General features: G+C 73.4%; 53 protein-coding genes and 4 pseudogenes (2 of these 57 only partly in view). 30 read left to right on the top strand and 27 right to left on the bottom strand.

The window, feature by feature from the left end; genetic code table 11:
* On the bottom strand, positions 1 to 164 hold the 5' portion of the coding sequence (locus DVA86_RS28825; protein ID WP_208882709.1) for a superantigen-like protein SSL4. It extends 409 nt beyond the left edge of the window; the window shows 164 of its 573 coding nt (coding positions 1-164); it begins with the start codon at positions 162 to 164; its stop codon lies off the left edge, out of view.
* A gap of 172 nt (positions 165 to 336) precedes the next feature.
* On the opposite strand from DVA86_RS28825, the gene DVA86_RS28820 reads away from it, so the two are divergent.
* From DVA86_RS28820 to DVA86_RS28810, 3 genes are all read left to right on the top strand, one after another.
* A complete protein-coding gene (locus DVA86_RS28820) occupies positions 337 to 1,035 on the top strand; it encodes a response regulator transcription factor (protein ID WP_208882707.1) in 699 nt (232 codons plus the stop codon).
* A gap of 40 nt (positions 1,036 to 1,075) precedes the next feature.
* On the top strand, positions 1,076 to 2,470 hold the full coding sequence (locus DVA86_RS28815) for a sensor histidine kinase (RefSeq protein ID WP_208882706.1): 1,395 nt from the start codon (positions 1,076 to 1,078) through the stop codon (positions 2,468 to 2,470).
* A gap of 581 nt (positions 2,471 to 3,051) precedes the next feature.
* On the top strand, positions 3,052 to 3,393 hold the full coding sequence (locus tag DVA86_RS28810) for a hypothetical protein (protein WP_208882704.1): 342 nt from the start codon (positions 3,052 to 3,054) through the stop codon (positions 3,391 to 3,393).
* Between the two features lie 290 nt (positions 3,394 to 3,683).
* Here DVA86_RS28810 and DVA86_RS28805 read toward each other — a convergent pair whose 3' ends face one another.
* From DVA86_RS28805 to DVA86_RS28795, 3 genes are read right to left on the bottom strand one after another with little or no spacing between them, the layout of a single operon-like run.
* Positions 3,684 to 4,568: an SDR family oxidoreductase gene (locus tag DVA86_RS28805; protein ID WP_208882702.1), complete on the bottom strand. Its 885-nt coding sequence runs from the start codon at positions 4,566 to 4,568 to the stop codon at positions 3,684 to 3,686.
* Positions 4,565 to 5,662 (bottom strand): alpha/beta fold hydrolase, encoded by a 1,098-nt coding sequence (locus DVA86_RS28800; RefSeq protein WP_208882700.1) that lies wholly within the window; start codon positions 5,660 to 5,662, stop codon positions 4,565 to 4,567. Before DVA86_RS28800 ends, DVA86_RS28805 begins: the two co-directional genes overlap by 4 nt.
* Positions 5,659 to 7,329 (bottom strand): flavin-containing monooxygenase, encoded by a 1,671-nt coding sequence (locus DVA86_RS28795; protein WP_208882698.1) that lies wholly within the window; start codon positions 7,327 to 7,329, stop codon positions 5,659 to 5,661. Before DVA86_RS28795 ends, DVA86_RS28800 begins: the two co-directional genes overlap by 4 nt.
* A 212-nt stretch (positions 7,330 to 7,541) precedes the next feature.
* Here DVA86_RS28795 and DVA86_RS28790 point away from each other — a divergent pair, with 212 nt between their 5' ends.
* Positions 7,542 to 8,462, top strand: a complete 921-nt coding sequence (locus tag DVA86_RS28790; RefSeq protein WP_425470939.1) for a MerR family transcriptional regulator — start codon at positions 7,542 to 7,544, stop codon at positions 8,460 to 8,462.
* Between the two features lie 122 nt (positions 8,463 to 8,584).
* Here DVA86_RS28790 and DVA86_RS28785 read toward each other — a convergent pair whose 3' ends face one another.
* The 5 genes and pseudogenes from DVA86_RS28785 to DVA86_RS28765 form a co-directional block, all read right to left on the bottom strand.
* Complete coding sequence (locus DVA86_RS28785; protein WP_208882697.1) at positions 8,585 to 9,232, bottom strand: response regulator transcription factor; 648 nt, start codon at positions 9,230 to 9,232, stop codon at positions 8,585 to 8,587.
* Between the two features lie 13 nt (positions 9,233 to 9,245).
* Complete coding sequence (locus DVA86_RS28780; RefSeq protein WP_245997310.1) at positions 9,246 to 10,904, bottom strand: sensor histidine kinase; 1,659 nt, start codon at positions 10,902 to 10,904, stop codon at positions 9,246 to 9,248.
* A 20-nt stretch (positions 10,905 to 10,924) separates the two neighbouring features.
* Positions 10,925 to 11,749: an ABC-2 transporter permease gene (locus DVA86_RS28775; protein ID WP_245997308.1), complete on the bottom strand. Its 825-nt coding sequence runs from the start codon at positions 11,747 to 11,749 to the stop codon at positions 10,925 to 10,927.
* 107 nt (positions 11,750 to 11,856) lie between these two features.
* Positions 11,857 to 12,495, bottom strand: a pseudogene (locus DVA86_RS28770) (ABC transporter ATP-binding protein); the annotation flags it as partial.
* 223 nt (positions 12,496 to 12,718) lie between these two features.
* The gene (locus tag DVA86_RS28765) at positions 12,719 to 13,522 is read right to left on the bottom strand and encodes an exodeoxyribonuclease III (protein WP_208882692.1); all 804 of its coding nucleotides are present in this window, start codon (positions 13,520 to 13,522) and stop codon (positions 12,719 to 12,721) included.
* 241 nt (positions 13,523 to 13,763) lie between these two features.
* Between DVA86_RS28765 and DVA86_RS28760 the strand changes: the two genes are divergently transcribed.
* Both DVA86_RS28760 and DVA86_RS28755 read left to right on the top strand, forming a co-directional pair.
* A complete protein-coding gene (locus tag DVA86_RS28760; protein ID WP_208882690.1) occupies positions 13,764 to 14,978 on the top strand; it encodes a hypothetical protein in 1,215 nt (404 codons plus the stop codon).
* Between the two features lie 122 nt (positions 14,979 to 15,100).
* Positions 15,101 to 15,574, top strand: coding sequence for a GNAT family N-acetyltransferase (locus DVA86_RS28755; protein ID WP_208882688.1), 474 nt, complete (start codon positions 15,101 to 15,103; stop codon positions 15,572 to 15,574).
* Between the two features lie 95 nt (positions 15,575 to 15,669).
* On the opposite strand, the gene DVA86_RS28750 is transcribed toward DVA86_RS28755, so the two are convergent.
* Positions 15,670 to 16,245, bottom strand: coding sequence for a class I SAM-dependent methyltransferase (locus tag DVA86_RS28750; protein WP_208882687.1), 576 nt, complete (start codon positions 16,243 to 16,245; stop codon positions 15,670 to 15,672).
* A gap of 56 nt (positions 16,246 to 16,301) precedes the next feature.
* Here DVA86_RS28750 and DVA86_RS28745 point away from each other — a divergent pair, with 56 nt between their 5' ends.
* From DVA86_RS28745 to DVA86_RS28735, 3 genes are all read left to right on the top strand, one after another.
* Complete coding sequence (locus DVA86_RS28745; protein ID WP_208882685.1) at positions 16,302 to 17,111, top strand: AraC family transcriptional regulator; 810 nt, start codon at positions 16,302 to 16,304, stop codon at positions 17,109 to 17,111.
* Between the two features lie 88 nt (positions 17,112 to 17,199).
* Entirely contained in the window at positions 17,200 to 17,931 is a 732-nt protein-coding gene (locus DVA86_RS28740; protein ID WP_245997306.1) for a response regulator transcription factor, read from the top strand.
* Positions 17,928 to 19,586 (top strand): sensor histidine kinase, encoded by a 1,659-nt coding sequence (locus DVA86_RS28735; RefSeq protein ID WP_245997303.1) that lies wholly within the window; start codon positions 17,928 to 17,930, stop codon positions 19,584 to 19,586. Before DVA86_RS28740 ends, DVA86_RS28735 begins: the two co-directional genes overlap by 4 nt.
* Before the next feature lie 111 nt (positions 19,587 to 19,697).
* On the opposite strand, the gene DVA86_RS28730 is transcribed toward DVA86_RS28735, so the two are convergent.
* Together DVA86_RS28730 and DVA86_RS28725 are read right to left on the bottom strand one after the other, a co-directional pair.
* Positions 19,698 to 21,062, bottom strand: a complete 1,365-nt coding sequence (locus tag DVA86_RS28730; RefSeq protein WP_208882682.1) for a DUF1501 domain-containing protein — start codon at positions 21,060 to 21,062, stop codon at positions 19,698 to 19,700.
* A gap of 15 nt (positions 21,063 to 21,077) precedes the next feature.
* The gene (locus DVA86_RS28725; RefSeq protein ID WP_208882680.1) at positions 21,078 to 22,502 is read right to left on the bottom strand and encodes a DUF1800 domain-containing protein; all 1,425 of its coding nucleotides are present in this window, start codon (positions 22,500 to 22,502) and stop codon (positions 21,078 to 21,080) included.
* Positions 22,503 to 22,647: 145 nt separating this feature from the next.
* Between DVA86_RS28725 and DVA86_RS28720 the strand changes: the two genes are divergently transcribed.
* A complete protein-coding gene (locus tag DVA86_RS28720; protein WP_208882678.1) occupies positions 22,648 to 24,003 on the top strand; it encodes an alpha/beta hydrolase family protein in 1,356 nt (451 codons plus the stop codon).
* A gap of 8 nt (positions 24,004 to 24,011) precedes the next feature.
* On the opposite strand, the gene DVA86_RS28715 is transcribed toward DVA86_RS28720, so the two are convergent.
* Entirely contained in the window at positions 24,012 to 24,755 is a 744-nt protein-coding gene (locus DVA86_RS28715; RefSeq protein WP_208882677.1) for a dienelactone hydrolase family protein, read from the bottom strand.
* 215 nt (positions 24,756 to 24,970) lie between these two features.
* Positions 24,971 to 25,249 (bottom strand): hypothetical protein, encoded by a 279-nt coding sequence (locus DVA86_RS35615; RefSeq protein ID WP_245997772.1) that lies wholly within the window; start codon positions 25,247 to 25,249, stop codon positions 24,971 to 24,973.
* A gap of 298 nt (positions 25,250 to 25,547) precedes the next feature.
* On the opposite strand from DVA86_RS35615, the pseudogene DVA86_RS36160 reads away from it, so the two are divergent.
* The 4 genes and pseudogenes from DVA86_RS36160 to DVA86_RS28690 form a co-directional block, all read left to right on the top strand.
* Positions 25,548 to 25,592: pseudogene (locus DVA86_RS36160) on the top strand (hypothetical protein); the annotation flags it as partial.
* A 731-nt stretch (positions 25,593 to 26,323) separates the two neighbouring features.
* Positions 26,324 to 26,569: pseudogene (locus DVA86_RS28695) on the top strand (chlorite dismutase family protein); the annotation flags it as partial.
* Between the two features lie 11 nt (positions 26,570 to 26,580).
* Positions 26,581 to 26,865: pseudogene (locus DVA86_RS36155) on the top strand (VOC family protein); the annotation flags it as partial.
* Positions 26,866 to 27,241: 376 nt separating this feature from the next.
* Positions 27,242 to 27,961, top strand: a complete 720-nt coding sequence (locus DVA86_RS28690; RefSeq protein ID WP_245997300.1) for a B3/B4 domain-containing protein — start codon at positions 27,242 to 27,244, stop codon at positions 27,959 to 27,961.
* Positions 27,962 to 28,018: 57 nt separating this feature from the next.
* Here the strand turns inward: DVA86_RS28690 and DVA86_RS28685 are convergent, their stop codons facing one another.
* Both DVA86_RS28685 and DVA86_RS28680 read right to left on the bottom strand, forming a co-directional pair.
* Positions 28,019 to 28,474, bottom strand: a complete 456-nt coding sequence (locus DVA86_RS28685; RefSeq protein WP_208882673.1) for an SRPBCC family protein — start codon at positions 28,472 to 28,474, stop codon at positions 28,019 to 28,021.
* Positions 28,471 to 28,893, bottom strand: coding sequence for an ArsR/SmtB family transcription factor (locus DVA86_RS28680; RefSeq protein ID WP_208882671.1), 423 nt, complete (start codon positions 28,891 to 28,893; stop codon positions 28,471 to 28,473). Before DVA86_RS28680 ends, DVA86_RS28685 begins: the two co-directional genes overlap by 4 nt.
* 151 nt (positions 28,894 to 29,044) lie before the next feature.
* On the opposite strand from DVA86_RS28680, the gene DVA86_RS28675 reads away from it, so the two are divergent.
* Both DVA86_RS28675 and DVA86_RS28670 read left to right on the top strand, forming a co-directional pair.
* A complete protein-coding gene (locus DVA86_RS28675; RefSeq protein ID WP_208882669.1) occupies positions 29,045 to 29,650 on the top strand; it encodes an ArsR/SmtB family transcription factor in 606 nt (201 codons plus the stop codon).
* Positions 29,651 to 29,802: 152 nt separating this feature from the next.
* Positions 29,803 to 31,086, top strand: coding sequence for an MFS transporter (locus tag DVA86_RS28670; RefSeq protein ID WP_281279364.1), 1,284 nt, complete (start codon positions 29,803 to 29,805; stop codon positions 31,084 to 31,086).
* Positions 31,087 to 31,253: 167 nt separating this feature from the next.
* Here the strand turns inward: DVA86_RS28670 and DVA86_RS28665 are convergent, their stop codons facing one another.
* Entirely contained in the window at positions 31,254 to 31,886 is a 633-nt protein-coding gene (locus DVA86_RS28665; protein WP_208882667.1) for a TIGR03085 family metal-binding protein, read from the bottom strand.
* A 36-nt stretch (positions 31,887 to 31,922) separates the two neighbouring features.
* Entirely contained in the window at positions 31,923 to 32,768 is an 846-nt protein-coding gene (locus DVA86_RS28660) for a hypothetical protein (RefSeq protein WP_208882665.1), read from the bottom strand.
* Between the two features lie 136 nt (positions 32,769 to 32,904).
* Between DVA86_RS28660 and hisI the strand changes: the two genes are divergently transcribed.
* From hisI to DVA86_RS28615, 10 genes are all read left to right on the top strand, one after another.
* Positions 32,905 to 33,288, top strand: a complete 384-nt coding sequence (hisI, locus tag DVA86_RS28655; RefSeq protein WP_208882663.1) for a phosphoribosyl-AMP cyclohydrolase — start codon at positions 32,905 to 32,907, stop codon at positions 33,286 to 33,288.
* 160 nt (positions 33,289 to 33,448) lie between these two features.
* A complete protein-coding gene (locus DVA86_RS28650) occupies positions 33,449 to 34,972 on the top strand; it encodes an anthranilate synthase component I (RefSeq protein WP_208882661.1) in 1,524 nt (507 codons plus the stop codon).
* Complete coding sequence (locus tag DVA86_RS28645) at positions 34,969 to 35,628, top strand: TIGR02234 family membrane protein (RefSeq protein WP_208882659.1); 660 nt, start codon at positions 34,969 to 34,971, stop codon at positions 35,626 to 35,628. The genes DVA86_RS28650 and DVA86_RS28645 overlap by 4 nt, the downstream gene beginning before the upstream one ends.
* Before the next feature lie 124 nt (positions 35,629 to 35,752).
* Complete coding sequence (locus DVA86_RS28640) at positions 35,753 to 36,016, top strand: HGxxPAAW family protein (RefSeq protein ID WP_208882657.1); 264 nt, start codon at positions 35,753 to 35,755, stop codon at positions 36,014 to 36,016.
* A gap of 67 nt (positions 36,017 to 36,083) precedes the next feature.
* Positions 36,084 to 36,608, top strand: coding sequence for a DUF2752 domain-containing protein (locus DVA86_RS28635; RefSeq protein ID WP_208882655.1), 525 nt, complete (start codon positions 36,084 to 36,086; stop codon positions 36,606 to 36,608).
* Between the two features lie 137 nt (positions 36,609 to 36,745).
* Entirely contained in the window at positions 36,746 to 37,555 is an 810-nt protein-coding gene (gene trpC, locus DVA86_RS28630; protein WP_208882653.1) for an indole-3-glycerol phosphate synthase TrpC, read from the top strand.
* Positions 37,556 to 37,563: 8 nt separating this feature from the next.
* Complete coding sequence (trpM, locus tag DVA86_RS36150) at positions 37,564 to 37,818, top strand: tryptophan biosynthesis modulator TrpM (protein ID WP_342776379.1); 255 nt, start codon at positions 37,564 to 37,566, stop codon at positions 37,816 to 37,818.
* Between the two features lie 266 nt (positions 37,819 to 38,084).
* A complete protein-coding gene (gene trpB / locus DVA86_RS28625; protein ID WP_208882651.1) occupies positions 38,085 to 39,350 on the top strand; it encodes a tryptophan synthase subunit beta in 1,266 nt (421 codons plus the stop codon).
* 44 nt (positions 39,351 to 39,394) lie between these two features.
* On the top strand, positions 39,395 to 40,225 hold the full coding sequence (trpA, locus tag DVA86_RS28620; protein WP_208885303.1) for a tryptophan synthase subunit alpha: 831 nt from the start codon (positions 39,395 to 39,397) through the stop codon (positions 40,223 to 40,225).
* Between the two features lie 201 nt (positions 40,226 to 40,426).
* Positions 40,427 to 41,170: a DsbA family protein gene (locus DVA86_RS28615; RefSeq protein WP_208882649.1), complete on the top strand. Its 744-nt coding sequence runs from the start codon at positions 40,427 to 40,429 to the stop codon at positions 41,168 to 41,170.
* Here DVA86_RS28615 and DVA86_RS28610 read toward each other — a convergent pair.
* Positions 41,167 to 41,757, bottom strand: a complete 591-nt coding sequence (locus tag DVA86_RS28610) for a dihydrofolate reductase family protein (RefSeq protein ID WP_208882648.1) — start codon at positions 41,755 to 41,757, stop codon at positions 41,167 to 41,169. The genes DVA86_RS28615 and DVA86_RS28610 overlap by 4 nt on opposite strands.
* Before the next feature lie 254 nt (positions 41,758 to 42,011).
* Between DVA86_RS28610 and lgt the strand changes: the two genes are divergently transcribed.
* Positions 42,012 to 43,067: a prolipoprotein diacylglyceryl transferase gene (gene lgt / locus DVA86_RS28605; RefSeq protein ID WP_208882646.1), complete on the top strand. Its 1,056-nt coding sequence runs from the start codon at positions 42,012 to 42,014 to the stop codon at positions 43,065 to 43,067.
* Between the two features lie 165 nt (positions 43,068 to 43,232).
* Here lgt and DVA86_RS28600 read toward each other — a convergent pair whose 3' ends face one another.
* The 6 genes from DVA86_RS28600 to DVA86_RS28575 form a co-directional block, all read right to left on the bottom strand.
* Positions 43,233 to 44,045, bottom strand: a complete 813-nt coding sequence (locus DVA86_RS28600) for an HpcH/HpaI aldolase/citrate lyase family protein (RefSeq protein WP_245997769.1) — start codon at positions 44,043 to 44,045, stop codon at positions 43,233 to 43,235.
* A 71-nt stretch (positions 44,046 to 44,116) separates the two neighbouring features.
* Complete coding sequence (locus DVA86_RS28595) at positions 44,117 to 45,358, bottom strand: CaiB/BaiF CoA transferase family protein (protein WP_208882642.1); 1,242 nt, start codon at positions 45,356 to 45,358, stop codon at positions 44,117 to 44,119.
* A gap of 142 nt (positions 45,359 to 45,500) precedes the next feature.
* Positions 45,501 to 46,400 (bottom strand): ribokinase, encoded by a 900-nt coding sequence (gene rbsK / locus DVA86_RS28590; RefSeq protein WP_208882640.1) that lies wholly within the window; start codon positions 46,398 to 46,400, stop codon positions 45,501 to 45,503.
* Positions 46,397 to 47,980 (bottom strand): ADP-ribosylglycohydrolase family protein, encoded by a 1,584-nt coding sequence (locus DVA86_RS28585; protein ID WP_208885301.1) that lies wholly within the window; start codon positions 47,978 to 47,980, stop codon positions 46,397 to 46,399. The genes rbsK and DVA86_RS28585 overlap by 4 nt, the downstream gene beginning before the upstream one ends.
* A 475-nt stretch (positions 47,981 to 48,455) precedes the next feature.
* Positions 48,456 to 49,607, bottom strand: a complete 1,152-nt coding sequence (locus DVA86_RS28580) for an ADP-ribosylglycohydrolase family protein (RefSeq protein WP_208882638.1) — start codon at positions 49,605 to 49,607, stop codon at positions 48,456 to 48,458.
* Positions 49,604 to 50,809: an ADP-ribosylglycohydrolase family protein gene (locus tag DVA86_RS28575; protein ID WP_208882636.1), complete on the bottom strand. Its 1,206-nt coding sequence runs from the start codon at positions 50,807 to 50,809 to the stop codon at positions 49,604 to 49,606. Before DVA86_RS28575 ends, DVA86_RS28580 begins: the two co-directional genes overlap by 4 nt.
* A 232-nt stretch (positions 50,810 to 51,041) precedes the next feature.
* Here DVA86_RS28575 and DVA86_RS28570 point away from each other — a divergent pair, with 232 nt between their 5' ends.
* The 3 genes from DVA86_RS28570 to DVA86_RS28560 all read left to right on the top strand — a co-directional run bounded on the left by DVA86_RS28570 (position 51,042) and on the right by DVA86_RS28560 (position 53,785).
* Positions 51,042 to 52,034 (top strand): ArsR/SmtB family transcription factor, encoded by a 993-nt coding sequence (locus DVA86_RS28570; protein ID WP_208882634.1) that lies wholly within the window; start codon positions 51,042 to 51,044, stop codon positions 52,032 to 52,034.
* 264 nt (positions 52,035 to 52,298) lie between these two features.
* Complete coding sequence (locus tag DVA86_RS28565; protein WP_208882632.1) at positions 52,299 to 52,997, top strand: peptidoglycan-binding domain-containing protein; 699 nt, start codon at positions 52,299 to 52,301, stop codon at positions 52,995 to 52,997.
* A gap of 74 nt (positions 52,998 to 53,071) precedes the next feature.
* Complete coding sequence (locus tag DVA86_RS28560) at positions 53,072 to 53,785, top strand: C39 family peptidase (RefSeq protein WP_208882631.1); 714 nt, start codon at positions 53,072 to 53,074, stop codon at positions 53,783 to 53,785.
* Positions 53,786 to 53,818: 33 nt separating this feature from the next.
* Here DVA86_RS28560 and DVA86_RS28555 read toward each other — a convergent pair whose 3' ends face one another.
* Both DVA86_RS28555 and DVA86_RS28550 read right to left on the bottom strand, forming a co-directional pair.
* The gene (locus tag DVA86_RS28555; RefSeq protein ID WP_208882629.1) at positions 53,819 to 54,712 is read right to left on the bottom strand and encodes a carbohydrate ABC transporter permease; all 894 of its coding nucleotides are present in this window, start codon (positions 54,710 to 54,712) and stop codon (positions 53,819 to 53,821) included.
* Positions 54,709 to 55,353: the 3' portion of a carbohydrate ABC transporter permease gene (locus DVA86_RS28550; protein WP_208882627.1), read on the bottom strand. 324 nt of this gene lie beyond the right edge of the window; only the last 645 of its 969 coding nucleotides appear in the window; the start codon falls outside the window, past its right edge; it ends in the stop codon at positions 54,709 to 54,711. The genes DVA86_RS28555 and DVA86_RS28550 overlap by 4 nt, the downstream gene beginning before the upstream one ends.

The raw sequence follows: 55,353 nt of genomic DNA, 5'->3' as shown, positions 1-55,353 counted from the left end.
CCGTCCGACGCCGAGCTGGACGGCGAACTGTCCGATACGGGCAGCGCGCGCGGCGGGTCGTACGCCGTCCCCGCCAGCATGGTGTGCACGGCGAACCAGGACAGCGTGACGGCGACCCCGGTGGCCGCGGTCCACGCACCCGCGCTCAGCAGACTGCGTCGCATGGCGGAAGGGTAGCGGGCCTCCCGCCGGACTACGGCCCCCCGTACGGCAATCGGTCCGGCCTCCCCGCGGATCGCCGCCCGGTCTCCGTACGGATCGCCGCCCGGCCTCCGTACGGCGATACGTCCGTCCCCGCAGGGGTGCTCCGGCGCGGAATGTCGTAGCGTGCCGCGCATGGCACGTGTGCTCGTGGTGGAGGACGACCAGTTCGTCCGTTCCGCACTCATCAGGCATCTCACCGACGCCGCACACACCGTACGGAGTGTGGGCACGGCACTCGAGGCGCTGCGAGAGGTGGCGCAGGTCGGCTTCGACGTGGTGATCCTGGATCTCGGTCTGCCCGACCTGGACGGTGCGGAGGCGCTGAAGATGCTCCGGGGGATCACCGACGTGCCGGTGATCATCGCGACGGCGCGGGACGACGAGGCGGAGATCGTACGGCTGCTCAACGACGGCGCCGACGACTACCTCGTGAAGCCGTTCTCCGTGGAGCACCTGTCCGCCCGTATGGCCGCCGTGCTGCGCCGCTCGCACGCGCGAACGGGCCCCGGGGGAGTGGCCGCCGAGGACCGCGAACTGCGCGTCGGCGGGCTGGCCATCGACCCGCTGCGGCGCCAGGCGCGGCTGGACGGCGTACTGCTGGACCTGACGCGCCGCGAGTTCGACCTGCTCGCGTTCCTCGCGCGCCGTCCCGGTGTGGTGGTGGCGCGGAAGGAGCTGCTGGCGGAGGTGTGGCAGCAGTCGTACGGCGACGACCAGACGATCGACGTCCATCTGTCGTGGCTCCGCCGCAAGCTGGGCGAGACGGCGGCCCGTCCGCGTTATCTGCACACGCTGCGCGGTGTCGGGGTGAAGCTGGAGCCGCCCGCATGAGGCCGGCCGGGCCGGCGTATCCACGGCCGGAGCGGTCCCGATGAGATGGGCGCTCGTCAAGGTGTGCCTCGCCGTGACCGTGATGGTGGTGGTCGCCTTCGCCGTGCCGCTCGGCCTGGTCGTCAAGGAGATGGCGCGGGACCGCGCCCTGTCCAACGCCGAACGGCAGGCCGCCGCCGTCGGCCCCGTCCTCGCCATCACCACGGACCGGCAGGAGCTGCGCCGCGCGGTGGCCAGCAGCCAGGCGGGCGCGGAGGGCCGTATCGCCGTGCACGTGCCCGCCGGGGCGCACGGCGGGCAGGCGGTGGAGATCGGCACGTGGCACGCGGAGCGTGCGGACGTCGAGACGGCGTCGCGGCGCGGCCGCGCGTCCATCATCGGGGTCCCGGGCGGGTACGCGCTGCTCCAGCCGACTGCGGTCGCGAGCAGCGAGGTGGCCGTGGTCGAGGTGTTCGTGCCGGACGACGAGATCACGCAGGGCGTGGCGACGTCGTGGCTGGTGCTCGCGGGGGTCGGACTCGCGCTGATCGTCGGGTCGGTGGCGTTCGCCGACCGGCTCGGCACCCGTATGGTGCGGCCCGCGGAACGGCTCGCGCGCGCGGCGGACGAACTGGGCAAGGGCAAGCTGGGCGTACGGGTGCCGGAGCGCGGCCCGACCGAACTGCGGTCCGCGGCCGTCGCCTTCAACGCCATGGCCGACCAGGTCGTACGGCTCCTCGCCAACGAGCGCGAGCTGGCCGCCGACCTGTCGCACCGGCTGCGTACGCCGCTCACCGTGCTCCGGCTGAACGCCGCGTCGCTCGGCGACGGCGACGACGCCCGGCAGACCCGCGAGGCCGTCGCCCAGCTGGAGCGCGAGGTGGACCAGATCATCCGCACCGCGCGCGAACAGCGCGCGCACGCCCCCGACTCGGCCGCCGCGGCGGGTTGCGACGCCGCCGAGGTGATACGGAACCGCATGTCGTTCTGGTCCGCGCTGGCCGAGGACGAGGGCCGCGAGGTGCGCCTCGCGGGCGTGGACCGGCCCGTACGGGTGCCGGTCGCGCGCGCCGAACTCGCCGCCGCGCTGGACGCGATGCTCGGCAACGTCTTCCGGCACACCCCCGAGGGCACCGCCTTCGCCGTCGACGTGCACGACGGCGGGCCCACCAGTGACGCGGTCATCGTGCTCGTCTCGGACGCCGGGCCGGGCATCGCCGATCCGGACGCGGCGCTGCGCCGCGGCCACGGCGACGGCGGGCCCGGCTCGACAGGGCTGGGCCTGGACATCGTGCGCAGGGTCGCGGAGTCGACCGGGGGAGACGTACGCATCGGGCGCTCCGTGCTGGGCGGCTCCGAGGTACGGATGTGGCTGGCGCTGCACGAGGGCGGGCGTACGGGGCGCGGGGTGCGCCGGCGCGGCCGCAGGGTGCGGCGGCGCGTCGTACGGCGCTGAGCGCGAGCCCCCCTGTGGCCCGCGCCCACCGCCCCGCGCGTGGCCCGCGCACAGTTGAACCGGCGCACCGCCGAAGGAACCGGCACGCCGCCGAACTCACCGCACCCACAGGGCAGTTGTGCCACCCCCGCGCCCGGATGAGCGCTCCCGCGGCCATTGGTCTGGACCCGCGCCCTAACCAGGCCCTTGCGGACTCTTAAGAGAGGCATAAGTCCCCACCCGGCGCCCGGAAAGCGGAGCTCGTCCGGATCGGGGCTAGTAGCGTGCTGCTTGTTGCACCACAGCCGGACGCTTCGGCGTCCCCAGCCGCCCACCCCGGAGGGCGGGGCGTGGCGGTCCCCCACGCGCCACGCCCCGCCGGCCTTCCCCCTGTCTCTTACACACATATTCTGCTGCCGACCAACGCCTAGGCTGAGAGCTCGGTGGGTGCCGTGAGCTTAAAAAAGTCTGCGGGGCTTTCGGGGGCGGGCGTTGCGGACTGCTGACCTGGGGGTTTTGTTGGCTATTAGCCCGGAATGCGGATATTCGGGCGTCATGTCAGGCTGGTCGTGTCCCACCCCTTTCTCAGCTTTGGAGTGACCATGGGTATGTCCGACCAGTTCGACGACAGGTCCCAGGAGCGCGGCGCCCAGCAGGAGGAACAGGGCCAGCGCGGCATGGAGACGGACGAGGAGCAGCAGGCTCAGCGCGGCATGGACGAGGAGTCCCAGGGCGGCGGCATGGGCGACCAGCAGGGCGGCGGCCAGCAGCAGGGCGGCCAGCAGTCCGAGCGCGGCACGGACGACATGGGCGGTCAGCAGCAGGGCGGCGAGCGTTCGCAGCGGAGCGCCGAGGACATGGAGGGGCAGGGGCGGTCCCGGATGAGCGAGGACGAGGGCGAGGGCGACGACTTCGGCGAGGGGCCGCAGCCGCGCTCGATCTGACGTCCGGCCACGCCTGCGGCTGACACGCGGACGTACCGAGGGGTGCACCGGTTGGTGACGGGTGCACCCCTCGCGCACGTACGGAGGCGCTTGCGGCGCGTTCCGTACGGTGGCGCGCGCGTTCCGTACGGGCGTCACGCGCGAGGGCACCGTACGGAGGTCACGTGCGAGCGCACCGTACGGGCGTCACCTGCCGTACGGGCGTCACGCGCGAGGGCACCGTACGGGAGCACGTGCGTACGGCGGGCTCGTACGCGCGCACCCTCTCCTACGCGCGCGCCCCTACGGTGTCACCGTCCCGCGCGGGCCTTCTCGTCCGCCTCGCCGCCCGCGCCGACCAGCCCCGTACGGGCGGCGACCGCGGCCAGCCGGGGCTCGAACCGCTTCATCTCGCGCTGCCCCACCGTGCCGATGACGGGCGGGAGATAGCCGCGGATGCCCTGCATCCCGCGCAACCACCACTGCCCGTACACGTGCGCCGAGCGGCGCTCGATCCCGGCGACGATGCGGTCGACGGCGGGGCCCAGCGGGTACGTCTTGTTGGACGGCCAGGGCAGCCGCTGGCGCAGTTCGCGCATCACGTCGTCCTGGTCGGCGCCGCGCACCATGTCCGTGTCGGTCCAGCTCAGATAGCCGACACCGACGCGTACGCCCTTGTACCCGACCTCCGCGCGCAGGCAGTGTGTGAACGCCTCGACGCCCGACTTGGACGCGCAGTACGCGCTCATCATCGGCGCGGGGGTAATCGCGGCGAGCGAGGCGATCTGCAGGAAGTAGCCGCGGGACGCTACGAGTTGGGGCAGGAAGGCGCGCGCGGTCACCGCGCCGCCGATGAGGTTGACCTCGATGACGCGCCGCCAGGAGGCCGGGTCGGAGTCCATGAACGGGCCGCCGGTGGCGACACCGGCGTTGGCGACGACCACGTCCACCTTGCCGAAGTGGTCCTTCACCTCTGCGGCGACGCGGGCCATCTCGTCGGGGTCGGTGACGTCGGCGTGCCAGTGCCGCGACTCCGTACGGAGCGACTCGTCGACCCGCTTCAGCTCGTCCGGCTCCAGGCCGACCAGTGCGAGCCTGGCACCGCGGGCGGCGAGTTTGCGGGCCAGCAGCTCGCCGACTCCGCGGGCGGCACCGGTGACGACGGCGACCTGGCCGTCGAGGTCCCTGCGGGTCATGAGGTCTCCTCCTTGATCGCGAACTGACCGGCCGTGCGGTCCGGTTGGGGCTGCTTGCGGGCCCGGGGGATCTGGTGCGCCTCCCCGGCGGCGTCGCCGGTGGCTCCATCGCCCGTGGCGCCGTCGCCCGTGGTGAAGGTGGCTGTGCCCGTGCCGGCGACCGTTCCGGTACCGGTGAGGTGGTCCCGTACGAGCCCGGTGAGCACACCGCTGACCACGTCCGGGGCCTCGACGGGGGTCATGTGGCCCCGGCCGGGCAGTTCGGTGAGGCCGGTGCAGTGCGGCAGCGCGGCCGCCATGCCGCGTGCGTGGGCGATGGGCGTGAGCCGGTCGGCGGTGCCCGCGACGACGGCCGTCGGGTGGGTGAGCCGGGACAGCCCGTCGCTCAGGTCGAGTCCGTCGAGCACGTGCGCCCAGGCCGCGCGTATCTTGCGCGGGCAGGCGTGCACGATGCGGGCGCACATGTCCGTCTGGTCGCGGGTCGATCCGCTGCCCATCGTCCCGTAGCGGAGTATCCGCCGCGAGACGGGTGTCACCGGGCCGAGTGGCGCGGAGGTGCCGAGCAGCTTGCGCTGGATCCACGTACGGAGCGCAGCCGGCCGTACGGGCACCACGCGCGCCTCCGGCACCAGCCGCGCCGCACCCGTACTGCACAGCATCAACGCCGCGGCGTGCTCCCGCAGTTGCGGCCGTCCGGCGGCGGCCATCAGGGTCATCGCGCCCATGGAGTGGCCGCCGAGCACGGCCCGTTCACCCGGTGCGAGCGTCGCGTCGAGGACGGCGCACAGGTCGTCGGCGAGCAGGCGGGTGCCGTAGTCGCGCGGCACGGCGGCGGGCGTACGGCCGTGGCCGCGCAGGTCGTACGTGATCACCCGGTGGCCGTCGGCGACCAGCGCCCGCAGCACCGGCGCCCAGAAGACGGTCGAGCAGGTCCAGCCGTGCACGAGGACGACGGCGGGCGCGGCGGCCGGGCCGTGCACCTCGACGTGCAGCCGCGCGCCGTCCGCTGAGACGACGACCGGCCTGCTGCGCGGCTCGGGCGGGGTGAGGGCGGTCGGCACCGTACGCACGCCGGTGCTGGTCAGGCGCGTCATGACCGCTCCTCCCCGGCCGTGGCCACCGGTTCGGGCCGCTTCGAGCGGGCGGCGGCGGACTGTGCGGGGGCGGTGGCGGGGGTTGTGGCCGCGGCGGAGGCCGGGGCGGAGGCTGTGGCCGTGCCCGCCGCGGTGGCCGTGCCGGAGGGCGCGCGCTGGACGTCGTACTCGGACAGGTCCAGCCGCTTCGTCACCCGGCGGAACTCGCCGGTCGTCCCTGGCCAGACGGTCGTGTTCCGGCCGTTCGCGTCCAGGTACCAGCTGTCGCAGCCGCCCGTGCTCCAGACGGTGCGCCGCATCCGGTCCTGGATGTGATCGTTCCACGCCTCGACCGCCGCCGGACGCGGATCGAAGGCCGCCCGGCCGCCGAACGTGCCGAGCTGCTCCAGGAAGTCGACCATGTAGTTCAGCTGCGACTCGATGATGAGGATCATCGAGCTGTTGCCGAGACCGGTGTTCGGCCCGATGACGGTCATGAAGTTGGGGAAGCCCGACGCCGTACAGCCGCGCAGCGCCTTCATGCCCTCCCGCCATTCCTCGGCGAGCGTGGTGCCGTTGGCGCCCTTGATGCGTTCGGCGATCGGCATGTCGGTAACGTGGAAGCCGGTGCCGAAGATGATCGCGTCGGCCTCCGTCTCCGTACCGTCGTGCGCGACCAGCGTGCTGCCCCGCACCTCAGCCAGGCCGGAGGCGACGACGTCGACGTTGGGGCGGGCGAGCGCCGGGTAGTAGCTGTTGGACAGCAGGATGCGCTTGCAGCCGATGCGGTAGTCCGGTGTCAGCTTGCGCCGCAGCTCCGGGTCCTTGACGGCCCGCTTCATGTGTGCGGAGGCGAGTTTCTCGATCAGGCCCAGCTGGTTCGGGTGCTTGGTGAACGCGCCCACCTGAAGCTCCCGGATGCCCCACAGCACCCCGCGCCGCAGCGCGCCGGTGGCGGGCACCTTGCCGTGCAGCCAGCGCTCCGGGCCGGTGATACGGCGGTCGACCCGCGGCATCACCCAGGGCGGCGTCCGCTGGAAGACGGTCAGCCGGTCGACGTCCGGCGCGATGACCGGCACGATCTGGATCGCCGACGCGCCGGTCCCGACCATCACGACGCGCTTTCCGCGCAGGTCGTAGTCGTGATCCCACTGCGCGGAGTGGAAGACCTTGCCCTCGAACGAGTCCAGACCCGGAATGTCCGGGATCTTCGGGTCGGACAGCGGTCCCGTCGCGGACACCACGAAGTCCGCGGTCAGCGTGGCCCGTTCCGTCTCGACGACCCAGTGCAGCTCCTCCGTGTCCCAGCTCATCCGGATGACCTCGGAGTCGAGGCGGATGTGCGGGCGCAGCCCGAAGGTGTCGGCGACGCCCTCCAGATACGCCTGGATGTGCGACTGCCCGGAGAACGTGCGCGGCCAGTCCGGGTTGGGCGCGAACGAGAACGAGTAGAGATGCGAGGGCACGTCGCAGGCGCACCCCGGATAGCTGTTGTCGCGCCAGGTGCCTCCGACCGAGTCGCGGCGCTCGAGGACGACGAAGTCCGTGATGCCCGCGCGGCGCAGCCGTACGGCGGCGCCCAGGCCGCCGAATCCGGATCCGATCACCGCCACCCGTACGTGCTCACGTGCGCGTCCGCTCTCGCTTACGCGCCCGCTGCCGCTCCCGTTCTCGCGCTCGGCTGCCATGCGTGCCGCCTCCCGAGGTCTCGCCTTTGGTCCCGCTCCGACCGGCCACTGATCGTGCCAGTGATTGCTGGCACGGTTGGAGAGTAGAGCAGGGGCTTACCGATGGGTAGGGGTTGCGCACAGGAAAGTTACCGGCGGTTGCACCTGGGGCCGGCGGAGGCCGTACAAGGGCGGGCGGGGAATCGCACGGCTGAGCGGCATAGGCTGCGGCTGTGGCCACGAAGAGACGAGCGCACGGAGCGGACGGCGAGGGCGACGAGGGTGACGAGGGCGACGGCGGGGCCGTGGCCGGCCGTCCCGAGCCGGACGCCGAGGGCGGCGGGGCGCCGCCCGTCGAGTACCGCGCGGACGAACTCGCCGCCAAGGCCGGGATCACCCCCCGCACCCTGCGCTTCTACCGCGAACGGAAGCTGCTGCCGCCGCCCCGCCGCGAGGGCCGTATCGCGTGGTACGACGAGCACCACCTGGCCCGGCTGCGCACCATCGCGGCACTGCTCGCACGCGGCCACACGCTCGGCGGCATCGCGGACCTGATGGCGGCGTTCGAGGAGGGCAGGGTCGGCCGCAGCGCCGCCGAACTGCTCGGCCTGGACACGATGCTCAGCACGCCCTTCTCCGAGGAGGAACCGGTCCGGCTCTCCCCGGAGGACCTGGCGGACTACTTCCAGGGCGACGTCACCTCCGAGAACCTCGCCGACTCCCTCGACATCGGCTATCTCGCCGTCGAGGACGAGGAGTTCATCCACGTCAGCCGGCGCCTCCTGGACGCCTCCTCCGCGCTCGTCAAGGAGGGCATCCCGCTCTCCTCCGTGCTGGCCGCCGGGCGCGAACTCCGGCGCCACACCGACGTGATCGCCGGCGTCTTCAGCGACCTGCTGCGCCGTCACGTCCTGGCGGGCGACCTGTCCGTCACGGACGCGGACTGGATCACCGAGAAGCTGGAACGGCTCCGCCCGCTCGCGAAGCAGGTGGTGGAGGCGGAGTTGGGGCTCGCCCTGGACCGCCGCGTACGGAGCGAACTGGACGCCTGGCTCCAGCCGCCCGACGGCGCCGAGGGCCACGGGGCCGGCGGCGCGCAGACGGCGGGCAGCGCACGGGACGCGCCGGACACCCCGCCCTCCACCGGGAGCTGACCGGCCGTCAGCCGGTGGTGAACGCACGCCAGGCGCGGGCGTACGTGCCACCCGCGAGCGTAAGAGCCACGCGCGGGCGTACGTGCCACGCGCGGGCCTACGCGTTCGACTGTGGCCTGTGGTCAGGCGCGCAGGTAGTGGAGAACGGCGAGCACGCGCCGGTTGTGGTCCTCCGAGGCGGGCAGCCCGAGCTTGCCGAAGATGCTCGCCACGTGCTTCTCCACGGTGCCCGCCGACACGTGGAGGGCCTGTGCGATGGCCGCGTTGGTACGCCCCTCGGCCATCATCGTCAGCACCTTCCGCTCCCGTTCGGTGAGCGCGTCGAGGCCGTCGCCCTGCTGGCCGCCGCCGGCGGCGAGCTGGGTGACGACTTCGGGGTCGAGCGCGGTGCCGCCGCCGGCGACACGGGCGAGGGCGTCGGTGAACTCGGCCACGTTCGCCACCCGGTCCTTGAGGAGGTAGCCGACGCCCGCCGAGCCTTCGGCGAGCAGCTGGGCGGCGTACTTGGTCTCGATGTGCTGGGAGAACAGCAGCACGCCGGTGCCGGGATGCGTGCGGCGGATGTCGATCGCCGCGCGCAGGCCCTCGTCGGTGTGCGTGGGCGGCATGCGGATGTCCACGACGGTGACGTCGGGGCGATGCTCGGCGACCGCCGCGCGCAGCGCGTCGGCGTCCGGCACGGCGGCACACACCTGATGTCCGCGCTCCGTGAGCATCTCGGTCAACAGCTCCCGCAGCACCGCGGCATCCTCGGCGATCACGACGCGCATGGGCGGCATGCTCTCACGCGTGCGGCGGCAGGGTGACGGTGACGGCGGTGGGGCCGCCGTCCGGACTGTCGATCTCCAGGCTGCCGTCGACCGTACGCACCCGCTGGAGGAGGCCGGTCAGGCCGCTGCCGGGGGTGGCGCCGCCGCGGCCGTCGTCGGTGACGCGGAGCCGGATCGCGCCGTCGCGCTGCACGGCCTCGATGCCGACGGAGCGGGCGCCGCTGTGCTTGATGGCGTTCGTCAGCAGCTCGGCGGCGCAGAAGTACGCGATGGTCTCGATGGCCGGGGTGGGGCGCCGGGGCAGGTCCACGGTCAGCCGTACGGGCAGGACGCAGCGGGCGGCCAGGGTGTCGAGGGCGTCCGGCAGGCCGTCGTCGAGCACGGGCGGGTGGATGCCGCGGGCGAGGTCGCGCAGCTCGGTGAGCGCCTCGGTGGCGTTGCGGTGCGCGGTGTCGGCGAGGCGGCGGAGGCGGGCGGCGTCCAGCGGCCGCCCGCCGGCCCGGCCCGCAGGGCGGCGTCCGGGGCCGACCGCGTCGGAGCGGTCTGCTTCGGAGCCGTCCACGGCGGAACCGTCTGCTTCGGTACCGCCCGCGCCGGGGCGGTCCGCGTCGGGGCGGTCCGCTTCAGGGCCGTCCGCATCGAGACCTTCCCGGAGCATGTCGAGGCTCATCGCCAGCGCCACCAGCCGCACTTGGGCACCGTCGTGGAGGTCGCGTTCCAGTCGGCGCAGCAGCGCCGCCGAGTCGTCCACGGCCAGGGCCCTCGTCTCCTCCAGGTCGCGCACCCGTGTCTCCAGTTCGCCGGGCCCGAGCAGGCCGCGTATCAGCCAGCGGTCCATCGCGACCACGCCCCTCGCCGGCCACGGAGCAAGCAGCAGCAGCCCCACTCCGATCGCGAAGGCCACCGACGTGCCCGCGAAGGTGGTGATGTGCGGCGCCCCGCCCCCGAACGGCAGCGGAGTGATCACCGCCGCCTCCCGCCCGTCGCCCCGGTCCGGGTACTGCCCGAGCAGCCCCCAGCGCAGCGGAAGGCTCAGGTTCAGCAGGGTGCAGACCCACAGCCCCAGGACGGCGTAGAGCTGGACGGCGGCGAGCGGAAGCTTCGCCATCACGTACGCCGCCGACCGCCACCCCGTGCCGTCCCGGAGCCGGGCGTCGAGCCGCCCGAGCAGCCCGCTGCCCGCGGGCACCGGCGACGGTACGGGCAGCCGTTCGCCCAGGAGCCGTGCCGCCAGCCACCGCTGGACGGCCGCGAGCGCGCGGGACAGGCCGAGGGCGCCGGTCAGCAGCAGCAGTCCGACGACCGCGCCGATCAGCGACACCGTCAGTCCGGTGCCGAGCGCGAGCAGCACCAGGACGAGCACGAACCCCGCCAGCGCGAGCGGCAGCCCGAGCACGCAGTACGCCGCCTCACCCCAGGTGCGCCGCGTGAACGGGGCGCGAAGCACGGCCCGTACGGCGCGCGGCAGGGGCTTCGGCGCCGCTGCGGGCGCGGCCACCTGCGCGGCCTTCGGCAGGACGCGCGAGACCGCCCCACCGCGCCCACCGCGCCCACCGCGCTCGGCACGCTTGTCACACCCAGCGCGGCCACCGCGGCCACCGCGCTCGTCGCGCCCGTCGCGTCCGCTGCCGCGCGTGCCGTCGGGGCCGCGCCCGCCGTCAGTGCCGTGCATAGCGCCAGTGTCCTGCCCGTTCACGCGTCCCGCCGCGCCAGCAGCCAGCCGCCCGCGGCGAGCACGGCGGCGGTGTAGCCGCAGAGCACGGCGAGGCCGGTCCAGGGCGAGAGCATGTCGTCGACGGGTCTGGCGACGGCCAGCGAGTTCGCCACGATCATGGTCGGGAAGAACTTCGCGATCGTGATGCCCGTAAGTCCGCTCAAGACCGCGGGCAGCACGAACGTGACGCCCGCGAACGCGGCTGTCCCGCCCGCCGTGTGCCGGGTGAGGGCACCGAGCCCGACCCCAATCAGGGCGATCAGCGCCAGGTAGATGCCGGAGAGCACCACTGCCCGCAGCACGCCCGGCTGGTCGAGCGCCGGCGCGGGCACCACGTCCGTCACCGCCTCCGACAGTGCGGCCCGTCCGGCGAAGAAGGTGACGAACGCTATGACCTCGCCGACGACCAGCGAAGTCGCGCCCAGGACGGTCGCCTTCGCGGCCAGCACGAGCCGCCGGTCCGGAATCGCCGCCAGGGTGGAGCGGATGGATCCGGACGCGTACTCGCCGGTGACGGCGAGCACCGCGAGTATCCCGATCACGAGCTGGCCGAGCGCCACTCCGGCGAGCACGTTGTTCGTGGGGTCCAGGGCCGCCGCCTTGGCGGCGCTGCCGGGCGCCTCGGTGTTCGCCATCGTGACGACACCTATGGTGATCATGCCGGCGACGGTGAACAGCAGCGCCCAGGGCGTCGAGCGCAGACTGCGCAGTTTGATCCACTCCATATGCACGGCGTGCCCGAAGCCGTAGCGGCCCGACGGCACCCGGGTGCCCGGCCCGCGTGCCGGTGCCAGGCTGCTCACAGTCGCCCCCTCTCCGCGGCGGGCGGCGCGTCCGTACCGCGGTACGCCGCGCTGTCACCGGTCAGTTCGAAGAAGGCCTCCTCCAACGCGCGCCCGCCCGCGGTCAGTTCGGCCACCGAGGTGTCGGCGAGCAGCCGGCCCTGGCCGATGACCACCAGGTGGTCGGCGGTGAGCGCCATCTCGCTGATCAGGTGGCTGGACAGCAGGACCGTGCGGCCGTCCGCGGCCAGCGACTTCATCAGGTTCCTGATCCAGCGGACACCCTCCGGGTCGAGTCCGTTGACCGGCTCGTCGAAGAGCAGCACCGCGGGATCGCCGAGCAGTGCGCCCGCGATGCCGAGCCGCTGGGCCATGCCCAGCGAGAACGTGCCCGCGCGTCTGCGGGCGACGCCGGTCAGCCCCACCGTGTCCAGCACCTCGTCCACCCGGGAGCGCCGGATGCCGTTCGCCGCGGCGAGTGCGGCCAGGTGCTGGTACGCGCTGCGCCCGGGATGGAACGTACGGGCCTCCAGCAGCGCTCCGACCTCGCGCAGCGGCCAGCCCAGCGCGCCGTACGGGCGGCCGCCGATCCGGGCCGTTCCGGCGTCGGGCCGGTCCAGGCCCATGATCATTCGCATGGTGGTCGACTTCCCCGAGCCGTTGGGGCCGAGGAAGCCGGTCACGGCGCCCGGCCACACGTCGAAGCTGAGACCGTCGACGGCTGCGGTGGGCCCGTGGCGTTTCGTGAGACCTCGGGTCTCGATCATCGCGACTCCTCACGGCACGACGTACGCCGTGCTCACGGAACCGACGTTAGGGAGCGGGCGGCGCGGCCGTAACGCGGCTTTCCTCCGTCCCCACCGGGGGTTTTCCCCCGGGCGTGCGGGCTCGCCGGAGTCGCGGGCGTACGAGCGCGCGTACGCCCGCGTGACCCGCGCGCTCCCCCAGCGCGGTCCCGTCCGCCTCAGGCCCGCGGCCCGTTTCGGCCGCTCAGGGCCCGAAGACCGCCGTGACCGGCGCGTGGTCCGACCACCGCTCGTCGTGGGTCGCGGCCCGCTCCACGTACGCCTTGACCGCGCGTCCCGCCAGTCCCGGCGTCGCCATCGCGTAGTCGATGCGCCAGCCCGAGTCGTTGTCGAAGGCACGGCCGCGGTACGACCACCACGAGTACGGCCCGTTCTGCTCCGGGTGGAGCGTGCGTACGACGTCCACGTAGCCGCCGTCCGCGGGGTCGAGGAGGCGGGTGAGCCAGTCGCGCTCTTCCGGAAGGAAGCCGGCGGAACGGCGGTTGGCGCGCCAGTTCTTGAGATCCGCCTCCTGGTGCGCGATGTTCCAGTCGCCGCAGACGAGGACTTCGCGGCCGCCGGCGGCGGAGCGCTGCCGCAGCTCCGTCAGGTACGGCAGGAAGGCGGCCATGAACCGTTCCTTCTCGGCCTGCCGTTCGGTGCCGACCTCACCGGAGGGGAGGTAGAGGCTGGCCACGGTGACGCCGGGCAGGTCCGCCTCGACGTAGCGCCCGGATTCGGCGAACTCCGGTTCCCCGAAGCCCACTCGCACGGCTTCCGGTTCGCGTCGCGTGAGCAGTGCGACACCGGCCCGGCCCTTGGCCGACGAGGGCGCGTAGACGGTGTGCCAGCCGTCCGGTTCGCGGATCTCCGGGAGCAGCTGGTGCGGCTCGGCGCGCACCTCCTGGAGGCAGACCACGTCGGCGTCGCTGGCCGCCAGCCACTGCGCGTAGCCCTTGCGGGCGGCGGCGCGCAGCCCGTTCACGTTGACGGTGGTGACCTGCTGCACTGGTGCTCCCGGCTGCTCCCCGCTGGCGTACGGACAGCGGCGCAGCCTACGCCACCCACCGCACGGCGTCGTAATCCGGCCACAGGGCCGCGGGCCGGTGGTGTGCTGACTTCCGTGCCCGCTCCGGGAGTTCACCCGAGAAGCACCCACTGTTCGACGCCGCCCCGCACAACTGTGCCGTGAAGCGACATGTCTCCCCAGTGCAAGGCATTTCACCGCAACGCACTCAAGGAGGACTCACATGACTCACATGCGGAGGCCGGTCAGACCCAGGAACCTCAGACTCGCGGTGATCGGCGCGTTGATGGCACTGGCGGCGCTCGCCGCCCCCGCAGCGGTCGCCGTACCGGAGAACGGCGGCACCGTACGGGAAGACGGCGACACCGTACGGGAGCGGACGCAGAGGGAGCACGCACCGCAGACGCCGGCACAGCCCCGCACACACGGGTGGGAGATCTCCTCCGCGGGCCGCCTGTCGTCGGGTGCGCATCTGAGCTCGGTGACGTCGGCGGGCCGCGATGCGGCCTGGGCCGTGGGGCATCAGCGTTTCGACGGCGTCGCCGACGGCGTCCTCCTGAGCTGGAACGGTGAGCGGTGGCGGCAGGACCGTACGCCGGGCCTGCCGGACGTCGACTACTGGCACTCGGTGAGCGCGGCGTCCGCACGCGACGTCTGGGCGTACGGCTGGAGCCAGACGGAGGAGACGATGGCGCGTTACGACGGCGCGCGCTGGCGCCGCGTCCCGCTTCCGGAGCTGCCCGGGGAACAGATCCACGGCTTCTCCGAACTCGCCACCGCCCACGGCCGCGCCTGGTTGGCCGGGAACCAGTGGATCCACACGTACGAGGGCGGCCGTTGGCGTACGACCGACCTCGGCTCGGGGACCGGCATTTCGGACGTGTACGCGCGTACGGGGAGGGACGCCTGGGCGGTCGGCGGCTTCTCCCTGGTCGGCCACGAGTCACGCCCTGTGGCACTGCACTGGGACGGCGCCCGCTGGCACGAGACGGCGCTGCCGGACCGGGGGATACGGCTCGCGAACGTGTACGCGGAGTCCGCCCGCAGCGTGTGGGCGAGCGGCTTCACGACACCCGTCGGCGAGGAGCGCCAGGCGCCGAAGGTGCTGCACTGGGACGGCCGTACGTGGCGCGACGTGACCGGCCCGGTGGCAGGGTTGGCACCGCAGGCGCTCAGCGGTGACGGCCGGGGCGGCGTGTGGCTCAGCGGTGATCCGGACGGCTGGGAGGGGCCGCCGGTCTTCTGGCACTACGGCCACAAACGCTGGACGAAGGTGCACGGCGCAACGTTGCCGGAGGGCACGACGCAGGCGTACAACGTGACCGATCTCGCGCCGGCCGGGCACACCGGGCGGCAGTGGGCGGTGGGCAGCTACGAGCTGCTGGACGGGCAGGGCAGCTCGTTCGGCTACGAGTTCATCCAGCGCTCGCGCCACTGAGCGGCGCGGAGAGGCGGCAGCCCGTACGCAACCGTGTGCGGGGCGCGGCAGCCGTACGCGGCGCAGTCCGTACGCAGGGCTGCGGCCCCGGGGCAGCCTGGGGCGCCGATTACGATGCGGGCATGCCCATCATCCCCGTCCGCTACGACCACCCCGACGCGGTCAAGCTGAACGACATCGTTCAGGAGGAGTACACCGAGCGCTACGGAGAGAGCGACGTCACACCGCTCGCCCCGGAGATGTTCGACCCGCCGCGCGGGCTGTACCTGCTGTCGTACGACGACGACGGCCGCCCGGTGGCGACGGGCGGCTGGCGCGCGCAGGAGCACAGCGAAGACGGGTACGCGGACGGGGACGCCGAGATCAAGCGCATGTTCGTGATCCGCGAGGCGCGCGGCCAGGGGCTTGCCCGCCGGATACTCGCCGAGCTGGAGGACAGCGCACGCGCGGCGGGCCGAATTCGGATGGTGCTGGAGACCGGCACGGAGCAGCCGGAGGCGATGGCGCTGTACGCGTCGAGCGGGTACGTGCCGGTGCGGAAGTTCGGCCACTACCGCTTCCACGAGGAGAGCCGCTGCTACGGCAAGCTCCTCTGACCGCACGCCTCCCGGCCGCCGCCTCGGCACGCAGATCCGCCCAAGGCCCGTACGCGCGCCACGGTCCGTATGCGCGGCCACTGCCGTACGCGCGGCTACTCCCGTACGGCGCGGAACCGTACGGTGCCCACCGCCGGGTGGACGGTCACGTCGACCTCACCGAACCCGGCGTCCTTCAGTCGGCCGGGCAGCGTCTCCGGGTCGACCGTGTTCATCGTGTCGCGCAGGTGCAGCAGCCGGAAGCGGAGGCTGTCTCCGGCGCTGTCGCTGCCGGCGAAAACGCCGCCCGTACGCAGCACCCGGTGGGCCTCGGCGAAGATCCGGTCCTGGAGTGCGGCCGTCGGCACGTGGTGCAGCATCGTGAAGCACACCACCGCGGAGAACGCCCCGTCCGGCAGCGGCATGTCCGCCCCGTCCCCGTGCACGACGCGGGCCCGGTCGCCGTACGCACGCTCCAGTTGCCGTGCCGTGTCGCCGTCCACCTCGAGCGCGGTGAGGCGCGGCACCTGTTCGGCCAGGACGCGCAGGTTCGCGCCGTAGCCGGGTCCGATCTCCAGTACGTCGGGGCCGAGTTCGACGCCGTCGAGCGCCCACGGCAGCAGGCGGTCCCGTACGGTGCGCGCCCACTTCTCGGAGCTGCACAGCCTGCGGTGTGCTCTGTTCATCGGCATGTGCGCGACGTTACGGGCGGCGCTGCCGTGGCTGCCACGGGCTACGCTGCCAAGTGATGTCGCCAGACGGACAGAACGCTTCCCCGCCCTCCTCCGTGCACAGCACGGGAGAGCCCGCCGGGGCCGTGCCCGTGGCGACGTCCCCCGCGACCGCCATCGTCATCGGCAGCTTCGCGCTGACTGTCGGACGCTGGTTCCCGGCCCACGAGCACCCGGCGCACCAGCTGGCCTGGTCGCGTACCGGGCTGCTGTCCGTACGGACCACCGCCGGCACCTGGCTGCTGCCGCCGACGCTCGCCCTGTGGATCCCCACGGGCGTCCGGCACGCCACCGGCACCAGCGGCGGGGCGGTGATGCGCAGCGCGTACGTGACGCCCGCGCGCTGCCCTGTGACGTGGACCGAGCCCACGGTGGTGTCCGTACCGCCGCTGCTGCGTGAGCTGATCGACCACCTCGCCGTACGGGAGCTGCCGCGCTCCGCCCGTGCCCGCGCCGAGAGGGTGGTCTTCGACCTGCTGCAGCCGGTTTCCGTGCATACGGTGTCCGTCACGGAGCCCTCCGATCCGCGCGCCCGCGAGGTCGCGGAGGCTCTCACCGCGCACCCGGCGGACAACCGGCCGCTCACCGCGTGGGGAGGCGCTGTCGGCGCCAGCTCCCGCACGCTGGCCCGCCTGTTCACGGCGGAGACCGGACTGAGCTTCGGACGGTGGCGGGAGAGGGTGCGGATGCGGGCGGCGATGCTGCTGCTCGCGGACGGCATGACGGTGGAGGCGGTGGCGCGGCGCGTCGGGTACGCGTCGGCCAGTTCGTTCGTCGCGGCCTTCCACCGGACGGTGGGCGTGACACCGCGCCGGTACTTCCCCTGACCCCCGCCCCGGGCTGCTTTCCCCGGTTTCCCCGGCCGTGTGCCCGTACCGTCGCCGAACGGCCGCGCCGCCATGGAGGATGGGCGGCATGAGCGAAGGAGACGGACGGCGCGTCCTGGTCGTGGACGACGAGCCCGCCATCGTCGACGTTCTGGCGACCTCGCTGCGCTTCCTCGGCTACACCGTCGACGAGGCGACCACCGGGCACGCGGCGCTCACGGCGGCGCGCGCCCGCACCCCGGACCTCGTCCTGCTCGACGTGATGCTGCCGGACCTGGACGGCTTCGAGGTCGTACGGCGGCTGCGCACGGACGGCGACGGCCGCGTGCCCGTCGTGTTCCTCACGGCACGCGAGAGCCGCGACGACGTCGTCGTCGGACTGGACCTGGGCGCCGACGACTACATCACCAAGCCCTTCCGGCTGGACGAGGTGGCCGCACGCGTCCGCGCGGTCCTCCGGCGTACGGGGCGGCCGCCCTCCGGCGACGACCGCGTGCTGCGCTGTGCGGACGTGGAACTGGACACGGCGACGTACGAGGTGCGGCGGTCCGGCACCGTCGTGGAGCTCTCCCCCACCGAGTACCGGCTGCTGCACTGCCTCCTCCGGCACGCGGGCCGTGTGCTCACCAAGGAGCAGCTCATGGAGCACGTCTGGGACTACGGCGAGGGCGACCAGGCGGTGCTCAAGACGTACGTGTCGTATCTGCGCCGGAAACTCGACGCGCTGGGCGAGCCGTTGATCCACACCCGGCGCGGCATCGGCTACGTCCTGCGCGCACCGTCCGAACCGCCCGCGGGCCCTCCAGGACGGCAGCCGTGACGGGAGCCGCGGACGGAGCGGAGGCGGATCGGGGAGCGGCGGACCGTACGCGGACGGTGGGCACTTCGCATACGGCGAGCACTTCGCAGACGGTGCGCCTTTCGCGTACGGCGCACACTTCGCGTACGGCGGCCGCCGCACGCCGTCTGCTGCCGCGTACGCTGCGCGGGCGCCTGCTGGCCGCCCTCCTCGCACTCGTCGCGACCGTGCTGCTGGCTGTCTCCGCACTCGTCTACACGGCGCTGCGTGACCACCTCACCGACCGTACGGACACCTCTCTGCGCGCCGTCCAGCAGCGGGTGGTGAAGCAGATCCGCTCCCAACAGCCGCCCACGGAAGGGCTCGCCGCCAGCGCCCGGATGCTCGGCACTCCGGAGTACTTCATCGAAATCCACCGCAGGGCCGGCCGCGTACAGCCCCTCGCGCCCGGGCTGCGCGATCTCCAGGCACCACCCCCGCGGCTTCCGGAGGACCTGCGGACAGCGCGCGGCACGCCCGTCACCGTGCCGTCCGCGGACGGCGCCGGATCCGGTCCGCGCTACCGGCTGCTGACGCGGCCGCTCCCGCGCGGGCAGGGCACCCTGGTCGTTGCGGTGCCGCTGACGGCTGTCGACGGCACCCTGGAGCGGCTACTGATCCTGGAAGGCGTCGGCGTCGCCACAGGGCTGTGCCTGGTCGCGGGTGTGGCGTTCTGGATCGTACGGCGCGGGCTGCGGCCGCTGGAGTCGATGGCGCGGGACGCGGACGGCATCGCACGGGGCGACGCCCCTCCGCGCATGCGCGGGGACGCCCCCGACAGCGAGGTCGGCAGGCTGCGCCTGGCGCTGAACACGATGCTGCAGAAGCAGGGCGAGGCGTTCACACAGCAGCAGGCGATGCAGGAGCGGCTGCGCCGGTTCGCCGCCGACGCCTCCCACGAACTGCGCACGCCCGTCAGCGCCGTCCTCGGCTACGCCGATCTGCACGAGCAGGGCGCCATCGCCGACGACGCCCACCGCGACCGGGTCATGGGCCGCATCCGCGACGAGGCGCTGCGCATGCAGCGGCTCGTCGACGACCTGCTGCTCCTCGCCCGGCTGGACGGCACCGGCGGTCCGCGGCACTCGGCCGTGGACGTCGGCGAGGTGGCGCGTGCGGCGGCCGATGCGGCCGGTGTGGTCGACGCGGAGCACCCGCTGACCGTACGGGCCGACGCGGACGCCGTCGTCCACGGAGACGCCGACCAGCTGCGCCGGCTGACCGACAACCTGCTGGCCAACGTACGCACGCACACCCCGCCGGGAACACGGGCGCGGGTCCGGGTGGCGCTGGAGGCAGACGGCGCGGAGGGCGGCGCGTACGGCGGAGGCGGTGCGTACGGAGGCGTCTACGGCGGCACGGGTGCGCAGGGCGGCGCGGCAGGGGGCGGCGCGTACGCCGATACGGTGCTCATCGAGGTGGCGGACGACGGCGATGGCATACCTGCCGACGCGCTGCCGCACGTCTTCGACCGCTTCTACCGCGCCGAGGCCGGCCGTTCCGGGCACGGCAGCGGGCTCGGCCTGGCCATCGTCGCGAGCGTGGCGGCGGCGCATCGGGGACGGGTGGAGGTGCACAGCCCGCCGGGCGGCGGCACTGCCGTACAGGTGCGGCTTCCGGCGGCGGACGGCGCGTAGGGCGTACCGGCCGCGGGAGCGCGCGCAGGCGGACCGGCCGCATCGGACGGCGCGTGGGGCGGGGAAGGACCGTACGGTGGGCGGTGGTCGGGCGCCCGTCCGTACGGCCGGCTAGAGGAAACCGAGCGTCCGGTCGTGGCCGCCGAGAATGCGGCCGGGCTCGGTGCCCAGGACGCGCTCCAGGAGCGTCGCGTAGACGTCCCGGAAGTCGGTGGTCATCCGCAGGTCGTCGTCCTTCAGGTCGGTGAGGCTCGGCTGGTCCCCGTAGAAGCCGCCCTTGACGGGCTCACCGAGAACGAAGACGGGGCCGGCGGTGCCGTGGTCGGTGCCCTGGTTGGCGTTCGCCTTGACCCGCCGCCCGAACTCGGAGTAGACGGCGACCACGACCCGGCTGCCCGCCTTCGTACCGCGGATCCTCTGCAGGAAGTCCGCGATGTCATGGTCGAGTCGGCCGAGCAGCCGGGACTGGGTCTGCTTCTCGTTGGCGTGCGTGTCGAAACCGCCGAGGCTCACGCAATGCACACGGGTGGGCGCGTTCGCCTCCAGTGCGCGTGCCACGACGGACAGCTGGGCGGCGAGTTCGCTCTGCCCGCCGGCGGACGCGCCGTCGGTGGGGCGGTCCTCGTCCTCGCCGTCGTTCGGGTCGGCGGGGCCCTCCTCGTCACCGCTCTCGCCCTGCGCGTCGCTCCCGTCCTGTGCGTCCTTCCGGTCCCGCGCGCCCTTTCCGTCCTGTGCGCTTTGTCCGTCCCGCGCGTCCTGTCCTCCGTACGCCTCGGTGACCGTCACCAGGTCGCCGATCGACTCCGCTGCCCTGCGCCGCAGAGGGTGGTCGTCGTCCGCGTGTCCCTCCGCGAGGTACGAGCACACCGTGCGCCACGCGTCCGGCAGCCGCATGCCGCCCAGTTGCACGGCCGCTCCCGCCGTCTTCTCCCCCGCCAGCAACGGCGGAAGGGTGGCGCCGATCGACACCGCACGCAGCGGGTCCGGGTCGTCCTGCGCGTCCAGCCAGCGGCCGAGCCATCCGGACGGCGCGGGAGTTCCGGGCGACGCCGTCTGCCAGATGGCCATCGACCGGAAGTGGCTGTGGTCCGGCTGCGGATACGACACCCCGCGCACGACGGCCAGCCGGTCCTTGTCCCACAGGCTCTTGAAGCCCTTCAGCCCGGGATTGAGCCCCAGTTCGTCGCCCAGCGGGAGGACTTCGTCCTCGTCGTACGCGAGGTCGGGGCGCGCGTCGTGGTAGGCGGAATCCCCGGCGGGCACCAGGGTGTTGAGGCCGTCGTTGCCGCCGTAGAGCGTCACCAGGACGAGTATTCGCGAACCCTGCGCGCCGGAGTCGCCGTCGCCGTCCCGTCCTGCGGAGCCCAGCAGGTCCTGTACGGAGTAGGCACCGCCGGCCGCCAGGGCGCCCGCCGCGGTGACGCCGCTTGCGGCGAGGAACCGGCGGCGGGTCCAGGTGTCCACTGTCGTCTTCATCGTTCCCCCGGCGGGTCAGCCGAGTACGAGGTACTCGGGGGTCGTGAGCGCGACGGCGGTGACCCTGCGCGGGTCCCCGGCGGCCTCGGCGAGGACGGACCGCGTACGGTCGCTCCACTCCGTGCCGAGCGCGTCGGCGAGCCGGTCGGGACGGTCCTTCGCCGGCGCCTTCCGTACGGTGGCGAGCAGCTCCGACTCACGTGCCTCGCCGGTCATCCGCTGCGCGAACGCCGTACGCGCCCGTGCGGCGGCGGTCGTCAGCCACGCCGTACCGGACGGCCAGCCGCCGACGCTGGGCGGCCGGAACGGCACCTGCCCGAGCGAGGTGAGCGTCCGCAGCAGGAACTTCCGCAGCTCTCCGGAGAGTTCGGCGGGGCGCAGGCCCAGCACGCGCAGCGACCCGACCACGTACTCAACGGGCTGCTTCACCAGCACGCTGTCCGGATCGGCGAACGCCGGGTCGGTGAACATCGCCCGCACCATCGCGGTCACGTCGCGCCGCGCACCGTACGCGGCGGTGATCCGGTCCAGTGCCTCCTCCGACGGCCCCTTCTCCGACGACACCAGCCAGCCCCACCAGCGGGTGACGAGGTAACGGGCGGACTCCGGGCGGGCGGTGAGCAGGTCGACGAGCTCTTTGGGGTCCAGATCGCGTTCCGTGCCGAGCACCCGCTGGGCGCCCTCTGCGTGGCGGCGCGGGCGGAACCGTACGGTGTAGCCGTCCTCCGTCTTGCGGTTCACTGCCCAGCCGGTGAGCGACCGGGCGGCCTCCCGTACGTCCTGCTCGCCGTAGTTGCCGACGCCCAGGACGAACAGCTCCATCAGCTCGCGGGCGAGGTTCTCGTTGGGTGCCTCGGCGGTGTTGCCGGACGCGTCCAGCCACACCATCAGGGCCGGATCGCGCACCATGGCGCGGGCGAGGCGGCGGAAGTCGCCGCCGCCGTCGCGGCGCAGCGTCTCATTCTGGGCGAGCATGGCGTCGGCGGACTTCACCTTGGCGATGGACGTCGCCCAGTGTCCGTGCCACAGGAACGTGCGCTTCTCCGGCCACGGCTGTTCGCTGGCGGTCATGCGGTCCAGCCACCACACGGTCAGCTGCTCGCGCTGCTCCCGTACGGCCTCGCGGTAGGCGCTCCGCGCGTCGCCCCCCTTGTCGCCCTTGCCCCCCTTGTCGTCCTTGCCGCTCTCGTCCTTCGCGTCGTCCTTCTCCTCGCCGCCCTGGCCGCGTTGCGGCTTCTTGGGGCGTTCCGGAAGCGGTGGGAAGTGCGGGGGCGGAGTCGCGGCGGCACCGGGGTCGCTGTCGGTGAGGACAGCGTCGAGCGCCGCGTCGAAACCGCCTGCCGCCGCCTGTTCGGCGCGTTCGGCGGACACGGCGCCGAAGCCGGTCCGCTGCAGGAGGCGTGCGACGCGGGCGGTGGCGTCGAGTTCCGGTGCTGCCATGCCGCCAACGGTGGCGGGCGCGGGTGGGAGGAGCGTGGGCGGCGGGTGGGAGTTCGGTGGGACGCGTCAGACCTGACGAAAGTAAGGGTGAACGCCTGCCGAAAGATCAATGTGGAACGGGCCGCCGCTGCCGCAGAGTTCAGATATGCGATCACACAAGCGTCTCCCGCACAGCAGGACCCGCCGCGCCCTCGTCGCCGCGCTGGTGGTCGGCGCCTGCGCCGCCGCAGTCCCGGCCGTCGGGCTCCCCGGCGGCCCGGACGGCCCGGGCAGCGGCACGGGCACAGGCGGCACGGACAGCCGTGCCGACGCCGCGTCCGCGCGGCCGGTGCGGCTGTCCCTCGCCCGGCCCACCGGGCCGTTCGGTGTCGGCACCACCGAGCTGCATCTCGTCGACGAGACGCGCAGAGACCCCTGGGGCGGCGAAGGGCGGCGCGAGCTGATGGCGAGCGTCTGGTATCCGGCGCGGCACGGCAGCGGGGGCGAACGGGCGCCCTACATGCGGCCCGGCGCCGCGAAGGTCTTCGGCAAGGGCGCGGCCGAGGTGCTGAAGCTGCCCGCCGGGACCGTCGACTGGGCCGGCACCCGTACGCACGCCCGGCTCGGCGCCGAGGTGTCGCCGAAGGCGGGCCGGGCGCCGGTGGTGCTGTTCAGCCCGGGAGGGTTCAACGAGCGCACGCTCGGCACCTCCACCGCCGAGCAGCTGGCCAGCGAGGGATATGTGGTGGTGACGATCGACCACCCCGGCGAGGCGCACGCGGTCGAGTTCCCGGACGGCCGGGTCGTCGAGCCGTCCCCGGAGCTGCAGAAGATCAAGGACCAGGCGCAGCGGTGGCGGCGGATGCTCGAAGTCCGGGTGGCGGACACGCACTTCGTCACCGCCCGGCTGCGCTCACTCGCGAAGGGGGACAACCCGGACGCCGGGCGCCGAGCCCTGCCGCGCGGCCTGGCCAAGGCGATGGACATGGAGAAGCTGGGCATGTTCGGGCACTCCATGGGCGGCGTGACAGCGGCCGAGGCGATGCGCGAGGACCCCGGCATCGACGCGGGCGTCGACCTCGACGGACCGCTGGGCCTCAGCTGGACCGACCCGGGCAAGCTGCTGCCCGTCGCCAGAACCGGGCTGGACAGGCCGTTCCTGCTGATGGGCACCAAACTGTTCCGCGAGGACGAGTCCGTGGCGCCGCACACCCACCGGGAATCCCCTTCCTGGAAGTCGTTCTGGGAGCACTCGCCCGGCTGGAAGCGGGACCTGTGGTGGCCGAAGGCCGCGCACAACTCCCTTACGGACTACCAGTCGCTGCTGCCCCAGCTCGACCGCAGAGCGGAGCTGCCGCGGGGGCTCCGCGAGAGCATGATCGGCACCGTCGACCCGGAACGCTCCGTGAGCAGCCAGCGGGCGTATCTCACGGCGTTCTTCGACCGCCATCTCCGCGGACAGTCCCGGCCGGTGCTCGACGGCCCCTCTCCCCGCCACCCCGACGTGCGCTTCATACGCTGAGCGCGAGTTCAGACCGCCGAGCCGTGGCGGGCGGTGAAGTCGAGGATGCGCTGCCAGGCGTCGGTGCAGGCTGTCGTCCAGTCGCCGAAGCTCACGTCGAAGAAGGAGTGCGGCGCCCCTTCGTAGACGTGCATCTCGTACTCCTTGCCCGCCTTGTCGAAACCGGCCACCAGCGCCTGGAACTCGGCCTGGCTGGTGGCGGCGTCGTCCCCGGCCAGCAGCAGGAGCAGCGGCGCGGACAGGTCCGCGGTCGAGTCGCCGAAGAACCGCGGCGGGCCGTAGAAGCCGATCGCCCCGGCCAGCCCGAGGTCGCCGGCGGCCTGCCGCCACGAGTGGGACCCGCCCAGGCAGAACCCGACGGTGAACACCGGATCCGTGCTCCGCTCACGCAGCCAGGCGGTCGCCGCGGCGATATCGGCGTCCACATGCGCCGCCTCCAGCAGCGGCATGTGGGCCGCCCAGTCGAAGGATTCGTCACGCGGCGCGGTCCCCGCCGTACGCCCGTAGAAGTCGATGACCACCGTGCGGAACCCGGCCTCGGCGCACCGCTGGGCGAGCGCCTCGTAGAAGGGATGCAGGCCGCGGCGGTCCGGGAGGATCACCAGGCTGCGACCGATCGGGGCCTCCGGGACCGCGTGGTAGGCGCGGAAGCGGTTGCCGTCGGCGGTGCTCAGCTCGAGCGGCCCGTGCTCGGCTACGCCGCCAGTGACGATGGGTGCGGCGGGCGGGCGGCCGTTGACGGGGTGGCACATGTCGGGGCTCCTCGGTCGGTGTCGCTTTCCTGCGGCCTGGCCCGTACGGCCCGGTCGCACAGCCGGCTCCCACAGTCCGGTGTCCGTACGGGTCTCCGCATGCGTATGTGCGGCTCCGCCATACGTACGGCTCCGCGGCCGGATGACGCAAACCGGCACCGCTCCAGCCGCCGGCTGTTCAGCACGCCACCGCCGTACGGCGTCCCTCGCCGCCCTCACCCGCCTCCGCGGAAGACGCGGGCGCGGGCGCAGACGCAGACGCAGCCGCCGCCCGACGCCGGCGCCGCCGCACCGCCGCCCGACGCCCGACGCCCGACGCCCGACGCCCGTACGGTGCCGCCACGCGACGTGGGCTCCGCCTTCCCGCCGCCCCCTCGCCTCTGTACGGCGACCAGCGCCGCGAGCACGACGACCCCGCCCAACCCCTGTGCCACGGTGAGCTCCTGGCCGAGCACCACCCACCCCAGCACCGTGGCGACCACCGGGCTGAGCAGCCCGAGGAAGGTGACCTTGGTGGGTGAGAGGGCACGTATCCCGCGGAACCAGAGGACGCGAGAGCCGACCCCACGAGGGTGAGATAGGCGTGGCCCGCCAGGTTCGCGGCGCTCAGTGCGGCCGGCGGCGGGCCTTCAACGAGCAGTGCGACGGGTAGCAACCGGCCGCCCGCGACGAGTTGCCAGCCGGTGGTGGCCAGCAGCGGTGCGGGCGACGTCCACCGTTTGCTGAGGACGACTCCGGTGGCCATGACGGCGGCGCAGCGACCCGCCGCACCGGCTGACCCCCGCCCAGCTCATGCATTCGGCCATGGTCACCTCCGGCGCCATCACCCAGCGCCTCGACCGGCTGGAGGGGCGCGGACTGGTGACGCGTACGCCCAGCGAGTCGGACGGCCGGGGCGCGCTCGTCGCGCTCACCGACGAGGGACGCGCCCTCATCGACCGCGCACCGCCCGACCACGTCGCCACGGAGAACCGGCTGCTCGCCGCCCTGTCCGACGAGCAGCGCGGCGCACTCGCCGACCCCTCCGCGACCTCCTCGAGTCGCACGGCGACACGGCGGACCTGCGTACGGGGCACGGCGTACGGCACACGGCGCGCACCGACACCACAGGGCCCCGGTAGCATCGCGCGCAACGTTGTCGAGGGGCCGGGCCGCACCGGGCACCGGCCATGGGGGGATGCGCGGGTGGCGGACGGCGGGATACGGCTGCGGGTGCCGGCCGGCGACGACGCCGAACGGTGGGTCACCCGGGCGGACTGCCGCCGCGTCCTCCTCGTCGTCCACAACGTGACCTCCGCCAGCAGGCTGCTCGACGTCCTTCCGCTGTTCCACGGCGACCTGCGGGTGCAGCTCCTCGCCACCTGCACCGGATCCTCGCCCTACCTCGCGGGCGTACCGGAACTGCTGGCCTCCGCCGGACTGCCGGTCCTCCCCTGGGAGCAGGCCCTGGAGACACCGGTGGACCTGGCCGTATCCGCAAGCTATGGAGGCCAACTCGGGCTAATTCGCGGCAAACTGGCCGTTCTGTCACACGGAGTCGGATACAATAAGAGGCTGGCACCGCCGACCGCCGACCGCCACCCGCGCACGGCACGCTGGCGGCCGGCTACGCGAACGTACGCCACAACACCCTCGCCTGCTTCGCCCGCGGCGACTACGTGTGGCTGCTCGCCTTCGAGGCCGACGGGCTGCACCGGATCGTGGACCTGATGCGTCATCTGCGGGCGTCCGAGGCGCGGTTGCACGTCCGCGAGGAGGTGCCGTTCTACACGGGGCGGCGCAAGCCCGTACAGGAGCTGGTGTCCGGGCTGGCCGGCATGCGGACATGCCAGGCCGAAGCCCGCCGCCCGCCGCCCGCCGTACGTGCACGTGCCCGCGGGCTTCGGCCTGGCATGTCCGCATGCCGGTGGACCTGTTCGCCGGGATCTACGTCCGTGACTCCAAGGCCGCGCGGGCCTGGTACGTACGGGTGCTGGGCGCCGAGCCCGCCTTCCTCGCGTCCGACACCGAGGTGGTGTGGGAGCTGGCCGAGCGCCGCTACGTGTACATCGAGGAGGACGCCGAGCGCGCGGGCCACGCCCACACCACGATCTTCGTCGACGACCTCGACGCGCGCGTCGCCCGTATCGCCGAGGCCGGGATCGCCCGTCCACCGGGAGACGTACCCCAACGGTGTGCGCAAGGTGCTGTACCGCGACCCCGACGGCAACGAGATCGGCTACGGCGGGCCGCCGACGTAGCGACGTGCCCTCGCCACTGGCGGCGGTCGGCGGGCCCCTCCGTCCCTCGAGTGACAGGCGTAACCGGCCACTTCCAGACCGTCCGGCGCTTGAGGACGGCCCGCGACCACGGCGCCCCGGTCGTCGGCAACGCGGCTGACGCCCGCCGCGCGTTCTTCCGCCGCCGCCGCGGGCGGAAAAGGGGCAGCGAGTGCATTAGAGTGGACGGACCAGTCCATGAAAGTGACCTGCCACCTAGGGGTGCCCGTGTCCCTCGACGCCCTCGACACCAAGCGCTGGCTCGACGCCGCCAGCATCGATCCCGCCGTCCTGGAGCTGCGCCCGGACTACCGCGCGCTGCTCATCGTGGCCGACGGCCTGCGGCCGGGCCCCGGCGACGACTTCAGCGAGCGCGTGCTCGCCGCCGCCGAGACGCAGGCCCGCGCACGGTTCGCGGACACGCCCGTGGAGGAGCACCCCCATCTCGCCGCGTGGCGCGACGCGTTCCGCGCCTTCGGCGCCAAGCCGCAGCGTACGCGGCCCAGCGCCGAGGCCCTGCTGCGCCGGCTGGACGCCGGGCTGCCGCGGGTGGACCGGCTGACGGATCTCTACAACGCGGTCTCCATCGCGCACGTCCTGCCGCTGGGCGGCGAGGACCTGGACCACTACCAGGGCGCGGCACGGCTCGTACGGGCGGACGGCACCGAACCGTTCGAGATCACCGCCGGCGGCGAACCGGCCGTGGAGAACCCGCGCCCGGGCGAGGTCGTGTGGCGCGACGACGCGGGCGTCACGTGCCGCCGCTGGAACTGGCGGCAGTGCGTCCGTACGCGCCTCACCCACGACACGACCCGCGCGATGTTCGTCTTCGACGCGCTGGGCCCGATGACGGACGACGAACTCGCCGCCGCGGGCGACGCGTTGACCGCCACGCTGGTGGAGGGCAGCCCCGGCGCGCAGACGGTGTCCCGGATCGTCGCGGGCTGACCGTACGGGCCGGGGGCACGCCCGTACGCGGTGCGGCGTACGGCCGTGCCCCCGCGTTCACATGGTGCTGAGCACGGTCTCCAGGCCGCGCAGCACCCCCGAGCGCCAGCCGCCGTCCATGATCGAACGGGCGCGCTGCTGCAACGCGTTGTCCGGATCGAAGCCCTCGTGCAGCAGGAACAGCCGGGTGCCGTTGCCCTCGGGCTCCAGCGTCCAGGTGATCGTCCAGTCCGCGTTCGTGTCGGGGCCCGGATTGGCGTCCAGCCAGGACACCCGCAGCATCTTCTCCGTCTCGTACGCCAGCACCTCGGCCTGGACGGTGCCCGAGAAGCCCGTCGAGGGCATGGCCATGCCCTGCATCGTGTAACGGTGGCCGACCTCCAGTCGGAAGTCGCCGGGCATCATCCACTGCGCGATCAGCCCCGGCTCGGTGAGTGCCCGCCACACCTTGGCGGGCGGGTGCGGCAGGAACTGGTCGAGGCGGAGCGTGGTCAGGTCGTCGTCATCGGTCATGGTGCACCCGTTCCCTCGGCGGCGGCGTCCCCGCCGGTCTGGTCTGTCCGGTCTGTCTGAGTCTGAGCGGGGGAGTCCGCCTCTTCCACGTCCTCCATGGCATCGAGCACGTCGCGCAGACCGGCCAGCTTCTCGCGCCAGAACCGCTCGAACGGGCTGAGCCAGTCCTGCACGTCGTTCAGCGGCACGGCCTCCAGCCGGTACAGCCGCTGCCGCCCGACCTTGCGCTCGCTGACCAACTCCGCCTCCCGCAGCACCTTCAGATGCTCGGAGAGACTGGGCCGCGCCATGTCGAACCGCTCGGCGAGCCGTGCGACGGGCTGCGGCCCCTCGTCGCGCAGCAGCCGCAGCACCTCCCGCCGTACGGGACTGGCAAGCGCGGCGAAGACCCGGTCCCCGGCCGCCTCGACGGTACGCATCGATCCGCCCCCTCAGGTCGCGACGGGTGTGGTGTGAGTGATGTTCATGCCGCGATTATAGGTAGGAGAATTCCTACCTGTCACCGCTCATGGCCTGGCAAGATGCAAAAGGAATATTGCGCAATATTCCTTTCGCATCTACGGTGACGCCATGGCCGACGACGACACCCAGCCCGAGCCGCCCCACCGCATCACCGACCTCGCCGCACTCAAGGTCTTCACGCACCCGCTGCGGATCGAGCTGTGGCGCGCCCTGAACGCCGCCCGTACTGCCACTGCCTCGCAGCTCGCCGACCAGGTGGACGAGGCGGTCTCGCTGGTGAGTTACCACCTGCGGAAGATGGCCGAGCACGGCTTCATCGAGGCCGCGGCCGGCCGCGGCAGGGACGGCCGCGAGCGCTGGTGGAAGCCGTCCACGGAGAAGGGCTTCGAGTTCCGCAACTCCGACTTCGACGACCACCCGGAGGGCGCCGCCGTCGTCAGCCAGGTGACGCGCCGTCTGATGGAGACGCGCGGCGAGCGCTACTCCGCGTATCTCGACCAGCAGTCCGCCTGGCCGCGCGAGTGGACCAGCGCCGCCTTCACCTCCGAGTACCAGGCGCGGCTCACCGCGGCCGAACTCCGCGAGCTGGCCGAGGAGGTCGCCGAACTCGGCCGGCGCTGGACGGCGCGCGGCCGTGCGGCGGAAGCCGCGGGGGACACGGAAGGGCGCGAGCACGTCGCCCTGCACCTGTACGGGTTCCCCTTCCGGCCGTGACCGCCGACGGGGAACGCGAACCCGCGGGCGTACGCGAGCAGTCGGCCGTACGTCCACCGCCGCCCGTACGGCCCCCGCCGCCCGTACGTCCACCGCCGCCCGTACGGCCCCCGCCCGCGCCGCCGGGCAAGCCCGCGCACCGGGACGCCAACCTGCTGCGCTGGCTGCTCGCGTACACCGCATCGATGGTCGGTGACGGCGTGTACTTCGTCGCCCTCGGCTGGGCCGCCGCCGAGGTCGCCGGGCCCGCGCAGGTCGGCATGGTGATGGCGGCGGGTGCCGTGCCGCGCGCTGTTCTGATGCTGGGCGGGGGAGTGGCCGCCGACCGCTTCGGGCCCCGCGGCGCCGTCCTCGGCAGCGACGCCGTACGGTGCGCGGTGATCCTCGCGGTCGCGGCGGCGCTGGCGTTCGCCTCGCCGGGTCTGTGGCTGCTGGTCGCGGTGGCGCTCGTGTTCGGCGCCGTGGACGCGCTGTTCCTGCCCGCCGTCGGCGCGCTGCCGCCCCGCCTGACCGGGCCGGACCAGCTCACGCGCGTGCAGGGGATGCGGGCACTGGCCATCCGGACGGGCCATACGGCGGGCCCGCCGCTGGGCGGGCTGGCCATGGGGCTGGGCGGTACGGCGGCGGCGTTCGCGTGCGCGGGCGGGCTGTTCGCGCTGTCGCTGACGCTGCTGCTGGCCGTACGCATAGGCCCGCTGCCGGCCGGACCGGCCGCCCGTACGGAGGGGGCCGCAGGTACGGGTGACCGTACGGAGGCGGGTGCCGCCCCCGGTGAACGGGCCACGGCCTGGCGCGAGTTGGTGGACGGGCTGCGCTACATCCGGCGGCACCGGCTCATCGGACCGCTGGTCGTCAGCGGCGCGGCCAGCGAGATCCTGCTGAACGGCCCGCTCAACGTCGGCCTGGTCCTGCTCGCCGCCGAACGCGGCTGGGGCGCCTCCGGCATGGGCTGGATCGTCAGCGCGTTCGGCGCGGGCGCCGGGGCGGGCGCGCTGCTGATCACCGTACGGGGGCGGCTGCCGTACGCGGGTCGCGTGCAGATCGGCACCCTCGCGGTGTGCGCGGTGACCCTCGGAACGGTCGGGCTGCTGCCCACCCTGCCCGCCGCGATGGGCGCCGCGGGCGCTGCCGGCCTGCTGGCCGGGGTGTGCGGCGGGCTGTCGCAGGCGCTCATCCTGACGTCCGCCGCGCCGTCGCTGCTCGGCCGGGTCACCGCCGTGCTGAGCCTGAGCAGTCTGGGGCTCGCGCCGTTGAGCTACCCGGTGTTCGGCGCCGCGGCCGGGCGCTGGGGTGTGGGCGAGACGTTCGCGGCGTGCGGTGCCTTGGGGCTGCTCGTGGCGTTCGGCACGCTGCTGTCCCCGGCCGTACGGGCGGCGGAACTGCCCCGGCCGGCTCCCGGACCGGCGCGGGCCCCTGGGAACGCGAATCACGGATAACAGGTGCTGGTTGCCGATGATGTCCGGGCCAACGCCGCCGACCGGCCACTCACGACCCGTACGACATCAGACGCCGCCGCCGCGGATCACGCCCGAGGCGCCGGAGCTGCCGTGGCTGCCGAACGCACCGGTCCCCGGGCGCGTACCCGCTGCGCACCCCGGCTCGCTCAGAGCCCCAGGTCCGCGTCGTGTGCGCGCTCGACGGCCTCCTTCTCGCCCTCCAGCTCCAGCCGCGCCGCGTCCTGGCGGCCGGCGGCGAAGAGGAGCAGCTCGGCGGGCTCGCCGGTGGCCGTGACGACCGGGGTGCCCTTGCGGGCCACCGCCGTCTGGCCGTTGGGCCGGCGCAGCACGAGACCCACCGGCGACTTGCGGCCGTAGATCTTCGCGGTGGACTCGAGCCGCCGCCACAGCGCGTCGGCGAAGACCGGGTCGAGCTCGCGCGGCGTCCAGTCCGGCTGCGCGCGCCGGACGTCCTCGGAGTGCAGGAAGAACTCCACCGTGTTCGCGGCCTCGTCCACCTGCTTGAGTGCGAACGGGGACATGCGCGGCGGTCCCGTACGGATGAGCTGGATCAGCTCCTCGTACGGCTTCGCGGCGAACTCCCCCTGCACCCGCTCCAGACGGGCGGCGAGCGGCTTGATCACGATGCCGCCCGCCGCGTCGCCACGGCGCTCGCGCACGACGACGTGCGCGGCCAGGTCGCGGGTCTTCCAGCCCGCGCACAGGGTCGGGGCCTCCGGGCCGGCGGCTTCCAGCAGGTCGGCGAGGAGCAGGCGTTCACGCTTGGCATGGGTCGACATACCGCCAGGGTACGCCGACGGGCCCGGCCGGCCGGGTCAGCCGGGGAGCGGTTTCGTGAGCTTGGTGCCGTCGAGTGAGTTGCTGAGGGTGAGGGAGCAGGAGATCGTGTCCTGCCCGCGGCCCTCGTACGTCGCCAGCGACGGGTAGATCGCGTAGAAGTAGTAGTTCCGCCCGTCCTGCGGGATCGTCTTGAGCCGCTTGCTGGCGTCCGCCTTGCACAGCTCCAGGACCTTGTCCTGCAGCTCCTTCTCGGTGGAGAAGTTGCCCGTCAGCTTGTCGTTGGCGATGACCTCGCCGTTGTGCGGCGAGTTGCAGGACCGCGTCTCGACCTTCTTCACGTCGCTGCTGAGCGCCGGGTGGTCGAAGCACTGGCCCGGGTCGAGGACGACGAACGGCACCAGGTCGCTGGAGGACGGGTTGGGCTCCGCCGAGGTCTCGGGCGAGCTGGGGCTCGGGATGTCCGTGGGTATGTCGGTCGGGATGTCCGTCGGCACCTTGGACTCCGAGCCCGGGCTGCTCGGCGAGCTCGACGACTTGGACTCGTCCGAGCTGTCGTCGTCATCGCCGTTCATCATGATCACCCCGCCCACGGCCAGGCCGACGACCAGCACGGCGCCGATGATGATCGCGGCGACCTTGCCGCCGTTGTTCCCGCCGCCGGGCGGCGGGGGCGGCGTGCCGTACGGCGGCTGGCCGGGGCCGCCAGGGCCACCGGGGCCGGGCGGCTGCCCGAAACCGCCGGGCTGGCCGCCCGGGTATCCGTATCCCTGCGGCGGGCCGGGCTGCTCGGGCGGGCCGAAGCCCTGTGGCGGTCCGAAACCGCCGCCTGAGCCGGCGGCGCCGGAGCCGTGGGGGTCTTGCGGCGGCGGAGGAAAGCTCATGTCCGAAAGAATGCACCATCGCACTGACATGCGGTTGACGGGGGCCGGGAAAAGTAGCCGACGCGACAAGGCTGTTACCAGGTCCGCACCTTGTATCCATTTTCGCGAGGCGGCCGTCCGGCGGCAGAATGGCCACATGTCCCGCCCCACACCACGTACCCCGTCCCCTCCTCCGTCCTCCCTGGACCCGGCGGTCGCCGGGAGGCTCAAGCGGAACGCCGACGGTCTCGTCGCGGCCGTCGCCCAGCAGTACGACACCGGCGAGGTGCTCATGCTGGGGTGGATGGACGACGAGGCGCTGCACCGTACGCTCACCACCGGCCGGTGCACGTACTGGTCGCGCAGCCGCGGGGAGTACTGGGTGAAGGGCGACACCTCCGGGCACTTCCAGTGGGTGAAGTCGGTGGCCCTCGACTGCGACGGCGACACGGTCCTCGTGAAGGTCGACCAGGTCGGCGCCGCGTGCCACACCGGTGACCGCACCTGCTTCGACTCCGGGCAGCTCGCGCTGGACGGCTGAGACGGACCGCCCGTCTGCCCGTCCCGTCTGCCCGATACGCAGCGGACCCCGCGCCCGCTACGCCCCGCGCACGCGGAGTGCCGCGCACCCGGCGCACTCTGTGCGCTCGTGCGCCCGCAGGCGCCTGCCACCTGCGGGGTCCCGGCTAGAGTCGGGCATCATGACGACACCGGACCTCGACACCTTCCGCACGCTGGCGAAGGACCGCCGGGTCATCCCGGTCACGCGGCGGCTGCTGGCGGACGGCGACACCCCCATCGGGCTCTACCGCAAGCTCGCGGCGGAGCGCCCCGGCACGTTCCTGCTGGAGTCCGCGGAGAACGGCCGTACCTGGTCGCGCTACTCGTTCGTCGGCGTACGCAGCTCCGCCGCGCTCACCGTCCGCGACGGGCAGGCGCACTGGCTCGGCACCCCGCCCGTCGGCGTCCCCACCGACGGCGACCCGCTGCACGCGCTCCGCGAGACCGTCGAGGCCCTGCACACTCCGCGCGACCTGCACGAGTCCACCGAACTACCGCCGTTCACCGGCGGCATGGTGGGCTATCTCGGGTACGACATCGTGCGCCGTCTCGAGAAGCTAGACGACAGCACCGAGGACGATCTCAAGGTGCCCGAGCTGACGATGCTGCTCGCGTCCGACCTTGCCGTCCTCGACCACCGCGACGGCACGGTGCTGCTGATCGCCAACGCCATCAACCACAACGACCTCGAGACCGGCGTCGACGACGCCTACCGCGGCGCGGTCGCCCGGCTCGACGCGATGGCCGCCGACCTGGACCGGCCGACGCCCGCGAGCACCACGCCGCTGCCGCCGTCGCGGCTGCCCGAGTACGTGGCGCGGTCCGGCGGCGAGACGTACCAGGCGGCCGTCGAGGACATCAAGGAACGCATCCGGGCGGGGGAGGCGTTCCAGGTCGTCCCGTCGCAGCGGTTCGAGGCGCCGTGCGCCGCGCGGGCGCTGGACGTGTACCGGGTGCTGCGCGCCACCAACCCCAGCCCGTACATGTACCTGTTCCGCTTCGAGGACGACAACGGCGGCTTCGACGTCGTCGGCTCCAGCCCCGAGGCCCTGATCAAGGTCGAGGACGGCCGCGCCCTGCTGCACCCCATCGCGGGCACACGGCCGCGCGGCGACACCCCGCAGCAGGACACGGCCCTCGCCGACGAACTCCTCGCCGACCCCAAGGAGCGCGCCGAGCACCTGATGCTCGTCGACCTCGGCCGCAACGACCTGGGCCGGGTCTGCGAGCCGGGCAGCGTCGAGGTCGTCGACTTCATGTCCGTCGAGCGCTACAGCCACGTCATGCACATCGTGTCCACCGTCACCGGGCAGCTCGCCGAGGGCCGTACGGCGTTCGACGCGCTCACCGCCTGCTTCCCCGCGGGCACCCTCTCCGGCGCCCCCAAGCCGCGCGCGCTGCAGATCATCGAGGAGCTGGAGCCCACCCGGCGCGGCATCTACGGCGGCTGCGTCGGCTATCTCGACTTCGCGGGCGACTCCGACACGGCCATCGCGATCCGTACGGCACTGCTGCGCGGCGGCACCGCCTACGTACAGGCTGGCGCCGGCGTGGTGGCCGACTCCGACCCCGTCGCCGAGGACATCGAGTGCCGGAACAAGGCCGCCGCCCTGCTGAGGGCGGTGGACACCGCCGAACGGCTCGGCGGTAGCGTGGACACGTGACTTCCGAACCCCCGGCAACCACCCCGCGGCCGTCCCGGGCGCCCCGGCGCGCGCTGGCGTGCGCGCTGCTGACGGGCGCGCTGGGCGCGGCGGTGGTGCTGGTGGCCGCCGGCCAGGTGTGGAGCGAGAGCACCGCGTCGTTCGCGGACGGCACCCTCCCACTGGAGGCCGAGGGCGGCGACATCAGCGGACTCCCCAGCGCGCTGGCGCTGGTGGGGCTGGCCGCGCTGGTCGCCGTGTTCGCGGTGCGCCGCGCCGTACGGTTCGCCGTCGCCGGACTGCTCGCCCTCTGTGGCGCAGGCACCGTCGTCACCGCCGTGCTGGGCGCGAACGACACGGCCGCACTCCAGGACAAGGCCGCGCAGGCCAGCGGTCTCGCGAGCAGCGGCATCGGCGACGTGACCCACAGCGTCTGGCCGTACCTTTCGGCGGCGGGCGGCGTCCTGCTTCTCGTCGCGGGGGCGCTGGCCCTGCGCTACGGGCGGGACTGGCCGTCGATGGCGGGCAGCGGGCGGTACGAGCGGACGCCCCGCGCGTCCCGTACGCGCTCCAGGGCCGGGGGCCGCGCGGCCGCGCCTCCGGTGGACCCGGACCGGCCCGAGGACCTGTGGAAGGCGCTCGACCGCGGCGAGGACCCCACGTACGGCACGTCCTGACGCGTACGGCACGTCCCGAAGTGCGCGAACGGCACCCCCTGACTCGGGCTGCCGCGCGCACGGGGGAGAATGGCGCGGGCGGGCCCCGTACACGTCCGCGTAGTTGATCGATGAGGAGCAGTCAATGGCGGGCAACAACCACGGACACACGCTGGCGGCCTGGACCGGCGTCACCATCACCTTCCTCGGCTTCTGCATCGGCGGGGCCTTCACGGTGATGGCGCAGCCGCTCGGAGTCGCGGCCGGTTGCGCCGTAGCACTTCTCGGCGGCGTGGTGGGACTGGCCATGCGAGCCGCGGGCCTCGGCCAGAAGCCCCAGCCGCAGCGTCAGCCGCAGCCGCGGGCGAGCCAGGAGCCGGCCTCGGCTTCGGCCTCCGCGCAGTCCTGACCGCAGCCGCGCGGCCGAAGGCCGCACACGGGTGGCCCGGCGGGCGGCCGGCGGGGAAGGTGGGAGCGTGAGCGATCCGACCGAACCGACCGGCCCGGCCGGTCCGCGGGGCGCACCCGGCCCGTACGGCGGCAGCGGCCCGTACGCCGACCGTGGCCCGTACGAAGACCGCCGCGGGCCGCTCGTACGGCTCGCCGCCCCCGCCGTCGCGCTGGTGACCGTGGGCGCCGCCGTCGCGTTCGTCGGCGCCGTGGACCCCAACCGGCCCGGCCGCTACCCCGCATGCCCCCTGCTGCAGCTCACCGGCATCTACTGCCCGGGCTGCGGCGGCCTTCGTACGGCGCACGCCGTCGCGCACGGCGACCTCGTCGCGGCCCTGGGCGCCAACGCCCTGGTCGTCGCGGCCTTCCTCGTCTTCGCCGCCGTATGGCTGCGCTGGTCCTGGGCGGCGCTGCGGCGGCGGCCGGTGCTCTCCCTGGGGGCGCTGTCGCCGGTACGGCCGCGGGTGGTGCACTGGTGGGTACTCGGCGGACTGGTGCTCGTTTTCTCGGTTGTCCGGAATTTGCCCCTCGGCGCGGCGCTGGCGCCCTGACGGGGCCCGGACCCCATGATCGTTCTGTCCGGAATATGGGACTTGGCGCAACCGGATGCGGGTGCTCCGCCCCCCGGCGGATACCATCGGAGTGCCTGACCACCCCATTCCCTCAGCCACGAAGGGGGGCCGCTCGCGTGAGTGTGCTCGACGAGATCATCGACGGCGTCCGCGAAGACCTCGCCGAGCGGCAGGCGCGCGTCAGCCTCGACGATCTCAAGCAGCGCGCCGGGGCCGCCCCGCAGGCCAAGGACGGGATCGCCGCGCTCAAGGGCGACAGTGTCAAGGTCATCTGCGAGGTCAAGCGCTCGAGCCCGTCCAAGGGCGCCCTCGCCGCCATCGCCGACCCCGCGGGGCTCGCCGCCGACTACGAGGCGGGCGGCGCCGCCGTCATCTCCGTCCTCACCGAGCAGCGCCGCTTCGGCGGCTCCCTCGCGGACCTCGAAGCGGTCCGCGCCAAGGTCGACATCCCGGTGCTGCGCAAGGACTTCGTCTTCACCGCGTACCAGCTGTGGGAGGCGCGCGCGTACGGCGCCGACCTCGTCCTGCTGATCGTCGCCGCGCTCGAGCAGGAGGCGCTCGTCTCGCTCGTCGAGCGGGCCGAGTCCATCGGGCTCACGCCCCTCGTCGAGGTGCACGACGAGGAGGAGGTCGAGCGCGCGCTGGCCGCCGGCGCGAAGCTGATCGGCGTGAACGCGCGCAACCTGCGCACTCTCGAGGTCGACCGCGGCAACTTCGAGCGGATCGCCCCGGAGATTCCGGACCACGTCGTCAAGATCGCCGAGTCCGGCGTACGGGGCCCGCACGACCTGATCGCCTACGCGAACGAGGGCGCCGACGCCGTCCTCGTCGGCGAGTCCCTGGTCACCGGCAAGGACCCGCGGTCGGCGGTCGCCGACCTGGTCGCCGCCGGCGCACACCCCGCGCTCCGGCACGGGCGGGGCTGACCGCACCGATGACCACCGCACGCGCCGCCGCGCCGCAGGCCCCCGTCCCGGGGAGTTCCGCGGGCCGCGGCGCGCGTCCGCCGTACGCGCCGCCGTGCGCGCCGTCGGACCACCGCCTGCCGCACGCGGCGCTGCGCCGGGGCTGCCGCCCGCGCGGCTGCCGCGCGCCCGCGCGCCGCGTCCACGGCCGCCGCGTGCGCTACCACATCGGGTGCGAGCCCGGCCAGATCAACGGTCGCCGATGGCGGCTCCCCACGGCCTGAGCGCGCCGCGCTGACCCTTTCCGGCCATCCTCCGCCTGTGACGGAGGCCGGAGCTCACCTCACGCGCGCCGGGCCGTACGCCCGTACGCCGGGGCGCGCCCCGGCAGGCGCGCCGCCGCTGCACGCCGCGGTCCCACCCGTACGCGCCCCTCACCGGCCCCTGCCCGGCCCCTGTCCGGCGCCGGCCGCGCGCGCCCGTACGGGCCCGTACGGGCCCGTCCGCGCCTACCGTTTCCCTTACAACACCTTTGCGAGGAGTACGTCGGATGTCCGGCTTCTTCATCCCCGACCGCGACGGTCGGGTGCCCACCCCCGAGGGCTACTTCGGGATCTTCGGCGGGAAGTTCATCCCCGAGGCGCTGGTCGCCGCCGTCGACGAGGTCGCGGCCGAGTACCAGAAGGCCAAGGACGACCCCGCCTTCGCCGCCGAGCTGGAGGAGCTGCTGGTCGACTACACCGGCCGGCCCAGCCCGCTCACCGAGGCGGCGCGGTTCGCCGAACACGCGGGCGGCGCCCGGGTGTTCCTCAAGCGCGAGGACCTGAACCACACCGGCTCACACAAGATCAACAACGTGCTCGGCCAGGCCCTGCTCACCAAGCGCATGGGCAAGACCCGGGTGATCGCCGAGACCGGCGCCGGCCAGCACGGCGTCGCCACGGCGACTGCCTGCGCCTACTTCGGCCTCGAGTGCACCATCTACATGGGCGAGATCGACACCGAGCGCCAGGCGCTCAACGTCGCGCGCATGCGCATGCTCGGTGCCCAGGTCGTCCCCGTGGCCTCCGGCAGCCGCACCCTCAAGGACGCCATCAACGAGGCGTTCCGCGACTGGGTCGCCAACGTCGACCGCACCCACTACCTCTTCGGTACGGTCGCAGGCCCGCACCCCTTCCCCGTACTCGTACGGGACTTCCACCGCGTCATCGGCGTCGAGGCGCGCCGGCAGATCCTGGAGCGTACGGGCCGTCTGCCGGACGCGGTGGCCGCCTGCGTGGGCGGCGGGTCCAACGCGATCGGCCTGTTCCACGCGTTCATCCCGGACACGGACGTGCGGCTGGTCGGCTTCGAGGCCGCGGGCCACGGCGTGGATTCCGGCGAGCACGCGGCGACCCTGACCGCGGGCGAGCCCGGGGTGCTGCACGGCTCGCGCTCGTACGTGCTGCAGGACGACGAGGGGCAGATCACCGAGCCGTACTCCATCTCGGCCGGCCTCGACTACCCCGGCATCGGCCCGGAGCACGCGTATCTGAAGGACTCGGGCCGCGGCGAATACCGGCCGGTCACCGACGACGAGGCGATGCAGGCGCTGCGGCTGCTGTCCCGTACCGAGGGCATCATTCCGGCCATCGAGAGCGCGCACGCGCTCGCCGGCGCGCTCGACCTGGGCAAGGAGCTGGGGAAGGACGGGATCGTCCTGGTCAACCTCTCCGGCCGCGGCGACAAGGACATGGACACGGCGGCCCGCTACTTCGGGCTGTACGACGGGGCCGAGGGCTCCGGCAAGGACGAGGGAAAGGGGGCGGACCAGTGAACGGACCCGTGGACGAGCAGGCCGGCGGGCCCGCGAGCACACCCGTGAGCGGGCAGCCCGCCGGGAACGCCGAGCTGCTGCGCACCACCCTCGCCGCCGCTGCCGACGAGGGCCGGGCCGCCCTGGTCGGCTACCTCCCGGCCGGATTCCCCACCGTGGACGGCGGCATCCAGGCGTGCACCGCGCTGCTGGAGGGCGGCTGCGACATCGTCGAGGTCGGCCTCCCGCACAGCGACCCGGTGCTGGACGGGCCGGTCATCCAGACCGCGGACGACATCGCGCTGCGCGGCGGCGTCCGTATCGCCGACGTGCTCCGTACGGTGCGCGAGACGCACGCCGCGACGGGCGCGCCGGTGCTGTGCATGACGTACTGGAACCCGGTCGACCGCTACGGCGCCGAGCGGTTCGCCGCCGAGCTCGCCGCCGCGGGCGGCGCAGGCTGCATCCTGCCCGACCTGCCGGTCGAGGAGTCCGACGGCTGGCGGAAGGCCGCCGAGCAGCACGGCCTCGCGACGGTCTTCGTGGTCGCGCCGTCCAGCAAGGACGCGCGGCTGGCGCGGATCACTGAGGCGGGCAGCGGCTTCGTGTACGCGGCCTCGCTGATGGGCGTGACGGGCACCCGCGAGTCGGTCGGCCGGGAGGCGGCGGAACTGGTGCGCCGCACGCGCGCCACCACGCGGCTGCCGGTGTGCGTCGGGCTCGGCGTCTCGACGCCGGGGCAGGCGGCGGAGGTCGCCGCGTTCGCGGACGGGGTGATCGTCGGCTCCGCCTTCGTCAAACGCCTGCTCGACGCGGGCGACGACCTGGCGGCGGGCCTCGCGGACGTACGGACGCTCGCGGGCGAACTGGCGGCAGGCGTGCGCGTACGCGGCTGAGCGCGCGGGCGGCGTACGTACGGCGGCGCGCGTGCGTACGGCGGCGCGCGTGCGTACCGCGGCGCGCGTACGGCGCGCGGCGTGGGCGCACGGTCCGGGACAGACAGTTCCGGGCCGTGCGCCCGCCGGGTCCTTCTTTCGGGGGAAACGCGGCCGGTGGTGCACGCGCGTGCGGCACCCGGTTCGTTTGCCCAGGTTGTGATGAGCCAGAAGAACCGCGAGGGAAAGCGCAGCGCACGCGAGCGGCTGCGGGAGCAGCGCGAGCGCGAGAGGGCGGCGGACAAACGCCTGAGGGTGCTGAAGGTGGCCGGCGCGATGGCCGCGGTGCTCGGCGTGGCCGCCGTCACCGGCGTGGTCGTCGCCAACCAGGGCGATGACGGGGGCGGCGACACCGCGTCCGCGAAACCGATCACCCAGGGCACCGGCCGCGCCGCCGCGACCCTCACCGTCTACGAGGACTTCCGCTGCCCGGCCTGCGCGCAGTTCGAGAACGCGTTCCGCGGGACCATCCGCGAGCTGGAGGAGGCCGGGAAGCTCAAGACCGAGTACCACATCGTCACGATCATCGACGGCAACATGGGCGGCAACGGCTCCAAGTACGCGGCGAACGCGGCGGCCTGCGCACGCGACCAGGGCAAGTTCCGGCCGTACCACGACGTGCTGTTCAGCAACCAGCCCGGCGAGCAGGACGACGCGTTCGGCGACAAGAAGCGGCTGCTCCGGCTGGCCGGGAAGGTCGAAGGGCTGGAGGGGCCGGCGTTCGAGAAGTGCGTGGAGGACGGCCGGCACGGCACGTGGGTGGAGCGGTCGAACAACGCGTTCCTCGAGTCGGGGCACAACGCGACCCCGACCGTGCTGCTGGACGGCGAGAACGTGTACGCGGACCAGAGCGATCCGCTGACGCCGGAGAAGCTGAAGAGGATGGTCGAGGCGAAGACCGCCTAGTAGCTGTCGTAGCTCGGCTTGCCGCCCGGCCGGAAGACGCCGATGACGGTGCCGCCCTTCGTCGTCGACACGCTGACCGGCTCCAGCGCGGTGGGGATCGCTCCGTCGGCGAACAGCCGCTTGCCGGTGCCGATGGTCAGCCGGTACTCGTCGACGATGCCGTGCCGCATGAGGGTCTGGGCGAGGTCGCCGCTGCCGACGACGTTGATGTCGCCGCCGTCGGACGCCTTCAGCTGGCGCAGGGCATCGACGATGTCGCCCTCCAGCAGCGTGGAGTTCTGCCACTCGACGGACGTCAGGGACCGGGACGCCACGTACTTGCGCATGCTGTTCATCCGCTCGGTGAACGGGTTGCCGGGGTCGGCGGTCGGCCAGTACGACGCGAAGATCTCGTACGTCTTGCGGCCGAGCAGCATCGCGTCGGAGTGCTCGTACCAGCCGGCGATGGCCGCGCCGACCTCGTCGTCGGCCACCGGCTTCTGCCAGCCGCCGTGCTCGAAGCCGCTCTCGGCGTCCTCGTCCGGACCGCCCGGCGCCTGCATCACGCCGTCCAGCGTCAGGAATGTGCAAACGATGATCTTGCGCATGGTGCGCTCCTTTCGTCGATGGGTAGACCGCACGACCGCCGGAAACTCATCGGCGGAACTTCCGCGGTGCGGCTGGCGCGGGCACCGGCGCGGTGCGTACTGGGGCGGTGCGTACGGGCCCCGTGCGTACGGGGTCGGGAGCGCGGCGGACGGGGCGCGGGACACACGGATGGAGGCCCCTGGGCTCGTTATGGAGCCGTTGTGCCGGGCGGAGTGCCCACGCGGGCGCCCGGCACGATAGCGTCGGGAACGCCATGAACACCCTTGCCTTCATCCCGAGCCCCTCCGCCGGCGAGATCCATCTCGGACCGGTGCCGTTGCGCGGCTATGCGCTCTGCATCATCGTCGGTGTCTTCTTCGCGGTCTGGCTCGGCGGCAGGCGCTGGGTCGCCCGTGGCGGTCAGCCCGGTACCGTCGCCGACATCGCCGTGTGGGCCGTCCCGTTCGGACTGATCGGCGGCCGCCTCTACCACGTCATCACCGACTACCAGCTCTACTTCGGCGAGGGCCGCAACTGGGTCGACGCCTTCCGCGTGTGGGACGGCGGCCTCGGCATCTGGGGCGCGGTCGCGATCGGCGCCGTCGGCGCCTGGATCGGCTGCCGCCGCCGTGGCATCCCGCTGCCCGCGTGGGCCGACGCGCTGGCGCCCGGGCTCGCCGCCGCCCAGGCGATCGGCCGCTGGGGGAACTGGTTCAACCAGGAGCTGTACGGGCGCGCCACGGACGTCCCCTGGGCCGTCAAGATCGACCCGGAGAACCGGCCCGTCGACTCCCCGGACCTGGCGACGTACCACCCGACGTTCCTCTACGAGTCGCTGTGGTGCATCGGCGCGGCACTGCTGGTGATCTGGGCCGACCGGCGCTTCCGGATGGGGCACGGCCGGGTCTTCGCGCTGTACGTGGCGCTGTACACGGTCGGGCGCTTCTGGATCGAGTACATGCGCATCGATGACGCGCACGAGGTCTGGGGGCTGCGGCTCAACAACTGGACGTCGGTCGTGGTCTTCCTCGGTGCCGTCGCGTACATGGTGATCTCGCAACGCCGGTCGCCCGGACGCGAGGAGGTCGTGGAGCCGCGCGCACCAGGGGACGACGACGGCGGTGCCGGCGGCAGCGGCGGCGGCAGCGGGAAGGACGCCGGGGCCGCGGTCAGCATGAAGAAGGCGAAGGACGGTTCCGGGACGGACGAGTCCGCGGCGGATGGTTCCGAATCAGACGATCCCGAACCGGCCGATCCGGCGGACGCGGCCGACGACGGCGGCTCCACCGCCGAGGCGAGCGCACAGCAGGGCTCCTCGAAGAAGTCCTGACCGCTCAACTCTCCCGATCCGAACGGCGATACGGCGCGCGGGCCCCAACGGGCACCGCGCGCCGGCGCGTTGCGGGCGGCCTGCCCGGGCCGGGCAGCCGGAGCCGCCTGAACGCCTGCGCCTGAGCCGCCTGAGCTGAGTGAGCTGAGTGAGCGCCTGCGCGCGTCAGCGGCCCTTACGGTGCGCCAGGGCCAGGGTGTGCCGGGCGCCCGCGACGACCGCCGCGTCCACGAACCGGCCGTCCGGCAGCGCGAGCGCGCCCGCGTCCGTGGCGGCGGCCCGCAGCACCTCCTCGGCGGCCTCGACCTCCTGCGCCGACGGCAGGTACGCCCGCTCGATCACGGGCAGTTGGCGCGGGTGGATCGCCGTACGCCCGAGGAAGCCCAGGGAACGGCCGTGCGCGCAGGAGCGCGCCAGCCCCTCCACGTCCCGTACGTCCGGATACACGGACTGCGCCGGCGGCGCCAGCCCCGCCGCACGCGCCGCGACCACAGCGCGGCTGCGCGGCCACGCCAGCCCGTCGTCGCCGGTCACGCCCAGGACGGCGCGCAGATCGGCCTCGCCCAGCGCGATGCCGTACACGGCGGCGTGCGCCGTGGCGACGGCGAAGGCGTTCTCGATGCCGAGGGCCGATTCGAGCAACGGGTACAGCGGCGGTACGGCGTCGCCCGCCGCCCACCGGGCGACGCGTGCCACGTCGGCCGCGCCGTCGACCTTGGGCAGCCGCAGCCCGGCCAGGCCCGGCAGCGGCGCGAGGGCACGGGTGTCGGCCTCGGCGAGCGGGGTGTCCAGGGCGTTGATGCGGACGTGGACCGGTACGGGCCCCGGGGCAGGGGCGCTGAGCAGTTCGGCGGTGGCGCCGCGCGCGTACGCCTTGCGCTCGGGCGCGACCGCGTCCTCGAGGTCGACGATGACGACGTCGGCCCCGGAGCCCAGCGCCTTGGCGACGACGTCCGGGCGGTCGCCCGGTACGTACAGCCAGGTGAGCGGCGGGGGAGCGGCGGCGAGGTGTGCCGCTGCGCCGGGGGCGTCGTCGCGCGCGGTGCCGTTCACAGCGCGCCTCCTTCCCGCAGTTCGGCTATCTCGCCCGCGCTGAGGCCGAGTTCGGCGAGTACGGCGTCGGTGTCGGCGCCGTGCCGGCGGCCCGCCCACTTGATGGCGCCGGGGGTCTCGGAGAGCCGGAAAAGGACGTTCTGCATGCGGACGGTTCCGAGCTCGTCGTCCTCCACCTCGGTGATCGAGCCGAGCGCCTGGTACTGCTCGTCCGCCAGCACGTCCCGTACGTCGTTGATCGGCGCCACCGCGGCCTCGGCCTTCTCGAACGCGGCGATGACCTCCGCGCTGTCGCGCTCCGCTATCCAGCCGCCGACCGCCGCGTCCAGCTCGTCCGCGTGCTCCGCACGCCCCGCACCCGTGCCGAACCACGGTTCCTCCACCAGCTCCGGCCGCCCCACCAGCCGCATCACCCGCTCCGCGATCGACTGCGCGGAGGTCGACACGGCCAGCCAACGGCCGTCCGCGGCGCGGTAGGTGTTGCGCGGCGCGTTGTTCGTGGACCGGTTGCCGGTGCGCGGCTGTACGTAGCCGAGCTGGTCGTACCAGATCGGCTGCGGCCCCAGCACCGTCAGCATCGGCTCGATGATCGCCATGTCGACGACCTGGCCGCGGCCCGTACGGTCGCGGCCGTGCAGTGCCGTCAGCACCGCGTACGCCGTGGACAGCGCCGCCACCGAGTCCGCCAGGCCGAACGGCGGCAGCGTCGGCGGCCCGTCCGGCTCCCCGGTGACCGCCGCGAAACCGCTCATCGCCTCGGCGAGCGTGCCGAAACCGGCGCGGCGCGCGTACGGCCCGAACTGCCCGAAGCCGGTGACCCGCGCCAGCACCAGCCGCGGGTTGACGTCGGACAGCCGGTCCCAGCCCAGGCCCCACTTCTCCAGCGTGCCGGGCCTGAAGTTCTCGACGATGACGTCCGCTTCGGCGGCGAGGCGCAGCAGTACGTCGCGGCCGCCGGGGGTGGACAGATCGAGGGTGAGGTTCCGCTTGTTCCGGCCGAGCAGCTTCCACCAGAGGCCGACGCCGTCCTTGGCGGGGCCGTGGCCGCGCGACGGGTCGGGCTTGCGCGGGTGCTCTACCTTGATCACTTCGGCGCCGAAGTCACCGAGCATGGTGGCGGCGAGCGGTCCGGCGAAGAGGGTGGCGAGATCGAGCACGCGCACACCGGCGAGGGGGGCGGCGGGTGCGGCCGGGGTTCCGTCAGGGGCTGCGTCAGGGCAGTCGTGCGAGTCGTTCATCAGAGCGTTCGTTCTTTCCTGGATCAGTCGCTGCTGGATCAGTCGTTACGGGATGATCAGGTAGTGGACGATCAGGTGGACCGGCGGTCCGGTGGTCCGGTGGTCCGGTGGTCCGGTGGTCCGGTGGTCCGGTGGTCGGTGGTCAGCCGGTGAAGGCGTCGATCTCGTGGCGGTACGGCATGGACGCGGACGCCCCCGCCCGCTGTACGGAGAGCGCGGCCGCCGCCGATGCCCACGCCAGGGCCTCCGGCATGGGCCGCCCCTCACCGGACGCGACCGCGAGTGCGCCGACGAACGTGTCCCCGGCCGCCGTGGTGTCCTCCGCCTGTACGCGCGGCGCGGGCACCAGCACCGGCTCGGCGCCGCGGGCGGCGTACAGGCTGCCCTCCGCGCCCAGCGTCACTACCACCTCGGGCACGGTGGCGAGCAGTTCGGCCGCCGCCTTGTACGGGTCGGACGTGCCCGTGAGCGCCGCCGCCTCGTGCTCGTTCGGCACCAACAGGTCGGTGTTGGCGAGGAGTTCGCCCGGGAGCGGCTGCGCGGGAGCGGGCGTCAGCACGACTCGTACGCCGTGCGCCCGTGCCGCCCGCGCCCCCGCGAGCACGCCGGACAGGGGGATCTCCAGCTGCAGGAGCAGCGCGCCGGCGGCGGCGATACGGGCGTCGTCGCCGTCGGCCAGTCCGCCGACCGTGCCGTTGGCGCCGGGCACGACGATGATGGAGTTGCCGCCGTCGTCGTCGACCACGATGTGCGCGATGCCGCTCGCGCCGCCGACGGTCCGCAGGCCGCCCGTGTCGACGTGCGCGTCGGCCAGCGCCGTACGCAGCTGCGTGCCGAAGTCGTCCGCGCCGACCGCCCCGATCATCGACACCGCGCCGCCCGCGCGGGCCGCGGCGACGGCCTGGTTCGCGCCCTTGCCGCCGGGGATCGTACGGAACGCGCTGCCCGTCACGGTCTCACCGAGGCGCGGTGCGGTGGGGACGTAGGCGACCAGGTCCATGTTGGTGCTGCCCAGTACGGCGATGGCCGGGGGAGGGGTCATGGCGAGGGGTTCTCCTGTCGGTCCGTACGGCTGGTGGCGTTCTCGGGTGCGGTGCCGGGTGGTGTGGTGCCGGGTGCGCAGGCGCGGGGCGCCGTGGCGCCGGGTGGTGCGGGTGGTGCGGGCGGGGCCGCCAGGGCGGCGGTCCGTACGGCGAGTTCGTCGAAGCCGATGCCGTCCAGACCGCCGACGGTGGTCGCCAGCCGGTTCCGGAGCGGCGCCGTCCAGCGCGCCGGGAGCGCGTCCGGCGCGCCCGCGAGCAGCCCGGCCACCGAGCCCGCCGTCGCCCCGTTGGAGTCGGTGTCCCAACCGCCCGACACCGCACGGGAGACGGAGCCGGTGAAGTCGCCGTCGGCGTGGGTGAGGGCGGCGCTGAGCAGCGCGGCGTTCGGCAGGACGTGCACCCAGTGGTGCCGCCCGTACGCCGCGTGCAGCGCGTCCGCCACCGGTTCGAAACCGGCCGCGGTGCCGGTCGGTTCGGCCAGCGCCGCCTCGATACCGGTGCGGACGGCCGCCGCGTAACGGGACCGCTCCGGCACGACCGCCAGGCCGGCGCGCAGGCACTCGTGCACGCGGGGCGCGGCGGGCTTGTCCGGTGCGGCGGGCGCGCCCGGTGCGCCGGACGCGGCGCCGGCCGCCGCGGCGGTGACGGCGGCCACGAACATGGCGCCGTACACGCCGTTGGCGGTGTGCGTCAGCACGGCGTCGCGCCAGGCCAGTTCGGCGGCCGTCGCCGGGTCGCCCGGGTGGGTCCAGCCGAAGACGTCGGCGCGGATCTGCGCCCCGATCCACTCGCGGAACGGGTTGCGGGTGCTCGCGGTGAGCGGCGGCTCGATCCCGTCGAGGAGGTTGCGGTACGCGACGCGCTCGGCGGTGAACGTACGGCCCGCGGGAAGCTCGTCCAGCCACAGCTGCGCGACGTCGGCGGTGCGGAAGGTGTGGCCGTGGCGCTGGAGCAGGAGAAGGGCGAGGAGGGGGTAGTTGAGGTCGTCGTCCTCCGGTGCGCCGTCGATGTTCTCGGCGAGTGAAGTGGCGGCGCTGCGGCGGTTCCAGGGCCAGCGGGCGGCGGTGTCGGCGGGGAGGCCGCGGGCGGTGAACCAGGTGTGAAGCGGCCAGTTGCCGGTGGCGCGGGCGATCTCCCGAATACCGGTGAGGGGCAGCTTCTCGACGGGCTTCCCGAGCACGCACCCGACGGCGCGGCCGAGCCAGGCGGCTTCGAGGCGCGTGGTGTGTGCGGCGCCCGACGGTTGGTGTGTCGCCGTACGCGCCGTACGCGCCGTGGGTGCGGCGGTCGGCCACTGCGGGCAGGCGGCCTTGATCGCGGCGAGATCGGTGGGCTCGTAGGCGGCCGACGGGGAGGGCAGCTCGGCGAGTTCGTCGAGCACGTCCTGGGCCAGGGCACGCAGCCGCGGATCTGTCGGGCCGGGGGACGCCCCGGCCCGCTCCGGCGCGAGCGCGCCGCCGGCCGCGATCCAGCGCCGCTGGATCGCGGCGGCGTCCCGGCCGTCCTCCGCGGCCTGCCGCAGCTCGTGCCCGACGAGGTCCTCGGGCTGCACCCATGTCAGCCGCAACGCGCCGCTCATCGCCCACCGCCCGAGGCCGAACGAATCCAGCCGTTCCGGCCTTCCCAGCCCGTCCGGCTCACCCAGCCCGTCCGGCGTTTGAGGACGGCCCTCGGCCATGGTGGTCGGAGAGCACGCTGTCGGCGTTCAGGGCCACTGGCCTCGTGCGGCGTGTGGCCGCTCCGGTCTGTCCTCAATCGCCGGACGGGCTGGGTGGGTGGCGGATGGTGACTTCGCTGCCTGCGGTCGGGTTCTTGGGACTGGCGCGGGCAAATCCAGCCTGTCCGGCGTTTGAGGACGATCCTCGGCCATGGTGGTCGGTTGGTGTGCCGCGTAGCGACGGGGTTGGCTGCGGGCCGGTGGCCGCTCCGGTCCGTCCTCAATCGCCGGACGGGCTGGGTGGGCCGGACGGGCTTGGGGGGTGGCTGGACCGGTTTGGTGGGGCCGACGGGCTCAAGAGGGCCGGGCGCCATCGTGGCGAAGACGTGGGGGTCCATCACAGGTCCGCCAGCGTCGCGAAGGCGTCCTCGTGGGCGCGCCTCCGTCGTTGGTCGTGGGCGAAGACCTCCCGCGTGACCGTCGCCAGCGAGGCCGCCGGGGCCCGCAAATCGAGGCGGCTCGCGCGGCCGATCTCGTCGCTCCACTCCGCCGGTACCGCGCTTTCCCCGCGCAGCGCCCCGACGATCGCGCCGCTCATGGTGGCGATCGAGTCGCAGTCGCGGCCGTAGTTCACCGAACCCAGCACCGTGTGCCGGAAGTCGCCGTCCCCGATCAGCAGCATCCCCAGCGCGACGGGGAGTTCCTCGATCGCGTGCAGCCGGGACGGCCGTCGCGCGCCGAGTGAGGGCTGCCGGTAGTCGGGGCCGACCGTGTCGTACGGCGTGACCGCTGCCCGCAGCGGCTTCAGCGCGCCCTCGAAGTCGGCGTGCCCCGCGGCCACTTCGCACACCGCCTCGATGGCGTCGCGCGTGCCGTCCTTGGCCAGCGCCAGGGCCGTCTCGACGACCGACGCGGGCGTCGCCCCCGGCGTGAACGCCGCCGCCACCGCCGCCGCGAAGACTCCCGCGGCCTCACGCCCGTACGAGGACTGGTGTGCCCCGGCGACGTCCAGTGCCTCGGCGTACGCGGCCGCTGGGTTACCGGCGTTGACGGCGCCGACCGGCGCCATGTACATCGCGGCGCCGCAGTTGACGATGTTCCCGACGCCCGCCTCGCGCGGGTCGACGTGCCCGTAGTGGAGGCGCGCGACGATCCACTTCTCCGCGAGGAAGATGCGTTGCAGCGGCAGCGCCTCGGCCTCGAGTTCGGGAATCCAGCGCGGATTGCCGATCAGGTCGGGCACGAGGTGGTCGGCGACGGCGTACGCGTCGAGGTGGTCGCGCACCCGCTCGTAGACGCGTACGAGGGCGTGCGTCATGAGGGTGTCGTCGGTGACGTGTCCGTCGCCCTTGTGGTACGGGGCGATGGGCCGCGCCGTCCGCCAGTCCTCGTAGAACGGGCCGACGATGCCGTGCACCCGGCCGCCGTGCCGCTCCGCGATCTGCTCCGGCGTCCAGCCCTCGACCGGCCCGCCGAGCGCGTCGCCTACGGCCGCGCCGACCAGGCAGCCGGCCGTACGGTCCTCCAGGGTCAGGGGGTGGTGCGTCATGGGCGAGTCAGTCCTTCCACCGGAGTGCCCCCGGCTGTGCTTGCTGTGTTTTCCGGCGTACGTGACGTGCCGTGCGTATGTGGCGTGCCGGATGTACGTGACGTGCCGGATGTACGTGATGTGCGGGACACGTGGTCGTCAGCGGCGTCGGCGGCCACGGGCATGCCGTACAGGGCCGCTGACGCGCCCTCGGGCGTGGTGAGTTCCGTACGGGCCAGCAGGTCGGCGAGCTCCACCAGGTCGGTGCCCGCCAGCCGGGGCAGCGCGCAGCCCGACAGCGAACGGCACGCCTCCCGCCAGCTGCGCGGCAGCGCCGCCGCGCCCCCGATGGCGCCGGTCAGCGCGCCGGTCAGCGCGGGCGCCGAGTCGGCCACCCGGGACAGGCAGGCGGCGGCGGGCACCGCCTCGGCGATCTGGCCGCGGCCCGCCACGGCGACGGCGAGCGCGACGGGTACGGTCTCGGCCGCGGCGATGCCGTAGCTGTAGATGTGGTCGACGATCTCGTGCTCCAGGTCGGGCACGAGCGCGAACGCGCTGCCCGGCAGCCCCGGCCGCTCGGCGACGGCCTTGCGGGCGAGCCGTACGGCGTGCTGCGTGTTGCGGCGGATCTCGGTGTCCGCCGGGAGCTGGTCGAGCGCGGCGTCCACGCACGCGTCCACGTCCGCGCCGCCGAACGCCGCCGCGACGGCCGCGGCCATCGCGCGTGCGCCGTACACGCCGTCGCCGTCCTGGGTGTAATGCGCGTCGTACGCGGCCAGTTCCGCGGCGGCCGCCGGGTCGCCGGGGTGGACGGTGGCCAGCACCGTCGCCCGTACGCACGCCGCGTCGTCGAAGAAGTGCGGGTTGTCGTGCCCGGTGGCGGGCGGGCGCAGGCCCGCGGCGAGATTCCCCAGCCCGGCCCGTACGGAGATACGGGCGCGCAGCGGCAGCACGGCCGACTCCACCTCGGGGGCGCGTACGGCGGCCGCGGCGACCTCGCTGGCCAGGCTGTTCCACGCGAGGTCGAGCGCCGCCCGCATACGGCGGTCCCGGCCGAGGTCGCTGAGCAGCGCGCCCGCGGCGGTGAGCACCGACTCGGCGGTGAACGCCGCCCATTCGGCATCGTCGGAGGGGCCGAGGCGGAGGGGTTCGGGGGGCTGGTTGAGGGAGTAGCGCCGTCCGCCGAAGGCGGTGCCCACGGCGTCCGGCGCGTGCAGCTGCAAGGCGGAGTGCCGTCCTCGTAGTGGGCTACTCGGACGGTGCGACAACGCAGCAGATGTGCGTGCAGGGCGTCGTGGGCAAGGCGGGACTGTGACGACAGGCCCTAGGGCTCAGCCGCGCGGCGACGGCGGCGCGGCGGCGGAGTCCGGGTGCGGAGTTCCGGCCACGGGAGTTCCGGGTACGTACGGGGTCCGGCGGCGGAGTCCGTACGGGCACACGGGGAAGAGGCGGGCCATGCTGCGCGTGTACTTCACGTCCGAGGACCTGGCGCGGGTGCGGGTCGCCACGGGCCCGGACTACCTGTGGGAGATCAGCAACAGCGTCCAGACGCTGCAACGGCGCGACGGCGCACGGGTGTTCGGCGAGTGGCGCCGCTGGGCGCGGCCGCGGCTGTCGGACAGCTGCCGGCTGCTGTCGCCGCTCCTGCCGCCGTACGGCTACTCCCCGGACTTCCTCACGCCCACGTACGGCGACTGCGAGTCGCTGCAGGCCGCCGTCGACACCCTCGTCCACACGCCGCCGCCACGGCTGCGCACCGACCTGACGCGGGTGGCCGCCTCCCGGAGGCTGCCGGTCTGGACGGAGTCGCTCGCGGGCGGTGACGGCGACGCGCTCCAGCGGCTGGGGCAGGCGCTGCACACGTACCACCTGGAGGCGCTCGCCCCGTTCTGGCATCGCATCCACGCCCACATCGACGCCGACCGCATCATCCGCCTGCACTCGCTGCTCGACGGCGGTACGGACGGGCTGCTGGCCGGTCTCGGGCCCCGGTTCCGCTGGCGCCCGCCCGTGCTGGAGGCGGACTACCCGGTGGACCACGAACTGCGCCTGGACGGGCGGGGGCTCACCCTCCAGCCGTCGTTCTTCTGCTGGCCGACGCCGATCACGCTCGCCGACAGCGAGCTGCCCCCGGTGCTCGTCTATCCCATCGACCACGCGATGGACTGGACGCGGCCCGAGCCCCCGGAGCGTCCGGACGACGGCCCGCTGGGGCCGCTGCTCGGGCACACGCGGGCGGCGGTGCTCAGGGCGGCCCGTACGGGCGCGTCCACGGTCGAGTTGGCCCGCATGCTGGCGGTGACCCATCCGGCGATCAGCCAGCACGTGAAGGTGCTGCGTGCGGCGGGACTTGTGACCACGGTCCGCAGGGCGGGGCGGGCGTTCCACGTGGCGACGGCGGAGGGGCGGGCGCTGCTGCGCAGCGGTGAGCGGGGCGGCGCGCCCTAGCCGTACGCGGCGGGCCGGACGTACGGCACGCCGTGCCCGTACGCGGCGGCGCGGCGGACGTTCCGCACCGGCCGCCGGCGGGCCGTAAGTCTGGGCTTTCACTTATTGCGCGTGACATGCGCATGCGCGGAAGCTTGTCGGGCTGTTGCACACGCATCCCCCACCGCGTTGCGTCCCAACGGTCCGCCCCGCGCACGGCGTAGCTGAACGGACTACGCGCGCAGGGCCGGTGGGACGCGGCGACGACTCTATGAAGGAGTGGCGTTGCGCACTTCCCGTAAGCTCACCCGCCCAGCGGCACTGGCCGCTTCCGTCGCCGTCGCCGGCGCGCTGTTCGCGGCGCCCGGCGTGGTCCAGGCCTCCGAGCCCGACACGTCCTCTTCCTCGTCCGCCCCCTCGAAGGCGGCGGCCGGCAAGGGCGTGGAGGCGTTCCAGGAGCGGCACGGACTGCCCGAGACCGGCTCCATCAACACCGCGACCGCCAAGGCCCTGCAGAAGGCGTCCGACGCCGAACTGCACAAGACCTTCCGCACCGCGGCCGACCTGCCGCCCGCGGAACTCGAGAACGCCCGCACCGTCATCGGTGTCGGCAAGGGCGCCCAGATTCCGGAACAGGGCCAGGTCATCGCGCTGATGACGGCCATGCAGGAGTCGAAGTTCGTCAACTACCTGGAGCCGGTCGACCACGACTCCCTGGGCATCTTCCAGCAGCGGCCCAGCACCGGCTGGGGCACGCCGGAGCAGATCACGCACGTGCCGACCTCGTCCAAGTCCTTCTACGGAGTGGCCCCGTTCGGCAGCAACCCCGGGCTGATCCAGATCCCGAACTGGGAGACGAGGCCGCCGGGTGAGGTCTGCGACGCCGTCCAGCACTCGGCATTCCCCGAGCGCTACGCGCAGTGGGAGCAGTTCGCCCGCGACCTGCTCGCCGCGGAGAGCCCCACGGTCCCGCCGATTCCCTGATCCCGGCGCGCCGCACCCCCGTACGCACCCCGTACACGTCCCCGCACATCCCCCCACACACACCAGGAACCCCTATGCGCAAGAGACTTGTGTCCACAGCGGTCGCCGCCGCCGCGGTCGGCTCCCTCGTCGTCCCGGGCATCGCCCAGGCGGAGCAGCCCGAGCGCCCGCGGAGCGTGTCCGTACTCAGCAAGGGCTCGGAGGCCGGCACCGCGGTCGTCAGCGGCCAGAACAAGCCGGGCACCCGCCTCGACATCGAGGGGGCGCGCACCTCGAGCGCGCACACGCTCCCCGTCGACTACCAGGTGCAGGAGACCGGTTACTGGTGCGGCCCGGCCGCCACCCGGATCGCCCTGTCCGCGCGTATCGCCCCGCCCAGCCAGGCCGATCTGGCCGTGCAGCTCGGCACCACCGAGGCCGGCACGGACCACATCAGCCAGGTGACCGGCGTGCTCAACGCCAACCTCGGCACGGGCTGGTACGAGACCAAGGAGATGCCCAACGATCCGCCGACCCAGGAGCAGAAGGACCTGCTCTGGAGCGACATCGTCAAGGACATCGACAACAACTACCCGCTCGTCACCAACATCGTCGCGCCGCCCGGCAACCAGCCGCCCGGCTACCCGCCGGACCAGACGATCTACCACTACTTCTCGGTGATCGGGTACGACGACGCGAACCGCACGGTCCTCATCGCCGACCCGGCGTCGTTCGGCGGCAACCAGATCTACTGGCTGTCGTTCGACCAGCTCGCCACCCTCATCCCGCCGAAGGGATACGCGGCCTGACCAGCCGCCGCACCGGTACCGGCCTGGCGGGGTTCACTGCCCCGCCAGGCCGGTGTGCGCGATGCCCCGTACGATCTGGCGCTGGAAGAGCATGAAGATGACCAGCAGCGGCAGCCCGGCGATCACCAGCGACGCCATGACCTGGGCGTAGCGCACGCCGTACGACGACAGCACGTTGACCAGTCCGACGGGCAGCGTCATCCCGTCGGGGTCGGTGGTCACCAGGAACGGCCAGAGGAAGTTGTTCCAGGTGGTGATGAACGTGAAGATCGCCACGGCGGAGAGCACCGGCCGGGACAGCGGGATCACGATCGTCCAGAACACCCGCCACCTGCCCGCCCCGTCGACGTAGGCGGCCTCCTCCAGCTCACGCGGCACGCCCTCGAAGAACTTCACCAGGATGAACACCATCGCGGGCACCGCCACCTGCGGCAGGATCACGCCCCAGTACGTGTCGACCAGGCCCAGCTGCACCATCTCCACGAACAGCGGCGCGATCAGCACCTGCGGCGGCACCATGATCCCGGCGAGCACGACCCCGTACAGCACCTTGCGGCCGCGGAAGTCGGTGCGGGTGAAGCCGTACGCGGCCATGGCGCAGGTCGTCACCGTCAGCAGGGTGGTGGCGGAGGCGGTGACGAAGGAGTTGAACATCCACACCGGGATGTCGCCCACCGACCACACCCTCTCGTACGCGTCGAAGGTGACCGTGGAGCCGATCCACTCCAGCGGGGTCTTCGTGGTCTCGGACTCGGGCTTGAACGAGGTGGCCAGCGCCCACGCGAGCGGCAGCAGCCAGACCAGCGCCAGCAGCAGCGCCACGGCGAGCAGCGCGAAGCGGCCCGGGGTCCAGCGGGCCTTGCGGCCCCCGTCGCGCTCCGCGGCGCCACGCCGGGTACGGGCGAACACGGCACTCAGGGCGGTCATTTGGAGTCCTCCTTGCGCCGGGCCAGCCAGGGCTGCACCAGGGAGACGAGCAGGATGAGGGCGAAGAAGATGTACGAGACGGCCGACGCGTAGCCGATCCGGTAGCCGGTGAAGCCCTGCTGGTAGACGTACTGCAGGACGGGCCGGGTGGAGTCGTCGGGGCCGCCGCCGGTCATCAGGTACACCTGGTCGAAGATCTTCAGCGAGGCGAGGACCTGGAGCACCAGCACCAGTCCCGTGGTGCGCCGCAGCATCGGCAGCGTGATGTGCCACAGCCGCTTCCACGCCGAGGCGCCGTCCAGCTCGGCGGCCTCGTAGAGGTGCTGCGGGATGGACTGGAGCGCGGCGAGGTACAGCAGGAAGTTGAAGCCGACCGTCCACCAGACGGTGGTCAGGACGACGGAGAGCATCGCGTAACGGGCGTCGGTGAGCCAGCCGATGCCGGGCTCGAGGCCGAACTCGGCCAGCAGCTGGTCGGCGAAGCCGAAACCCGACGGGAAGATCATCTGCGCGAAGAGCAGGCAGACGACGCTGGAGGGCAGCATGAACGGCGCGAACCAGCTGATCCGCCACAGCCACTGCACGACCCGCAACTGGTGTGCCAGCAGCGCCAGTACGAGCCCGATGATCACCAGCGGCAC

Source organism: Streptomyces armeniacus (assembly GCF_003355155.1).
GTDB classification, from domain to species: Bacteria; Actinomycetota; Actinomycetes; order Streptomycetales; family Streptomycetaceae; genus Streptomyces; species Streptomyces armeniacus.
The sequence above is the reverse complement of the archived record's forward strand: the minus strand, read 5'-3'. Positions and strand labels throughout refer to the sequence as shown.

What these genes read in the sequence shown, in the direction of transcription:
- DVA86_RS28665 (WP_208882667.1), bottom strand. Translation starts at nt 31,886, where the DNA reads ATGTCGACCCATGCCAAGCGTGAACGCCTGCTCCTCGCCGACCTGCTG.
- DVA86_RS28750 (WP_208882687.1), bottom strand. Translation starts at nt 16,245, where the DNA reads ATGCCGATGAACAGAGCACACCGCAGGCTGTGCAGCTCCGAGAAGTGG.
- lgt (WP_208882646.1), top strand. Translation starts at nt 42,012, where the DNA reads ATGAACACCCTTGCCTTCATCCCGAGCCCCTCCGCCGGCGAGATCCAT.
- DVA86_RS28805 (WP_208882702.1), bottom strand. Translation starts at nt 4,568, where the DNA reads ATGACCCGCAGGGACCTCGACGGCCAGGTCGCCGTCGTCACCGGTGCC.
- DVA86_RS28725 (WP_208882680.1), bottom strand. Translation starts at nt 22,502, where the DNA reads ATGGCAGCACCGGAACTCGACGCCACCGCCCGCGTCGCACGCCTCCTG.
- DVA86_RS28610 (WP_208882648.1), bottom strand. Translation starts at nt 41,757, where the DNA reads ATGCGCAAGATCATCGTTTGCACATTCCTGACGCTGGACGGCGTGATG.
- rbsK (WP_208882640.1), bottom strand. Translation starts at nt 46,400, where the DNA reads ATGACCCCTCCCCCGGCCATCGCCGTACTGGGCAGCACCAACATGGAC.
- DVA86_RS28685 (WP_208882673.1), bottom strand. Translation starts at nt 28,474, where the DNA reads ATGACCGATGACGACGACCTGACCACGCTCCGCCTCGACCAGTTCCTG.
- DVA86_RS28785 (WP_208882697.1), bottom strand. Translation starts at nt 9,232, where the DNA reads ATGCGCGTCGTGATCGCCGAGGATGCCGCGGTGCTGCGGGAGCTGTTG.
- DVA86_RS28720 (WP_208882678.1), top strand. Translation starts at nt 22,648, where the DNA reads ATGCGATCACACAAGCGTCTCCCGCACAGCAGGACCCGCCGCGCCCTC.
- DVA86_RS28615 (WP_208882649.1), top strand. Translation starts at nt 40,427, where the DNA reads ATGAGCCAGAAGAACCGCGAGGGAAAGCGCAGCGCACGCGAGCGGCTG.
- DVA86_RS28640 (WP_208882657.1), top strand. Translation starts at nt 35,753, where the DNA reads ATGGCGGGCAACAACCACGGACACACGCTGGCGGCCTGGACCGGCGTC.
- DVA86_RS28810 (WP_208882704.1), top strand. Translation starts at nt 3,052, where the DNA reads ATGGGTATGTCCGACCAGTTCGACGACAGGTCCCAGGAGCGCGGCGCC.
- DVA86_RS28585 (WP_208885301.1), bottom strand. Translation starts at nt 47,980, where the DNA reads ATGAGCGGCGCGTTGCGGCTGACATGGGTGCAGCCCGAGGACCTCGTC.
- DVA86_RS28675 (WP_208882669.1), top strand. Translation starts at nt 29,045, where the DNA reads ATGGCCGACGACGACACCCAGCCCGAGCCGCCCCACCGCATCACCGAC.
- DVA86_RS28820 (WP_208882707.1), top strand. Translation starts at nt 337, where the DNA reads ATGGCACGTGTGCTCGTGGTGGAGGACGACCAGTTCGTCCGTTCCGCA.
- DVA86_RS28760 (WP_208882690.1), top strand. Translation starts at nt 13,764, where the DNA reads ATGACTCACATGCGGAGGCCGGTCAGACCCAGGAACCTCAGACTCGCG.
- DVA86_RS28580 (WP_208882638.1), bottom strand. Translation starts at nt 49,607, where the DNA reads ATGACGCACCACCCCCTGACCCTGGAGGACCGTACGGCCGGCTGCCTG.
- DVA86_RS28595 (WP_208882642.1), bottom strand. Translation starts at nt 45,358, where the DNA reads ATGAACGACTCGCACGACTGCCCTGACGCAGCCCCTGACGGAACCCCG.
- DVA86_RS28660 (WP_208882665.1), bottom strand. Translation starts at nt 32,768, where the DNA reads ATGAGCTTTCCTCCGCCGCCGCAAGACCCCCACGGCTCCGGCGCCGCC.
- trpM (WP_342776379.1), top strand. Translation starts at nt 37,564, where the DNA reads ATGACCACCGCACGCGCCGCCGCGCCGCAGGCCCCCGTCCCGGGGAGT.
- DVA86_RS28755 (WP_208882688.1), top strand. Translation starts at nt 15,101, where the DNA reads ATGCCCATCATCCCCGTCCGCTACGACCACCCCGACGCGGTCAAGCTG.
- trpB (WP_208882651.1), top strand. Translation starts at nt 38,085, where the DNA reads ATGTCCGGCTTCTTCATCCCCGACCGCGACGGTCGGGTGCCCACCCCC.
- DVA86_RS28570 (WP_208882634.1), top strand. Translation starts at nt 51,042, where the DNA reads ATGCTGCGCGTGTACTTCACGTCCGAGGACCTGGCGCGGGTGCGGGTC.
- DVA86_RS28800 (WP_208882700.1), bottom strand. Translation starts at nt 5,662, where the DNA reads ATGACGCGCCTGACCAGCACCGGCGTGCGTACGGTGCCGACCGCCCTC.
- DVA86_RS28680 (WP_208882671.1), bottom strand. Translation starts at nt 28,893, where the DNA reads ATGCGTACCGTCGAGGCGGCCGGGGACCGGGTCTTCGCCGCGCTTGCC.
- DVA86_RS28650 (WP_208882661.1), top strand. Translation starts at nt 33,449, where the DNA reads ATGACGACACCGGACCTCGACACCTTCCGCACGCTGGCGAAGGACCGC.
- DVA86_RS28715 (WP_208882677.1), bottom strand. Translation starts at nt 24,755, where the DNA reads ATGTGCCACCCCGTCAACGGCCGCCCGCCCGCCGCACCCATCGTCACT.
- DVA86_RS28795 (WP_208882698.1), bottom strand. Translation starts at nt 7,329, where the DNA reads ATGGCAGCCGAGCGCGAGAACGGGAGCGGCAGCGGGCGCGTAAGCGAG.
- DVA86_RS28780 (WP_245997310.1), bottom strand. Translation starts at nt 10,904, where the DNA reads ATGCACGGCACTGACGGCGGGCGCGGCCCCGACGGCACGCGCGGCAGC.
- hisI (WP_208882663.1), top strand. Translation starts at nt 32,905, where the DNA reads ATGTCCCGCCCCACACCACGTACCCCGTCCCCTCCTCCGTCCTCCCTG.
- DVA86_RS28555 (WP_208882629.1), bottom strand. Translation starts at nt 54,712, where the DNA reads ATGACCGCCCTGAGTGCCGTGTTCGCCCGTACCCGGCGTGGCGCCGCG.
- DVA86_RS28730 (WP_208882682.1), bottom strand. Translation starts at nt 21,062, where the DNA reads ATGAAGACGACAGTGGACACCTGGACCCGCCGCCGGTTCCTCGCCGCA.
- DVA86_RS28740 (WP_245997306.1), top strand. Translation starts at nt 17,200, where the DNA reads ATGAGCGAAGGAGACGGACGGCGCGTCCTGGTCGTGGACGACGAGCCC.
- DVA86_RS28745 (WP_208882685.1), top strand. Translation starts at nt 16,302, where the DNA reads ATGTCGCCAGACGGACAGAACGCTTCCCCGCCCTCCTCCGTGCACAGC.
- DVA86_RS28815 (WP_208882706.1), top strand. Translation starts at nt 1,076, where the DNA reads ATGAGATGGGCGCTCGTCAAGGTGTGCCTCGCCGTGACCGTGATGGTG.
- DVA86_RS28560 (WP_208882631.1), top strand. Translation starts at nt 53,072, where the DNA reads ATGCGCAAGAGACTTGTGTCCACAGCGGTCGCCGCCGCCGCGGTCGGC.